This window comes from Winogradskya consettensis, from assembly GCF_018332715.1.
Lineage (GTDB): Bacteria > Actinomycetota > Actinomycetes > Mycobacteriales > Micromonosporaceae > Actinoplanes > Actinoplanes consettensis.
The window spans coordinates 1-54,640 of sequence record NZ_BOQP01000059.1 but is presented as its reverse complement, the minus strand read 5'-3'; the positions used below and the strand labels follow the sequence as shown (position 1 = coordinate 54,640).

General features: G+C 70.0%; 54 protein-coding genes. 28 read left to right on the top strand and 26 right to left on the bottom strand.

The window, feature by feature from the left end; genetic code table 11:
* Nucleotides 1-666: 666 nt before the first annotated feature.
* Nucleotides 667-1,092, bottom strand: coding sequence for a cytochrome c oxidase subunit 4 (locus Aco04nite_RS44810; protein WP_213003279.1), 426 nt, complete (start codon nt 1,090-1,092; stop codon nt 667-669).
* A gap of 9 nt (nt 1,093-1,101) precedes the next feature.
* Nucleotides 1,102-2,034: an aa3-type cytochrome oxidase subunit II gene (gene ctaC, locus Aco04nite_RS44805; protein WP_213003278.1), complete on the bottom strand. Its 933-nt coding sequence runs from the start codon at nt 2,032-2,034 to the stop codon at nt 1,102-1,104.
* Nucleotides 2,035-2,206: 172 nt separating this feature from the next.
* On the opposite strand from ctaC, the gene Aco04nite_RS44800 reads away from it, so the two are divergent.
* Both Aco04nite_RS44800 and Aco04nite_RS44795 read left to right on the top strand, forming a co-directional pair.
* The gene (locus Aco04nite_RS44800) at nt 2,207-3,355 is read left to right on the top strand and encodes a cysteine desulfurase family protein (protein WP_280519493.1); all 1,149 of its coding nucleotides are present in this window, start codon (nt 2,207-2,209) and stop codon (nt 3,353-3,355) included.
* Complete coding sequence (locus Aco04nite_RS44795) at nt 3,352-3,564, top strand: sulfurtransferase TusA family protein (RefSeq protein ID WP_213003276.1); 213 nt, start codon at nt 3,352-3,354, stop codon at nt 3,562-3,564. The genes Aco04nite_RS44800 and Aco04nite_RS44795 overlap by 4 nt, the downstream gene beginning before the upstream one ends.
* Here Aco04nite_RS44795 and Aco04nite_RS44790 read toward each other — a convergent pair.
* From Aco04nite_RS44790 to Aco04nite_RS44775, 4 genes are all read right to left on the bottom strand, one after another.
* Nucleotides 3,540-4,016: a P-loop nucleotide/nucleoside kinase family protein gene (locus Aco04nite_RS44790; protein ID WP_213003275.1), complete on the bottom strand. Its 477-nt coding sequence runs from the start codon at nt 4,014-4,016 to the stop codon at nt 3,540-3,542. The two genes, Aco04nite_RS44795 and Aco04nite_RS44790, sit on opposite strands and share 25 nt — an antisense overlap.
* Nucleotides 4,017-4,030: 14 nt before the next feature.
* Nucleotides 4,031-5,011, bottom strand: coding sequence for a carbohydrate kinase family protein (locus Aco04nite_RS44785; RefSeq protein WP_213003274.1), 981 nt, complete (start codon nt 5,009-5,011; stop codon nt 4,031-4,033).
* A gap of 114 nt (nt 5,012-5,125) precedes the next feature.
* Nucleotides 5,126-5,500, bottom strand: a complete 375-nt coding sequence (erpA, locus tag Aco04nite_RS44780) for an iron-sulfur cluster insertion protein ErpA (RefSeq protein ID WP_213003273.1) — start codon at nt 5,498-5,500, stop codon at nt 5,126-5,128.
* 74 nt (nt 5,501-5,574) lie between these two features.
* Complete coding sequence (locus tag Aco04nite_RS44775; protein ID WP_213003272.1) at nt 5,575-6,687, bottom strand: glycerate kinase family protein; 1,113 nt, start codon at nt 6,685-6,687, stop codon at nt 5,575-5,577.
* 244 nt (nt 6,688-6,931) lie between these two features.
* Here Aco04nite_RS44775 and nadA point away from each other — a divergent pair, with 244 nt between their 5' ends.
* The 3 genes from nadA to Aco04nite_RS44760 all read left to right on the top strand — a co-directional run bounded on the left by nadA (nt 6,932) and on the right by Aco04nite_RS44760 (nt 10,395).
* The gene (gene nadA, locus Aco04nite_RS44770) at nt 6,932-8,101 is read left to right on the top strand and encodes a quinolinate synthase NadA (protein WP_213003271.1); all 1,170 of its coding nucleotides are present in this window, start codon (nt 6,932-6,934) and stop codon (nt 8,099-8,101) included.
* A gap of 216 nt (nt 8,102-8,317) precedes the next feature.
* Complete coding sequence (murA, locus tag Aco04nite_RS44765; RefSeq protein ID WP_213003270.1) at nt 8,318-9,673, top strand: UDP-N-acetylglucosamine 1-carboxyvinyltransferase; 1,356 nt, start codon at nt 8,318-8,320, stop codon at nt 9,671-9,673.
* An 89-nt stretch (nt 9,674-9,762) separates the two neighbouring features.
* Entirely contained in the window at nt 9,763-10,395 is a 633-nt protein-coding gene (locus Aco04nite_RS44760; RefSeq protein WP_213003269.1) for a DUF3043 domain-containing protein, read from the top strand.
* Nucleotides 10,396-10,992: 597 nt separating this feature from the next.
* Here the strand turns inward: Aco04nite_RS44760 and trxA are convergent.
* From trxA to Aco04nite_RS44740, 4 genes are all read right to left on the bottom strand, one after another.
* Nucleotides 10,993-11,349, bottom strand: coding sequence for a thioredoxin (gene trxA / locus Aco04nite_RS44755; RefSeq protein ID WP_213003268.1), 357 nt, complete (start codon nt 11,347-11,349; stop codon nt 10,993-10,995).
* Nucleotides 11,331-11,711: a MerR family transcriptional regulator gene (locus tag Aco04nite_RS44750; RefSeq protein WP_213003267.1), complete on the bottom strand. Its 381-nt coding sequence runs from the start codon at nt 11,709-11,711 to the stop codon at nt 11,331-11,333. The genes trxA and Aco04nite_RS44750 overlap by 19 nt, the downstream gene beginning before the upstream one ends.
* A gap of 82 nt (nt 11,712-11,793) precedes the next feature.
* Nucleotides 11,794-12,102: an AzlD domain-containing protein gene (locus tag Aco04nite_RS44745; protein ID WP_213003266.1), complete on the bottom strand. Its 309-nt coding sequence runs from the start codon at nt 12,100-12,102 to the stop codon at nt 11,794-11,796.
* Nucleotides 12,102-12,962, bottom strand: coding sequence for an AzlC family ABC transporter permease (locus tag Aco04nite_RS44740; RefSeq protein WP_213003265.1), 861 nt, complete (start codon nt 12,960-12,962; stop codon nt 12,102-12,104). The genes Aco04nite_RS44745 and Aco04nite_RS44740 overlap by 1 nt, the downstream gene beginning before the upstream one ends.
* Before the next feature lie 66 nt (nt 12,963-13,028).
* On the opposite strand from Aco04nite_RS44740, the gene Aco04nite_RS44735 reads away from it, so the two are divergent.
* Entirely contained in the window at nt 13,029-13,586 is a 558-nt protein-coding gene (locus Aco04nite_RS44735; protein WP_213003264.1) for a helix-turn-helix domain-containing protein, read from the top strand.
* On the opposite strand, the gene Aco04nite_RS44730 is transcribed toward Aco04nite_RS44735, so the two are convergent.
* Nucleotides 13,583-14,449, bottom strand: a complete 867-nt coding sequence (locus Aco04nite_RS44730; RefSeq protein WP_213003263.1) for an SDR family oxidoreductase — start codon at nt 14,447-14,449, stop codon at nt 13,583-13,585. The genes Aco04nite_RS44735 and Aco04nite_RS44730 overlap by 4 nt on opposite strands.
* 98 nt (nt 14,450-14,547) lie before the next feature.
* Between Aco04nite_RS44730 and Aco04nite_RS44725 the strand changes: the two genes are divergently transcribed.
* Nucleotides 14,548-15,456 (top strand): LysR family transcriptional regulator, encoded by a 909-nt coding sequence (locus Aco04nite_RS44725; RefSeq protein ID WP_213003262.1) that lies wholly within the window; start codon nt 14,548-14,550, stop codon nt 15,454-15,456.
* Between the two features lie 89 nt (nt 15,457-15,545).
* Here the strand turns inward: Aco04nite_RS44725 and Aco04nite_RS44720 are convergent, their stop codons facing one another.
* The 4 genes from Aco04nite_RS44720 to Aco04nite_RS44705 all read right to left on the bottom strand — a co-directional run bounded on the left by Aco04nite_RS44720 (nt 15,546) and on the right by Aco04nite_RS44705 (nt 20,713).
* Nucleotides 15,546-16,493, bottom strand: a complete 948-nt coding sequence (locus tag Aco04nite_RS44720; protein ID WP_213003261.1) for an ABC transporter ATP-binding protein — start codon at nt 16,491-16,493, stop codon at nt 15,546-15,548.
* Nucleotides 16,494-16,578: 85 nt separating this feature from the next.
* A complete protein-coding gene (locus Aco04nite_RS44715) occupies nt 16,579-17,412 on the bottom strand; it encodes an ABC transporter permease (RefSeq protein ID WP_213003260.1) in 834 nt (277 codons plus the stop codon).
* Nucleotides 17,366-18,226 carry an ABC transporter permease gene (locus Aco04nite_RS44710; protein WP_213003259.1) on the bottom strand — a complete coding sequence of 287 codons (861 nt, stop codon included), beginning with the start codon at nt 18,224-18,226 and terminating at the stop codon, nt 17,366-17,368. The genes Aco04nite_RS44715 and Aco04nite_RS44710 overlap by 47 nt, the downstream gene beginning before the upstream one ends.
* 2,184 nt (nt 18,227-20,410) lie before the next feature.
* Complete coding sequence (locus Aco04nite_RS44705) at nt 20,411-20,713, bottom strand: hypothetical protein (RefSeq protein ID WP_213003258.1); 303 nt, start codon at nt 20,711-20,713, stop codon at nt 20,411-20,413.
* A gap of 291 nt (nt 20,714-21,004) precedes the next feature.
* Here Aco04nite_RS44705 and Aco04nite_RS44700 point away from each other — a divergent pair, with 291 nt between their 5' ends.
* Genes Aco04nite_RS44700 through Aco04nite_RS44680 form a run of 5 tightly spaced genes read left to right on the top strand, consistent with a single transcriptional unit; the run spans nt 21,005 to nt 26,853 of the window.
* Nucleotides 21,005-24,412, top strand: coding sequence for a WG repeat-containing protein (locus Aco04nite_RS44700; protein ID WP_213003257.1), 3,408 nt, complete (start codon nt 21,005-21,007; stop codon nt 24,410-24,412).
* 32 nt (nt 24,413-24,444) lie between these two features.
* The gene (locus Aco04nite_RS44695; protein ID WP_213003256.1) at nt 24,445-25,443 is read left to right on the top strand and encodes an aldo/keto reductase family protein; all 999 of its coding nucleotides are present in this window, start codon (nt 24,445-24,447) and stop codon (nt 25,441-25,443) included.
* Nucleotides 25,444-25,499: 56 nt separating this feature from the next.
* Nucleotides 25,500-25,823, top strand: coding sequence for a PadR family transcriptional regulator (locus Aco04nite_RS44690; protein ID WP_213003255.1), 324 nt, complete (start codon nt 25,500-25,502; stop codon nt 25,821-25,823).
* Nucleotides 25,820-26,446, top strand: a complete 627-nt coding sequence (locus Aco04nite_RS44685; protein WP_213003254.1) for a hypothetical protein — start codon at nt 25,820-25,822, stop codon at nt 26,444-26,446. The genes Aco04nite_RS44690 and Aco04nite_RS44685 overlap by 4 nt, the downstream gene beginning before the upstream one ends.
* Nucleotides 26,443-26,853 (top strand): hypothetical protein, encoded by a 411-nt coding sequence (locus tag Aco04nite_RS44680; protein WP_213003253.1) that lies wholly within the window; start codon nt 26,443-26,445, stop codon nt 26,851-26,853. Before Aco04nite_RS44685 ends, Aco04nite_RS44680 begins: the two co-directional genes overlap by 4 nt.
* Here the strand turns inward: Aco04nite_RS44680 and Aco04nite_RS44675 are convergent.
* Together Aco04nite_RS44675 and Aco04nite_RS44670 are read right to left on the bottom strand one after the other, a co-directional pair.
* Complete coding sequence (locus tag Aco04nite_RS44675) at nt 26,825-27,643, bottom strand: site-2 protease family protein (RefSeq protein WP_213003252.1); 819 nt, start codon at nt 27,641-27,643, stop codon at nt 26,825-26,827. The genes Aco04nite_RS44680 and Aco04nite_RS44675 overlap by 29 nt on opposite strands.
* Complete coding sequence (locus Aco04nite_RS44670) at nt 27,640-27,837, bottom strand: hypothetical protein (protein WP_203834873.1); 198 nt, start codon at nt 27,835-27,837, stop codon at nt 27,640-27,642. Before Aco04nite_RS44670 ends, Aco04nite_RS44675 begins: the two co-directional genes overlap by 4 nt.
* A 174-nt stretch (nt 27,838-28,011) precedes the next feature.
* Here Aco04nite_RS44670 and Aco04nite_RS44665 point away from each other — a divergent pair, with 174 nt between their 5' ends.
* A complete protein-coding gene (locus Aco04nite_RS44665) occupies nt 28,012-29,916 on the top strand; it encodes a bifunctional adenosylcobinamide kinase/adenosylcobinamide-phosphate guanylyltransferase (protein WP_213003251.1) in 1,905 nt (634 codons plus the stop codon).
* Nucleotides 29,917-30,117: 201 nt separating this feature from the next.
* Nucleotides 30,118-30,888: an adenosylcobinamide-GDP ribazoletransferase gene (locus Aco04nite_RS44660; RefSeq protein WP_213003250.1), complete on the top strand. Its 771-nt coding sequence runs from the start codon at nt 30,118-30,120 to the stop codon at nt 30,886-30,888.
* Nucleotides 30,889-30,898: 10 nt separating this feature from the next.
* Here the strand turns inward: Aco04nite_RS44660 and gcvT are convergent, their stop codons facing one another.
* Nucleotides 30,899-31,993, bottom strand: coding sequence for a glycine cleavage system aminomethyltransferase GcvT (gene gcvT, locus Aco04nite_RS44655; RefSeq protein ID WP_244876754.1), 1,095 nt, complete (start codon nt 31,991-31,993; stop codon nt 30,899-30,901).
* Between the two features lie 142 nt (nt 31,994-32,135).
* Here gcvT and Aco04nite_RS44650 point away from each other — a divergent pair, with 142 nt between their 5' ends.
* A complete protein-coding gene (locus Aco04nite_RS44650) occupies nt 32,136-33,686 on the top strand; it encodes a leucyl aminopeptidase (RefSeq protein ID WP_213003248.1) in 1,551 nt (516 codons plus the stop codon).
* 218 nt (nt 33,687-33,904) lie between these two features.
* Complete coding sequence (locus Aco04nite_RS44645; protein ID WP_213003247.1) at nt 33,905-34,330, top strand: GNAT family N-acetyltransferase; 426 nt, start codon at nt 33,905-33,907, stop codon at nt 34,328-34,330.
* 255 nt (nt 34,331-34,585) lie between these two features.
* Here the strand turns inward: Aco04nite_RS44645 and Aco04nite_RS44640 are convergent, their stop codons facing one another.
* A complete protein-coding gene (locus tag Aco04nite_RS44640) occupies nt 34,586-35,239 on the bottom strand; it encodes a TetR/AcrR family transcriptional regulator (RefSeq protein ID WP_244876753.1) in 654 nt (217 codons plus the stop codon).
* Between the two features lie 51 nt (nt 35,240-35,290).
* Between Aco04nite_RS44640 and Aco04nite_RS44635 the strand changes: the two genes are divergently transcribed.
* A complete protein-coding gene (locus Aco04nite_RS44635) occupies nt 35,291-36,208 on the top strand; it encodes an NADP-dependent oxidoreductase (protein WP_213003246.1) in 918 nt (305 codons plus the stop codon).
* Between the two features lie 29 nt (nt 36,209-36,237).
* On the opposite strand, the gene Aco04nite_RS44630 is transcribed toward Aco04nite_RS44635, so the two are convergent.
* The gene (locus Aco04nite_RS44630; RefSeq protein WP_203834880.1) at nt 36,238-36,558 is read right to left on the bottom strand and encodes a hypothetical protein; all 321 of its coding nucleotides are present in this window, start codon (nt 36,556-36,558) and stop codon (nt 36,238-36,240) included.
* Nucleotides 36,559-36,754: 196 nt separating this feature from the next.
* On the opposite strand from Aco04nite_RS44630, the gene lpdA reads away from it, so the two are divergent.
* The 7 genes from lpdA (at nt 36,755) to Aco04nite_RS44595 (ending at nt 45,765) form a co-directional block, all read left to right on the top strand.
* The gene (gene lpdA / locus Aco04nite_RS44625; RefSeq protein WP_213003245.1) at nt 36,755-38,140 is read left to right on the top strand and encodes a dihydrolipoyl dehydrogenase; all 1,386 of its coding nucleotides are present in this window, start codon (nt 36,755-36,757) and stop codon (nt 38,138-38,140) included.
* A gap of 39 nt (nt 38,141-38,179) precedes the next feature.
* On the top strand, nt 38,180-40,066 hold the full coding sequence (gene sucB, locus Aco04nite_RS44620; protein WP_213003244.1) for a 2-oxoglutarate dehydrogenase, E2 component, dihydrolipoamide succinyltransferase: 1,887 nt from the start codon (nt 38,180-38,182) through the stop codon (nt 40,064-40,066).
* 87 nt (nt 40,067-40,153) lie between these two features.
* Complete coding sequence (locus Aco04nite_RS44615; protein WP_213003243.1) at nt 40,154-41,071, top strand: TIGR01777 family oxidoreductase; 918 nt, start codon at nt 40,154-40,156, stop codon at nt 41,069-41,071.
* A gap of 31 nt (nt 41,072-41,102) precedes the next feature.
* Nucleotides 41,103-42,962, top strand: a complete 1,860-nt coding sequence (locus tag Aco04nite_RS44610; RefSeq protein ID WP_308161731.1) for a DUF6311 domain-containing protein — start codon at nt 41,103-41,105, stop codon at nt 42,960-42,962.
* 74 nt (nt 42,963-43,036) lie between these two features.
* A complete protein-coding gene (locus tag Aco04nite_RS44605) occupies nt 43,037-44,941 on the top strand; it encodes a DUF6311 domain-containing protein (RefSeq protein ID WP_244876752.1) in 1,905 nt (634 codons plus the stop codon).
* Nucleotides 44,942-44,974: 33 nt separating this feature from the next.
* Nucleotides 44,975-45,604, top strand: coding sequence for a lipoyl(octanoyl) transferase LipB (lipB, locus tag Aco04nite_RS44600; protein ID WP_213003242.1), 630 nt, complete (start codon nt 44,975-44,977; stop codon nt 45,602-45,604).
* Nucleotides 45,601-45,765, top strand: coding sequence for a peptide ABC transporter substrate-binding protein (locus Aco04nite_RS44595; protein WP_203834885.1), 165 nt, complete (start codon nt 45,601-45,603; stop codon nt 45,763-45,765). The genes lipB and Aco04nite_RS44595 overlap by 4 nt, the downstream gene beginning before the upstream one ends.
* Before the next feature lie 3 nt (nt 45,766-45,768).
* Here the strand turns inward: Aco04nite_RS44595 and aspS are convergent, their stop codons facing one another.
* Complete coding sequence (gene aspS / locus Aco04nite_RS44590) at nt 45,769-47,025, bottom strand: aspartate--tRNA(Asn) ligase (protein ID WP_213003241.1); 1,257 nt, start codon at nt 47,023-47,025, stop codon at nt 45,769-45,771.
* Nucleotides 47,026-47,406: 381 nt separating this feature from the next.
* Between aspS and lipA the strand changes: the two genes are divergently transcribed.
* Nucleotides 47,407-48,303: a lipoyl synthase gene (gene lipA / locus Aco04nite_RS44585; RefSeq protein ID WP_203834950.1), complete on the top strand. Its 897-nt coding sequence runs from the start codon at nt 47,407-47,409 to the stop codon at nt 48,301-48,303.
* Nucleotides 48,304-49,182: 879 nt separating this feature from the next.
* On the opposite strand, the gene Aco04nite_RS44580 is transcribed toward lipA, so the two are convergent.
* Complete coding sequence (locus Aco04nite_RS44580; RefSeq protein ID WP_213003240.1) at nt 49,183-50,109, bottom strand: NADP-dependent oxidoreductase; 927 nt, start codon at nt 50,107-50,109, stop codon at nt 49,183-49,185.
* Nucleotides 50,110-50,158: 49 nt separating this feature from the next.
* Between Aco04nite_RS44580 and Aco04nite_RS44575 the strand changes: the two genes are divergently transcribed.
* Entirely contained in the window at nt 50,159-50,548 is a 390-nt protein-coding gene (locus Aco04nite_RS44575) for a winged helix-turn-helix transcriptional regulator (RefSeq protein ID WP_213003239.1), read from the top strand.
* Here the strand turns inward: Aco04nite_RS44575 and Aco04nite_RS44570 are convergent.
* Nucleotides 50,514-51,425, bottom strand: a complete 912-nt coding sequence (locus tag Aco04nite_RS44570; protein ID WP_213003238.1) for an AEC family transporter — start codon at nt 51,423-51,425, stop codon at nt 50,514-50,516. The genes Aco04nite_RS44575 and Aco04nite_RS44570 overlap by 35 nt on opposite strands.
* A 75-nt stretch (nt 51,426-51,500) precedes the next feature.
* Between Aco04nite_RS44570 and Aco04nite_RS44565 the strand changes: the two genes are divergently transcribed.
* Nucleotides 51,501-52,280 carry a protein phosphatase 2C domain-containing protein gene (locus tag Aco04nite_RS44565; protein WP_213003237.1) on the top strand — a complete coding sequence of 260 codons (780 nt, stop codon included), beginning with the start codon at nt 51,501-51,503 and terminating at the stop codon, nt 52,278-52,280.
* Here Aco04nite_RS44565 and Aco04nite_RS44560 read toward each other — a convergent pair.
* On the bottom strand, nt 52,270-52,674 hold the full coding sequence (locus Aco04nite_RS44560) for a nuclear transport factor 2 family protein (RefSeq protein WP_213003236.1): 405 nt from the start codon (nt 52,672-52,674) through the stop codon (nt 52,270-52,272). The two genes, Aco04nite_RS44565 and Aco04nite_RS44560, sit on opposite strands and share 11 nt — an antisense overlap.
* Nucleotides 52,675-52,812: 138 nt before the next feature.
* On the opposite strand from Aco04nite_RS44560, the gene Aco04nite_RS44555 reads away from it, so the two are divergent.
* A complete protein-coding gene (locus tag Aco04nite_RS44555) occupies nt 52,813-53,505 on the top strand; it encodes a DUF4191 domain-containing protein (RefSeq protein WP_213003235.1) in 693 nt (230 codons plus the stop codon).
* A 93-nt stretch (nt 53,506-53,598) separates the two neighbouring features.
* Here the strand turns inward: Aco04nite_RS44555 and Aco04nite_RS44550 are convergent, their stop codons facing one another.
* Both Aco04nite_RS44550 and Aco04nite_RS44545 read right to left on the bottom strand, forming a co-directional pair.
* Entirely contained in the window at nt 53,599-53,973 is a 375-nt protein-coding gene (locus Aco04nite_RS44550; protein ID WP_213003234.1) for a DUF2255 family protein, read from the bottom strand.
* A gap of 362 nt (nt 53,974-54,335) precedes the next feature.
* Nucleotides 54,336-54,640 (bottom strand): hypothetical protein (locus Aco04nite_RS44545; protein ID WP_244876751.1); only part of this gene is annotated, 305 nt, incomplete at its 5' end.

Below are 54,640 nucleotides of genomic sequence, written 5' to 3'. Positions count from 1 at the left end.
TAGACACCCAGGCCTCCACCCTTGCATTGACCTCCGCCATCGCCAGGAGCATGGTCACCCACCGCACACTGCATGGTTAGGCCAGTCGCCCACCTCCAGCGCGTGGTCTGGCTGCCGCGCTGTGGGCACTCCAGCCACGCAGCTCATGCAGGCCGGCCTCACCGGTGGGTCAGGCGGACGCACCCCGCCGGTCGCTCTTCAAGAGGACGCAACACCTCTACCAGCATGTGCGTAAACGCCGTACCCCCGCTAGCGAGCCCAAGGCCAGCCGGGCAGCCGGGCAGAAGGACCAGCCCTCGGTATGGCGAGCACGCCGGTGGCCGAACCCGCCCGCGCAAGCGGCGAGGTACGTCCGCCTGACCCACCAGTGAGGCCGGCCTGCTTGAGCTGATCGCCGCCTTGCCCACAACGCGGCAGCCAGACCCGTCACCGCGAGGTGACCGCGGCCCGAACCATGCACCCGGCAGCGCGAAACCACTCTCATAGCCGCAGCATGCCCCCATGCAAGGTTGGGGCGGGGGTGTTCTAAGACAGGCATAAAAACGCCCTTGAAGCCTGTCTTAGAACACCCCCGCCCCAACCGTCCCACGGCGACAATCCCACTGAGCCAACGAGAAAGACCCGCCCCAGCCGAAGCAAGGACGGGTCTTCCACAAAGCGAAAGGATCAGTGCTCGACGGGGTGACGACTCCCCGAGTAGTACTCGAACAACAGCCCACAAGCAGCGAAGACAACCATCAACATCCCGAGGGCGATCAACCACCACATCCAGAACACCAGCCCCATACCGGCGATGGCCGCGGAGAGCGCGAGGCCGAACGGCCAGTAGCTACCGGGGCTGAAGAAGCCGAGTTCGCCCGCTCCTTCGGCGATCTCGCCGTCGTCGCGGTCTTCGGGGCGCAGGTCGATGCGGCGGGCGACGAACCAGAAGAAGCCGCCGCACATGGAGCAGAGCAGGCCGGACAGGATCAGGGCGACGAGGCCGATCCATTCGATCTGACCCTGGGCGCCGTGGGTGTAGAAGCCGTAGACGGCCGCCGCGCCGAAGAGGAAGACGGCGACGCCTACGAAGATCTTGTATTCGGTCTTCAACGCGTACTCCTACTTACCCGAGGCTGTGGCACCGGACTGGTTCCACGAGTCGTCGTGGCGGCGGCTGTCGTACGGCTTCGTGGTGATGGCGTAGGACTGGTCGCCGGTGAAGCCGATGGTGGCCATCGCCTGGTGCGTGTCCTGGCCGTCTTCCTTGGCCTTGAGGAACTGGTCGAACTTCTCCGGCGAGACCACGACGAGCTCGAACTGCATGAACGCGTGGTAGGTGCCGCAGAGCTCGGCGCACCGGCCGACGTAGCGGCCTTCCTTGTCGAGGGTGACCTCGAAGGTGTTGCGCACGCTGCCCGGGAAGACGTCCCGCTTGAACAGCATCTCCGGCACCCAGAACGAGTGGATGACGTCCTTGCTGGTCTCTTCGAACCGGATGGTGCGCCCGGTCGGGAGGACGAGGATCGGGATGTCCGAGGTGGTGCCGAGCGTGGAGGCGACCGTGTTGGCGTCTTCTCCGACGCCGTCGCGGTAGTTGAACTGCCAGTTCCACTTGAACGCGACAACCTCGACCGTCTGGTCGGGTTTCGCCGAGAGCTTGTCCACATCGGTCTGGACGATCGCGGTGTAGTAGAAGAGCACCGCGACGATCAGGACCGGGGTGACCGTGTAGAGGACCTCCATCGGCATGTTGAACCGGGTCTGCACGGGCAGCTTGTCGCCACGCTTGCGGTACCGGATGATGCACCAGAAGATCAGGCCCCACACGAAGACGCCGACGACCAGGGCCGCGATGACCGCGGCGATCCACATGTCGTACATCTTGTGGGCCTGCAGGCTGATGCCGTGCTTGGGCCAGCCGAAACCGCCCATGGCGTCGCCGATCCCGTCCGCGGAACAACCGGACAGCAGGGCCAGCAGTATGGCACCGCCGGCACCGAGCCCGGCGAGCCGAACGACCCGCGGCCGTGCGACCGAACTCCTTGAGACCACCTGCTCATGCCTCCCTTGAGCACCGCCCGGTGCGAAGAAACCGGACACCGAACGGCAAGGTGTCACCGACTGTCGCACAGTACTCGACCTGCCGATGCCGCCCGATTGCCGGGGGTCGGATCTTCCCGGCGGTCGTGCTTTCCCCGTTTCTGTGGACGATACCGTTCCGAGGGTGGAATACAGGGCGGAACAAGCCGGTGCGCCCGCGTACCTGGACGCGGCGAGCGCCGCACCGATGCATCCTGTGGCGCGGCAGGCGCTGCTCGCGGCGCTGGAGGACGGCTGGGCGGATCCGGACCGGCTCTATGCCGCGGGCCGGCGGGCCCAGCAGCTGAGGGAGGCGGCGACGGCCACGGTGGCCCAGTGCATAGGGGTACGCCCGGACGAGGTCACCTTCCTCCCCTCAGGCACCGCCGCGGCCCACGCCGCCGTCCTGGGCGGACTCGCGGGTCGCGCCCGAGCAGGCAAAACGTTCGTCCACTCGGCGATCGAGCACTCCGCCGTGCTGCACGCCGCGGCCCGCCACGAGCAGGCCCGTGAGGTGGGTGTGGACCGTCTCGGACGTCTTGATCTGACCGCCTGGGGCGAAGCGGTGAGCGCGCCGGGAACCGCGCTGGCGGCGTTGATCAGTGCGAGCCACGAGGTCGGCACGGTGCAGCCGATCGAAGAAGCAGCCGCGGTGTGCGCGGACAACGGCGTGCCGCTGTACGTGGACGCCGCCCAGTCACTCGGGCACTCCCCTGTCCCGGCGGGCTGGTCGCTGCTGACCGCGAGTGCGCGCAAGTGGGGCGGTCCGGCGGGCGTCGGGCTGCTCGTCGTACGCAAAGGTGTGCGCTGGCTCTCTCCGTACCCCGGTGATGATCTTCACAGACCGCATGCGGAAGGGTCTGTGAATCTCCCGGAGATCGTCGCGGCAGCGGCGAGCCTGCGGGCCGTGATGGCGGAGGCGGAGGCGGAGGCTGCGCGGTTGGGTCCCCTCATCGAGAAGATCAGGGAGAAAGTGGCCGAGACCGTGCCCGACGTGGAGATCGTCGGGGATCCGGACGTTCGGCTGCCGCACCTGGTGACGTTCTCGTGCCTTTATGTGGACGGCGAGGCGCTGCTGCACGCTCTCGACCGGCACGGCTTCGCGGTCTCGTCGGGCTCGTCGTGCACGGCGTCGACGCTGCGGCCGAGTCACGTGCTGGAGGCGATGGGCGTGCTCAGCCACGGCAACGTACGCGTATCGCTGCACCGGGGGTCGACCGAGGCCGACGTGGACCGTTTCCTCGCGGTGCTGCCGGGGCTCGTCGAGGCGATCCGGAAGGAGGCGGGAATGTGATCGAGGTGGATTCGCGGGGGCGTCGCTGCCCGCTGCCGATCATCGACCTGGCGAAGGCGATGCCCGGCGTGGAGGTCGGCGAGGTGGTCCGGGTGCTGGCCGACGACCCGGCCGCGGCCAACGACATCCCGGCGTGGTGCCGGATGAAGGGCCAGGAATACCTCGGCTCCCCGGAGGCGGACGCCTACGAGGTGCGGAAGGTCAGATAGTTGAGTACGGGTTTGACCGGCTCCTTGGCGAGGAAGGTGTCGACCACCAGGCGCGGGCCGACGTAGGGCTCGTACTCGGCGCGGCTCTTCAGCACGTCAGCCCAGGAATTCGCCCGCCGGCGGTGCTCGTCGTCGTCACCGCAGAAGACCTCGACCACGCGCAGCGGCACGTCGAGGCGGTCGGCGAGGTCGACCCAGAGCTGCCGGGCGCCCTTCACCGGGTTCACCGCGTCGACGATCACGTGATGGCCCATCAGCAGCTGGGTCTCCGCCAGCGCCGCCACCACGCCGTATGCGGCGTAGCCGGGACGCGGCTCCGTCACGTCGTAGGCCCGCAGGGCGACGTCGATCGTGTCGACCGCGAGAACCGTGGCGGGCATGGCCGCCCCCACCTGCTGCGCGAGCGTGCTCTTTCCCACGCCCGGAAGTCCGGCGAAGACGGCCAGCACCATGGTTCTCGTACTCCTCAGGCCTGGATCAGATGCGGCTGGATCTCGGCGGCGGCCTCGTCGCCGTAGGAGTCGGCGAGCCGCTTCAGGAACTGGTCCGTGGCGATGGCGTATTCCTGGCCGCCGTCGGACTCGAGCACGTTCGCGGCGACGAGCGAGCCCACCTGCGCGGCACGTTCGAAGCCGGCGCCCCAGCTCAGCGCCGCGAAGAAGCCGGCCCGGAAGCCGTCGCCGACACCGGTCGGGTCCTGCGGGACCACGTCACGGGCGACCGGGACGTGGATGCGCTCGATGCCGCGGCCGGTGATCTCGGCACCGCCGGCGCCCAGCGTGGTGACCCGGATCTCGACGTGCTCGAGGACCTGGTCGCCGCTGAGGCCGGTCTTGGTCTCGAGCAGCGAGCGCTCGTACTCGTTGGTGAACAGGAACTTGGCGCCCTCGATCAGCGGCAGCACGTCCTTGCCGTCCATCCAGGCGAGCTGCTGCGACGGGTCCGCTGCGAACGCGTACCCACGGTCGCGGCATTCCTGGGAGTGCCGCAGCATGCCGGCCGGGTCGTTGGCGCCGATCACGACGAGGTCGAGACCGCCGGCCCGGGTGGCGACCGGGGCGAGCTCGATGTTGCGGGCCTCGGTCATCGCGCCGGCGTAGAACGAGGCGATCTGGTTGAGCTCCGCGTCGGTGGTGCACACGAAGCGCGCCGTGTGGGCGACCTCGCTGACGTGCACCGAGTCGCAGTCGACGCCGTGGCGTTCGAGCCAGGAGCGGTAGTCGGCGAAGTCCGCGCCGACGGCGCCGACGAGGATCGGGGTCAGGCCCAGCTGTCCCATGCCGAACGCGATGTTCGCCGCCACGCCGCCGCGCCGCACGACCAGGTCGTCGACGAGGAAGGAGAGCGAGACCTTGTGCAGCTGATCGGCGATGAGCTGCTCCGAGAACTTGCCCGGGAAGTGCATCAGGTGGTCGGTGGCGATCGAGCCGGTTACGGCGATCTTCATGTCGGCCCTCGGGGATCGGGTGCGATTACCCCCGGAGCCTACCGGTCAACGCACGAGGGCCGCTCGACCCGGCTTGCGGATGAGCGGCCCTCGTGGTGAACAACGCTGGTGGATTTAGTGGAACGAGTCACCACAGGCACAGGAATTCTGCGCGTTGGGGTTGTCGATCGTGAAGCCCTGCGCGTCGATCCGGTCCGCGAAGTCGATCGTGGCACCCGCCAGGTACGGCGAGCTCATCCGGTCGACGACGACCTCGACACCGTCGAAGTCGCTGACGACGTCCCCATCGAGCGAACGCTCGTCGAAGAAGAGCTGGTAGCGCAGGCCGGAGCAGCCACCGGGCTGCACGGCGATACGCAGGCGCAGGTCGTCGCGCCCTTCCTGCTCGATCAGGCCCTTGACCTTGACAGCCGCGACGTCGGTCAAAATGACGCCGGTCGGCGCGGCCGTGGTGGCCTCGGTCGACTCGATGTGCGCTTCAGTTGTCACGTGCGGTTCTCCCTGCCGGTCCGGTGATGTGCCGTACCGGCCAACGCTAGCTCTCCTGGGGTTTATTCCCCAACTCACCGGGACCACTGTGTGGCCAGGCGAGCTGCGATTTCGCGGAGGCCACGGGCCGGTTCGGCGAACGCCAGGTCGGATGACCCGAAGTGCTCCACCAGAGCGTACGTCTCGGTCACGCCGGCGGACGCGGCCTCGCGATGCCCCGTCTCGTTACGCCCCGCGACCACAACGCACGGCAACCCACGGTCACGAGCGGAATTCGCGATACCCGCAGTTACCTTCCCCCGCAACGACTGGTGATCGAACGAGCCCTCCCCCGTGATCACCAAGTCGGCCCGGTCGAGCTCGGCGTCGAGCCCGATCAGACGCGTGACCAGCCCGATCCCGGAGACAACGCGGCCGCCAAGGGCTAGCAGCGCGGCGCCGATCCCACCGGCCGCACCCGCGCCCGGCATGAGAGCCAGCCCCTCAACCCCGAATTCTTTTTCGAGTACGCCCGAGAAGTGCTCGAGCGCAGCATCCAACCGCATGACGTCGTCGCGCGAGGCACCCTTCTGCGGCCCGAACACGTTGCTGGCCCCGTGCAGCCCGAGCAGCGGATTGTCCACATCCGTGGCGGCCACGATGCTCACCTGACGCAGCCGCGGCTTGCCTTCGAGCCGTTCCGCCGTGCCGAGCACCACGCCGCCGTACGGCAGCGCGTACCCACCGACGTCGACCGGCCCGGCACCCAGCGCGGCCAGCATCCCCGCACCGGCGTCGTTGACGGCGGACCCACCGAGCCCGACGACGACCTCGGTGGCGCCCGCCTCGACGGCGGCGGCGAGCAGCAGGCCCAGCCCGTACGACGTGGCAGCCTTGGGATCGCGCTCCGCCTCACCGAGCAGGTGCAGCCCGCAGGCTTGAGCGCTCTCCACGTAGGCGGTGGTGCCGACCAGCAGCACCTCGGCCGGCACCGGCCGCCCGAGCGGGTCGACGGTGGTGACGGGGATCCGCTGCCCGCCCAGCGCGGTGCCGAGCACCTCGATGAAACCCGGCCCGCCGTCGGAGAGCGGACGCTGCACGCACTCGTCGGCGGGCGCGGTCCCGAGCCAGCCCTCGGTGACGGCGGCGGCCACCTCGGCGGCGCTCAGCGTCCCGGCGAACTTGTCAGGGCAGATGAGTATTCGCACGAGCACAGAAGGTACAGGTTTCGCTCAGCTCCGTCTGGCAACGTTGTGTGTATGGCCACTCTCATGCAGCGACTCCAGACCTTCCTCCGCAGCCCCAAGGGTCAGAAGCTCGTCCAGCAGGGCCGGCAGCAACTCGCCAAGCCCGAAAACCAGGCCCGAATCCGACAGATCATGACAAAGGCCCGTAAGCGCTGAGGGCTTTGACACACCTCGACCTCCGGCAACCCTGTGGAAACATAGGACCGTGACGTCGACCTGGACTGAACCCGCGAACACCCCCCTCGCGCTGCTGCTGCTCGGCCAGGGCACCGACCCGGCCAGTGAGCGCGGCGTCGACTGCCCCGGCGATCTGCCCGCACCGAGCGATCCGGACCTGGTCGCCCGCGCGACCGCCGCCAAGGCGGCGCTCGGCGACCGGGTCTTCGTGCTGGGCCACCACTACCAGCGTGACGAGGTCATCCAGTTCGCCGACGTCACCGGCGACTCCTTCAAGCTGGCCCGCGAGGCCGCCGCCCGCCCCGACGCGGAGTTCATCGTCTTCTGCGGCGTGCACTTCATGGCCGAGAGTGCCGACATCCTGACCACCGAGGCGCAGAAGGTCGTCCTGCCCGACCTCGCGGCCGGCTGCTCGATGGCCGACATGGCCGTGCTCGGCCAGGTCGAGACGGCGTGGGAGCAGTTCACCGATCTCGGCATCGCGGGCGACGTCGTCCCGGTGACCTACATGAACAGCTCGGCCGACATCAAGGGCTTCGTCGGGCGCAACGGCGGCGTGGTCTGCACCTCGTCGAACGCCAAGCGGGCCCTCGACTGGGCCTTCGAGCAGGGCCAGAAGGTGTTCTTCCTGCCCGACCAGCACCTCGGCCGCAACACCGCGGTGCTGGATATGGGCTTCACGCTCGACGACTGCGTGCTCTACGACCCGCACAAGCCGGGCGGCGGGCTCACCGCCGAGCAGCTCCGCGACGCCAAGATGATCCTCTGGCGCGGGCACTGCTCGGTCCACGGCCGCTTCACCATCGAGAGCGTCCGCGAGGTCCGCGAGCGGGTTCCCGGTGTCAACGTGATCGTGCACCCCGAGTGCCGGCACGAGGTCGTGCGCGCCGCCGACCAGGTCGGTTCGACGGAATACATCATCAAGGCCCTGGAGGCGGCCCCGGCCGGCTCCGCGTGGGCGGTCGGCACCGAGCTCAACCTCGTGCGCCGGATGGCCCTGGAGCACCCCGACAAGCGGATCATGTTCCTGGACCGCGCGGTCTGCTACTGCTCGACGATGAACCGCATCGATCTCCCCCACCTCGTGTGGGCGCTCGAGGAGCTGGTCGCGGGTCGCGTGCCCAACCAGATCACCGTCGACCCGGACACCGCGAAGTACGCACGGGTGGCGCTCGACCAGATGCTCGCACTGCCGTAAACCATCACGCTGCGTAGCCTCTGATGAGCCCAAAGAAAGCGATCATCTTTTTCTTGGCTTAATCATCAGCCATTCGTGCCCAGATGGGCGATCTGGACGTTTCTGCAACAGTCACTCAGGGCTATGCTGCCCGGGCGGCTGCCGCGGAACCCCCTTCCCTGCGGCGGCACCCTATTCGCTCCGGGCGCGTCGCTGCGCCTGTCTCTGGAGGTTGCGTTGACCGACGACGTCCTGGCCGTGCACGGCGGTACGCCGCTGCAGGGACAGATCCGGGTCCGTGGCGCCAAGAATCTCGTCTCGAAGGCGATGGTGGCCGCCCTGCTGGGCGAGACACCGAGCACGCTGTACGACGTCCCCCGCATCCGCGACGTGGAGGTGGTCCGCGGCCTGCTCGGGCTGCACGGCGTCAAGGTGAGCGACGGCGTCGACGACGGCGAGCTGGTGATGGACCCCACCAACGTCGAGAGCGCCAGCACCGACGAGATCAACGTGCACGCCGGCTCGTCGCGGATCCCGATCCTGTTCTGCGGGCCGCTGCTGCACCGCCTCGGCCACGCGTTCATCCCCGACCTCGGCGGCTGCCACATCGGCCCGCGCCCGATCGACTTCCACATGCAGGCACTGCGGGAGTTCGGCGCGGTCGTCGACAAGACCCCCGAGGGCATGCACCTGACGGCCCCCAACGGTCTGCACGGCACGAAGCTGGAGCTGCCCTACCCGAGCGTCGGCGCCACCGAGCAGGTGCTGCTCACGGCCGTCCGCGCCGAGGGCGTCACCGAGCTGCGCAACGCCGCGATCGAGCCGGAGATCATGGACCTCATCTGCGTGCTGCAGAAGATGGGCGCCATCATCACCGTGCACACCGACCGGGTCATCGAGATCCAGGGCGTCAAGAAGCTGCACGGCTACAAGCACAAGCCGATCCCGGACCGCATCGAGGCCGCCAGCTGGGCCGCGGCCGCGCTGGCCACCCGGGGCGAGATCGAGGTCCTCGGCGCGCAGCAGGCCGACATGATGACGTTCCTCAACGTCTTCACCAACATCGGCGGCGAGTTCGAGATCACCGACGCCCGGGTCACCCGCCCCGGCGTCACCGGCGTCGAGGGCGGCATCAAGTTCTGGCACCCCGGCGGCGAGCTCAACGCCGTGGCGCTCGAGACCGACGTGCACCCCGGCTTCATGACCGACTGGCAGCAGCCGCTCGTCGTCGCGCTGACCCAGGCCCGCGGCCTGTCGATCATGCACGAGACCGTCTACGAGCAGCGCCTGGGCTACACCGAGGCGCTCAACCAGATGGGCGCGACCATCCAGGTCTACCGCGACTGCCTCGGCGGCACCCCCTGCCGCTTCGGCCGCCGCAACTTCAAGCACTCGGCGGTCATCGCCGGCCCGAGCAAACTGCACGCGGCCGACCTGGTCATCCCCGACCTGCGCGCGGGCTTCAGCCACCTGATCGCGGCACTCGCAGCCGAGGGCACCTCCCGCGTCTACGGCGTCGACCTGATCAACCGCGGCTACGAGGATTTCGAGAACAAACTCTCGGCCCTCGGCGCCCACGCCGAATACGTCTGATAGACCGTTCGGTCACAACCGCGCCGCTGATCCTCCGGGATCGGCGGCGCGGTTTCAGGTTTGTCGCACCCTTTGGCTACGCTGCTGGGGTGTCTTCGCTGTTTCGCCGCAAGTCCTCCGACCTCGTCGCCGACGCCACCGCCAAGGTGAGCGATTCCGCGACGGCCACCGAGCCGCGTCCGAAGGGCTACACGCCCTCCAAGAAAGAGCTCGGCGTCGAGACGCCGAAGCGGCAGACCACCCAGCGACGGCAGACCACCGCCGCAGCCCCGGCCAACCGCCGCGAGGCCTACAAGCAGATGCGCGACCGCCAGCGAGTCGAGCGCGCCGAAGCCCAGGCCGGCATGAAAGCGGGCGACGAGCGCTACCTCCTGGCCCGCGACCGAGGCCCCGAGCGAGCCCTCGTCCGCAACATCGTCGACTCCCGCCGCACCGCCGGCACCTGGTTCTTCGGCGGCGCCATCATCGTCTTCATCGGCTCCACCGGCGCCATGCCCGCCTACATCAACCTGGCTGCCAACCTGCTCTGGGCGATCCTGGCAGTCATCGTCGTGATCGACAGCATCCTGATCAGCCGCAAGGTCAAAAAGCTGGTCACCGAGCGCCTCCCCAACACCACCCAGCGCCTCGGCTCCCTCTACCTCTACGGCATCATGCGAGCCCTCACCTTCCGCCGCATGCGCGTCCCGAAGCCCGCCGTCGAGCTGGGCGCAAAAATCTGACGCTCCCGCTTGGTGGCGGTGCTGCAAAATCAAGTCAAGAGCTCGATCTCGTAGCTCGGCGGGTGGTACAGACCGCAACTCCCGTCGAGGCCGGACCCGGCCGGCCAGGCGCCTGACGGCGCCAAAACAGCCACCCGGACCCTTCACCTGCGTAAGTGCTCACCCTCAAAGAGCCCGCACCCCGAGCGGCCGGTCACCCACCCGACCGCGACTTCCGCTCACGCGATCTCAGGGCCCGCCCCTCAGCCGCCCGCTGGACCGCGGCCTCCGCCCGCCCCCGGGTCTACAGGAACCCGCGCCCAAGCGGCCGATCACCCACTCGACCGCGACTTACGCGCCCGCGCAAGGCCAAGAGCCCGCACCCCCAGGCGACCCGATCACCCACCCGAGCGCGACTAGCGCGCCCGCGCAACGCCAAGAGCCCACGCCCCCAGGCGACCCAGCCACCCACCCGAGCGCGACTTACGCGCCCGCGCAACGCCAAGAGCCCACGCCCCCAGGCGACCCAGCCACCCACCCGAGCGCGACTCCCGCTTTTTGACCGCGCGATTTCCAGGGTCTGAGCGGTTAATTACCCACTCAACCGCGACCCCGCTCTCAGCGGTTGGCGTAGGACTCGGCGGGGTCGATGGCGGTGGTGAGGGCGGTGCGGAGGACGTTTTTGGGGCGTAGGCCGACCAGGGTGGCCGTGACGATGCCGGCGCGGAAGAAGAGCAGCGTCGGCATCGACATGACGCGGTACCGGCGGGTTGTTTCGGGGTTCTCGTCGGAGTCGAGTTTGGCGATCAGCGCGCGTCCCTCGAACTCCGGCGCGAGCTCGGCCAGTGACACCGCCAGCGGCCGGCACGGGCCGCACCACTTCGCCCAGAAGTCGACCAGGACCGGCAGCTGCGCCCCCAGCACGACGTCGGCGAAGTTCTCGTCGGTGACGGTGATCAGCGGATTCTCAGGCATCGGATCTCCCTTTCCTCGATCGCCTGGGCCAGCTGCCCACGCAACTGGTCCCGGACAGCACCCATCTGATCGAGGAGCCCTTCCACCTCACGCAACCGCCGCCGCAGCACGGCAACGGAGTCCGGGCACACGTGCCCCGCGGAATTCCCCGCGCGCAGGCAGGCGACGAACGGCCGGATGTCGTCCACACCGAACCCGGCCGCGAGCAGCGCCCGGATCTCGTGAACGACCCGCAGCTCCCCCTCGCCGTAGCGCCGGTAGCCGTTGGCGTCCCGGCCGGCTTCGACGAGGCCGTGCTCCTCGTAGTACCGCAGGGTCCGCGCACTGGTCCCGGCCCGCTCGGCAAGCTCCCCGATCAGCATGTCCACCAAGCTAGGCCTTCACACCGACGTCAAGGCAAGCCCCCTCAGCGCCCGCTGCTCGACGCCCGCTGCTCGACGGCCGCTATTCGATGCCGGCAAGGCGGAGCAACGCCGCTGAGAGCGCCGCGGCCAGCACGACCACGACAAAGGGCGCGCGACGCCACGCGAGGAGCGCTCCGATCGCGACTCCGGCCGGGCGGGCGTACCCGGCGAAGGCGGCCCCTTCCATCAGCGTGGCCGTCGCAGCGAGCGCGGCCAGCAGCGAAGCCGCCGCCATCGGCAGCAGCCGCTGCACCGGCTCGGACAGCTCGAGGCGCTCCCGCAGCAGCACCCCGCTCAACCGCATCGCGTACGTCCCGACGGCAAGCACCACAATCGCAGCGATCACCATCACGCCTCCCCACCAAGCGAAACCGGAGCAGAGCCCGCAACCGAACCCGCAGCCGAACCCGCAGCCGAATCCGGGCCCGAGCCCGCAGCCGAGCCAGCAGCCGAATCCGGGCCCGCAGCCGAGCCCGCAGCTGTGGCAGAGCCCGCAGCCGTATCCGGCGCCGAGCCCGGAGCCGGCGTGCGCAGACCGGAGCGGAAGCGGGGGACGAAGAGCACGAGCAACCCGAGCAGCGCGCACAACACCGGCAGCCCGGCGGGCAGAATCGGCGTGAACAGGACCGCGAGGGCAGCCCCGGTGAGCGCGACCGCCCGGGTGGATCGGTCCCGCAGCGACGGCAGGATCAGCGCGATGAGCCCGGCGGGGAAGGCAGCGTCCAGGCCGAGCTGGGCGGGGTCGCCGGTCACGCCGCCGAGGAGTACGCCGAGTGCCGTGCCCGCGTTCCAGGACGTGAAGAGCGTTATGCCGATCAGCCAGTAGGTACGGCGACGGCGAACGGGGTCGGTCTCGCGCAGGGTGAAGGCGACCACCTCGTCGGTCATGAGGTGGCTGCCGATGAGGCGGTCGCGCAGGCGGGGGCCAATGGTGGCCGAGACGGCGAGGCCGAACGGGAGGTGGCGGGCGTTGAGCAGCAGGCCCGCGACGATCGCCGCGATCGGATTGCCCGCGGCGAACAGGCCGACGGCGAGGAATTGAGCGCCGCCCGCGAAGACCAGGGTCGACATGGCGAAGGGGAGCCAGAGCGGGAGGGCGTACGCGATGGTGATGGCGCCGAATGATGCTCCCACCGCGATCATGGCAGCGGCGATGGCTGCCGCGTCGCGCAGGAGCGCGGCGTCCGGTGTTCGGTTTGGCGTACGCATGGTTCACAATATTGAACGCAGAAGCGCTCGTTCGTCAAACCGAACGAAACGATCGACGGAGTGAACATGTCGCAGCCCGCACCGCCGCTCGCCGCCATCGCCGCCGCCCTGCGCCAGGAACGCGAGCGGGCCGGGATCTCTCTCGCGGAGCTGGCCCGCCGCGCCGGGCTGGCGAAGTCGACGCTGTCCCAGCTGGAGAACGGCACCGGCAACCCCAGCATCGAGACGCTCTGGTCGCTCGGCGTCGCGCTCGGCATCCCGTTCAGCCGGTTGGTCGAGCCCCCCTCCCCCGCCGTACGCGTGGTCCGCGCCGACGAGCAGACCCGCCTGCGCGCCGACCGGGCCGACTTCACCGCGAGCCTGCTCACCGCCGGCTCGATCCACGCACGCCGCGACCTCTACGTCATGGAACTGGAACCGGGCCAGCCCCGCGAGGCCGAGGCCCACATCCCCGGCAGCATCGAGCACGTCGTGGTCGCCGCGGGCCGCCTCAAGGCGGGACCGGCAGGCGACACCGTGGAGCTCGACCCCGGCGACTACGCCTCCTTCCCGGGCGACCTCCCCCACCACTACGAGGCCCTGACACCCGGGACGTGGGCGGTGCTCGTGATGGAGCACCGTTAGGCGAAGTAGTGGCCCGAGTCCAGGTCGGCGAGGAGGCCGGGCTGGGTGGGCTCCCAGTTCAGCAGCTTGCGGGTGAGTGCGTTCGTGGCCGGGGTGTCGGCGCCCGCCAGCATTGCGAGGAAGCCGAAGTGGTTCGCTGCCTGCTCAGGGGCAATGCTTTTCACGGGTACGCCGAGATGCCGCCCGACGGAATCAGCGATCTCCCGGAACGGCACGCCCTCGTCGCCGACGGCGTGGAGCCGGTGGCCGGTCGAGTCCGCCTCCGCCGCGAGCCGGAACAGCCGGGCGGCGTCCAGCCGGTCCACGGCAGGCCAGCGGTTCGCGCCGTCCCCCACGTATGCGGAAAAGCCCTTCTCCCGCGCAGCGGCGATGATCAGCGTGACGAACCCGTGCAGGTCTCCCTCGCCGTGCACGGACGGCGGGCAGCGCACGATCGAAGCGACGCCGGATTCCAGCGCGGCGGTCTCGGCGGCACCGCGCGGCCACTCGGGGCCGGGCAGGTCGTCCTCGGTCACGGCGGTGCCCAGCCGCATCATCGTGGTGCCGGACGTGATGACGAGCCGGCGGGCAGCACCGGCCAGCGCCTGCACGGCCTTCAGGTCCAGGGCGACGGCGCCGCCGAAGTTCGCCATGTCGTCGTGCTTGAACGCGGTGTGGATGACGGCGTCCGCGGTGGTGGCCCCGGCGCGCAGGGCGTCGAGGTCCTCGAGGTCGCCGCGGTGGACCTGCACCCCGGCGGCGGTCAGCGCTGCCGCGGACCTGTCGGACCGGGCCAGGCCGGTGACCTCGTGCCCGGCGCCGAGGAGTTCGCTGACAACGGCGGACCCGATGTACCCGCTCGCGCCGGTGACGAATACCCGCATGGTGGAGCTCCTCAGATAGGGAAAACGTGTCTCCATCGTCGGAGCAGTCCGGGCGTACCGTCCAAAGCCTGTTTCGTATCGTGCAATACGCTTGAGGCATGACCACAGCTCAGGTGGGTCCTGACCTCGATCTGCGGCTGGTCCGGTATTTCGCGGTGCTCGCCGAGTACGAGCACTTCGGGCACGCCGCGACCGCCCTGCACATCACCCAGCCGTCGCTGAGCCGCCAGATCCGGCAGCTGGAGCAGCAGCTCGGCGCGCGGCTGCTGGACCGCACCCCGCAGGGCAGCCAGCTCACCCCCGCCGGTCAGGTCTTCCTGCCCCGCGCCCGCGCACTGCTCAAGGACGCCGCAGACGCCGCCGCGCAGACCCGGGCCGCCGCGACCCCGCACGAGCTGACCGTCGGCTACACCACGAACCTCATCATCACCCCGGCCGTGCGGCACTTCCGGCGCCAGCATCCCGACGCCGAGGTCCGCAGCCTGCACCTGAACTGGGACGACGGGCACACGGCCCTGCTCGAACGCCGGGTGGACGCGGTGGTCACCCGGCTGCCGTTCGCCACCGCCGGGCTGGACGTCACGGTCCTCTACGACGAACCGCGCGCGGTGCTCGTCCCCCACGACCACCGGCTCGCCGGCAAGGAACACGTCACACTCGACGACATCGCCGACGAACCCGTCCCCAAGGTCGTCGGCAACCCCGCGTGGAACGCGTTCTGGCGCATCGACCCGCGACCCGACGGCAGCCCCGCACCCGACGGCCCGCTGATGGAACGCATCGAGGACAAGTTCGAGTTCATCGCGGACGGCCGCGCCATAGCCATCGTCCCGGCCCACCTGAGCCACCGCCCCGACCTCACGATCATCCCCCTCGAAGGCGTCGAACCCACCCACGTCGTCCTCGCCACCCGCGCCGGCGACCGGAGCCGCCTCGTCACGGCGTTCCGCAAGATCGCCCGCGCCCACCTCATCTGCGACCTGGCCGGCCAAGCCGCAGCTGCTTAAGCCGTAGCTGCTTGAGCCGCAGCCGGTCGAGCCGCAGCTGCTTGAGCCGCAACGGGCCAGGCCTCAGTCGGCTGACCCGCCGCATCGGGTCAGGGTGTGCGGTAGAGGCGGGCGACCACGTCTTCGATGTCCGGCTCGACGAGGGACAGGTCGCGCAGGGCGGGCAGGGAGCCGACAACCGCGCCCGCGGACGACGAGGTCAGCTCGAAAACGGCCCGGCGCCCGTCCGCCTCGGTGGAGAGCAGTTCGGCGCCCGGCACCACGAAACCGGCAGGCAGGGGCGCGTCGAGCTCCACGACCAGGCGGCGGCGGGAACCGTACCGGTCGTGCAGGGCTTCGATCGTGCCGTCGTGCACCACCCGGCCGTGGTCGATCACGACGAGCCGCCGGCACAGCCGCTCGATGTCGGCGAGGTCGTGCGTGGTCAGCACCAGCGTCAGGTCGCCACCCGCGCCCAGCTCGGCCAGGAACGAGCGCACCGCCTGCTTGCTGACGACGTCGAGCCCGATCGTCGGCTCGTCCAGGAAAAGCACCGACGGCCCATGCAGCAATGCCGCGGTCAGCTCCCCGCGCATCCGCTGACCCAGCGACAACTGCCGCACCGGAATGTCCAGAAAATCGTCGAGATCCAGCAGCGACCGGCACCGTTTCAGCCGGGCGGCATGCTCCTGCGGCGGCACCCGGTAAATGTGCCGCAGCAGCGAGAACGAATCGCGCAGCGGCAGATCCCACCACAATTGCGAACGCTGACCGAACACGACGCCGATCCTCAATGCCAGCCGGGTACGCTGCGGCACCGGCCGGAGCCCGCACACGCTGACCTCGCCCGCGGACGGGGTCAGCACCCCGGTCAGCATTTTCAGGGTGGTCGATTTCCCGGCGCCGTTCGGCCCGATGTATCCGACCATCTCACCCTGCTCGATGGACAGGTCGATGCCGTCGACGGCGCTGACCGTACGTTTCTCGCGGCGTAATCGGCCCGCTTTCACGCGTACGGTGAAATCTTTCCGAAGGCCCTTCATCGAAATCAGCGTCATGCTCTGCTCTCCTTTGTCATGCCCTTCTGGCCCTCGCTGTCACGGCCGTCAGTCGCAAACGCTGCGGCAAGCTCGGTGCAGTCGGTCATGACCCAGTACTCCTATAGTGCCTGATCCCCGCCCGCCACATCAGCGCAGCCGCAGCCGCTGCGATCAGGGCGACCAGCGGGGAGACAAAGCCTGTCCAGGCGGGCAGGCCGAGCGGATCGTCCCGGCCCAGGAGCGTCACCGCCGGCTGATAGGCGACAAATCCAAATCCCATGGCGTACGCGAAAAGCGCGCGGAACCAGCCCGAATAAACTGGCACCGGATACGCGGTGAAATCGCGCCCGCCATACGTGAACGCACTTCCGAGGTCACCGGAATCGATCCACCAGAATGTGACACTGGCGCTGATGACGAAGATCGCGCCGAAGAACACCGACCCGGCCAGCGGCGCGATGACGATCAGCGCGACCCGGGCCGGCGTCCACTCGATGTCGTTGACGTGCAGCGCGACGGCCAGCACCACCACGCCGACGACCAGCCGCAGGGCCTTGCGGATGGGCAGGTCCATGAGCAGCAGTTGCGGCAGGGCACCGAGCGGGCGCACCAGGACGGCGTCCAGCAACCCCGTCCGCACGTAGGTCTTGAGCCGGTCCACGTTGCCGACGCTGAAGTCCGCGAGCGCGAACGCCAGCGACGACAGGCTCACGATCAGCAGACCTTCGGACAACGAGAAGCCGGCGACCGTACGCGTAGCCTGGAAAAGCACCAGGACCGCCACGACGTCGAGCGCTGTGCCGCCGACGTTGCTGAGCAGATCGACCACGAACGACGTGCGGTACGACGCGAACGAGCGCCACTGCGCCCGCGCCAGGGAGGTGTACGGGTTAGCCACCCTGGGCCACCAGGCGCTTCTCGGCCCGGCGCTGCACATACGCGGCGAGCGCCAGCAGCACCACCGCCCACACCGCCTGCAACGCGACCAGGGCGAACTGCATCAGGGGCGGGTCCCGCTCGACCAGGACGTCGGCCGGGGTCTGCAGCAGCCCGGGAAACGGGGTCGCCACCCAGAACGTGACAGCCAGCCAGTCCGGCAGGAACCGCAGCGGAAAATACAGGCCCGCGAGAATCCCCGCCGAGAGCGTCCACAGGGTGATCGGGCCACGGGCATCATGCAGCCAGTACGCGGTCGCGTTGACCAGGAAGCGGAGCCCGAGACTGCCGACGACCGCCAGCAGAATCGACACCGCGAGGAGCGGGACGGTGAACCAGCGCTCCGGGGCGTACAAGTCAAAGAAAATCGCACCCACCGCGAGGGGCGGCAGGAAGCGGAAGATCATCGCGTGGGCGGCCCGGCCGAGGTCAGGCGCGAGATAGCCGATAACCGGATGGACCGGGCGCAGCAGATCAGCCGTCACATCACCGGACCGGATCCGATCGGCCAGCTCCGTCCACCCCCACAGCGCCACCACGGTGAGTAACCCCTGCCCCACCCACACGTACGTCGCGAGCTGCTCGGCGTCGTAACCGCCGGGCTTGGCATCGGTAGCACCGGCCGCCACAGCGAGCAGCACGTAACAGCGAAGGAACCCGAAGACGATGTTGGTGAACGATCCGGCTATCGTCGCCTGCCGGTAGGTCGCGAACCTCCGGAAACCCGACCACGACAGCGCACCGAAAGTAGTGACCCAATCCCGGAACGGCCTGCCCGGAGAGATCTCGGGCACCCTGGCGTCAAGGCCGTCCACGCCGTTAATCTCCTTTCACAACCCCACAGCTCCCGCAGCTCCCGCCGCGGAGCCGGGCGACCGTACCCGGGCGCCCTGCCCTGCCGCGCACCATTTCCGACAAGGTGGAACTCCCGTGACCGAGCGTAGCCAAACGTCCGGCACCTGCCAGGGTGCCCGATGAACGGCTGGAGCTCGACCGGCAGCGCCTACGGCTGGGACGACGAACCCGCCTGGGTCTACGAGATCACCTGGGAATGGCAACCCGAACCAGGCCAGCGCTACCCCGGCGACCCCGGCCAGCGTCGCGCGGTCCACCACCCGGTCTACGACGCGGCCGCCGCAGCCGAGGCCGCAGCCTCCTGGGACGCCGACTTCAAAGCCATCGCCCAGGCCTCTTCGCCCCCTTCTTACGCTGCCCCCTCCTCCGCACCCCCATACCCGGAGTCACAGTCCTCAGGCCCGCCCTACTCCACCTCAGGCATGCCGTACCAGTCCTCCGGCGTGCCCTACTCATCCTCCGGCGTGCCTTACTCCGCCTCGGGCGTCCCCTACTACGGCAACCCGACCTCCGGAGCCCCCGCCCCGGGCCAACCGACCTACGGCGCGCCATACCCCGCTTCAGGAGGGCCCACCCGCCCGGTCTCCCCCGGCGCCGGCCGAGCCACTGTCGGCCGCCCTCCCCAGCCTCCCCCCTCATGGGAAGGCCCAGGCAGCACACCCCCCGGCCCATCATGGAACCGCCCAGCCCACCTCCCCGACCGCCTTCCCGAACCCGACCGTCGCCCGTACGGCCAGCCCCAACCTGGGCAGGCTCAACCTGGGCAGACGCACTCTGGGCAGGCTCACTCTGGGCAGGTTGGGTCGGCTCAGGGTGAGCGGCCGCGCGGCACGCAGCCGTTCGGTGCGCGGCCGCAGGGTGGGCAGCCTCATGGCGCCCAGGGCCAGGACGGGCCGTCTTACGGCGCCTACCCGCAGAGCGCTCAGCCTTACGGCGCTCAGCCTCAGGACGGGCAGCCTTATGGCACCCACCCACAGAGCGCTCAGCCTTACGGCACCAGGCCTCAAGATGGCCAGCCTTACGGTGTCCAGCCCCAGAGCGCTCAGCCTTACGGCGCTCAGCCTCAGAGCGGGCAGCCCTACGGTGCGCAGCCTCAGAGCGGGCAGCCCTACGGTGCGCGACCTCAGAGCGGGCAGCCCTACGGTGCGCGACCTCAGAGCGGGCAGCCTTACGGTGCGCAACCTCAGAGTGGTCGACCCCAGGGTGGGCAGCCCTACGGTCCCCGGCCTCAAGCCGGGCAGCCTTACGGTGCTCAGGCCCAGGGCAGTCAGCCCCACAGTGCGCAGACTTACGGTGCCCAACCTCCGAGCGGCCAGGCCCACGGCGGCCAAACCCAGGACCAGCATCACGGCGGCACCCACCCCGGCATGCCCCGGCGCCCCACCACTTCCCAGCAGCCCGCGGCCTACCAGCAACAACCACCCCACCCGAACCAACCCACCCGCACCACAGACCCCCGCATTGCCGACCCGGGCGCCACGGATCCACGCGCCACAAACCCACACGCCGTCGATCCATGGGCCGCGCAGCAATCCGGCGCCCCCATCGGCCCCCGCCCGGGCGCAGGCATCGATCCCCGCTCGGGTGCCGGTGTCGATCCCCGCTCGGGTGCGCCCATCGACCCGCGATCCGGCGCCCCGCTCGACCCAAGGTCCGGCGCCCCGATCGACCCGCGATCCGGCGCCCCGCTCGACCCAAGGTCCGGCGCCCCGCTCGACCCAAGGTCCGGCGCCCCGATCGACCCAAGGTCCGGCGCCCCGCTCGACCCAAGGTCCGGCGCTCCGATCGATCCGCGCGTGGCGCGGGCGGGAGACCCGCGCCCGCAGGCCCCGAGCCCGGTCCACCCTGCCGCGCAACCAACCGCGTCCAACCCGCCACGCCAGACGCCACCCCAGCCCGAACCCCGCGCCAACGCGCCCTACGGCACCCGCCCGGAGGGCCAGCACCCCAACCCGTACGGCACCCGCCCCGAAACCCGCCCGGCCCCGGCCTACGACACCCGCCCGGAATCCCGCCCGGCCCCGCCGTACACAACGCATCCGGCCCAGGCCCAGGCCCCTCACACCACAACGCCGTACGGCCCTCGCCCCGGCGCGACCCACGACGCCGAACCACCAACGGACCCGCGCATCCCCGCGCCCGCGCTACGGGACGTCCCGCCCTCGGACCGCCCCAGCACGCCTCCCCCCACCCAGCAGCCGCCGTTCCAACAGCCCTCCAACCAGCAGGGCCGCAACCAGCAGGACCCCCTCCAGCAGGGTCCTCTCCAGCCGGCCGAGCGCACGGCGCCATACACCCACCCGAGCCAGCCCCCGCTCCCGCAACACCCACCGAGCCACGACCAGCCGTCGCAGCAGCAGCAGCCCGGCCAGGCCCAGCCCACGCAACCGGGCCAAGCCCAGCCGTCGCAGTTCCAGCCGGGCCAGAACCAGCCGTGGCAGTCTCAACCCGATCCGGCCCGACCGGCTCAGCCTCAACCAGGTCCGGCCCAGCCGGCTCAGCCGCAGCAGCCCGCCGCATGGGCTCCGCAGCCAGCGCCGCCGGTCGTCCCTGCCGCTGCACCTCAGCCGGTCACACCAGCCGCACCCACCCCGACAACACCTCCGGTTACCCAGGCGGCAACCACAGCACAGTTCGCTACGGCACCAACGGCAACGCCCGCCTCACCGGCCTCGCCTGCGTCACCAGTCGAGGCGGCACCGCCGGCGACGCCTGCTTCGCCGGAGGTGTCAGTGCCGGTGGCGATCGCGGGGCAGACCGGGCCAGCTCCGCGGGTGACCCCTGTCTCTCCGGGTACGCCCATTGGTTTCGGCACGCCAGATCAGCAGGCTGGGCCGCCGGCCGTGTCGCCGGGAGAGCCTGCCGCGCCCGAAACGGATCGGGCCAGCGCGCTGTTCGGGCCACTGGGCGGCTTCGACGCCCAGGGTCGGCCAGGAGGAGTGGGCGCTGTTGAGCCTGCGGCGGCCGGGGCTGCGTTTGCGCCGGCGGTTGTTGAGCCGGCCGGTGGGCCGGTTCCGGTGGCTGAGCCTGCCGCAGCGGCCAGTTCGGCACCGGTTTCGCCGGAGGGCGTCGCGGGCCAGGCAGGGCAAAGTGTTGAGGAAGAGCGCGGACTCGGCTGGCTCCTCGAGCTGAGCGGCCTTGGAGCCGTCACCACCGAACCTGAGTCGATCCCGGTCTCCCCCGCCCCGGAGGAGCCCGCCCCGAGCGCAGACGTGGACTCCCCGGTCAGCGGCGCAGCGACGCCGGGCAAGACCGACTGGTTCGCCCCGACCACCGAGACCGACCTCATCGTCCCGACCATCACCAAGCCCCAGGCCGAGCCTGACGACCAAATCGAGCCCGAAGCCAAGATCCAGCCTGAGGGCGACCCCGAGCACGAGGTCGAGCACGCCGCTGACATCGACGCCGATAACCACCCCCAGCACGAGGTCGAGCATCCAACGGACGCCGAGCACCCGGCCGAGGTCAGGGTTGAGACCGAGCCACCGGCTGAGGCCGAGGATGAGATCGAGCAACCGGCTGAGGCCGAGGATAAGGCCGAGCAACCGGCTGAGGCTGAAGAACCGGCTGAGGTCAGGGTTGAAGTCGAGTACCAGGCCGAGACCCGGCGCGAGGACGAGGTTGAGAACGTTCCCCAAACTGGGCACACGGTTGTTGAGGACGAAACCGATGTAGCAAACGTCTTCGAGTCGGTCTCTGTGGACGAGGCCGGGCCGGAGACCCAGTTCGCTGCGGAGCCTGAGGCCGGTTACGAACCGAACGACGACGCTGAGCCTGAGGGCGGGAGTGCGCCGGGGGATGTCTCGGAAACTGAGGCCGCGGATGCGCTCGATGTTGAGTCATCGTCCGCTGCTCAGGACGAGGCTCATGGTGAGGCTGTAACAGCGGTTGTCCTGCCGGAGATGCCGGAGATGCCGGAGACGAACGCTGCGGAGACGGCCGAACCTCGGACTCCGATTGTTGCTGAGGACCAGACCTTGATCGCGGATGAGCCGCGGACACAGGCTCGGGTCGAGCTGCAGACATCGGCTGCGGACGAGCCGGAGTTGTCGGTCTCGGCCGCGCGGGAAACCCATGCCGTGGACGAGCCCGAACTGCCCGTCGAGGCCGAACCGCAGGAACCGGCCCAAGCAGAAGAACCGGTCCAGGCTCAAGAGGCGGTCCAGGCTCAAGAGGCGGTCCAGGCAGAGGAGCCTGCCCAGGTCGAAAGGCTGGTTCAGGACCGTTCGGAGATGTCGGTTGCGGCCGAATCGCAGGTCGTGGTGCATGCTCCGGTGGGCGACGGGGGCGCGGCGCAGGGGTCCGATGGGGTCGAGGAGGAGGGCGAGCCTCGGGTCATGGCCGGGGTCGCTGTGGGCCGGCCCGTCGTCACGGCAGCTTCGTTGGCCGCGCCGATGCCGGACGACACTACGGTCCCGGCTGAGCTGGACATGCCGGCTGCCGAGGTTGCGACTCCGAGCAACGATGAGTCACACCCCGAGCGGGCCGAAACCGAGCCCGAGCAGGCCGACTCAGAGCAGGCTCAGCAAAAGCAAGCCGAGCCAGAACCGGCCCAGCAGGAACAGGCCGAGCCACAGCAAGCCCAGCCAGAGCAAGCCCGATCAGAACAGGTCGAGCCGGAACAAGCTGAGCCGAAACAGGCCGGGACCGACCTGCCGAGCGGGAACACGGCCGCAGAGGCGAAGGTCGAGGCGGCGCCCGAGGGTGAAGAGGCTGCGGAGAGGCCGAAGACCGCGATAGAAACTCCCGCGGTGACCGCGATGCGCGCGCCGAGTGTTCAGCTGCCGACTATTTCGGTGGCGCCGCCGCCCGTCAGGATGGTGGAGCCGGTCAGGCGGTTGGTGGATCCGGAGGCTGCGCTTTCGGCGTACCCGTGGATTGTTGATCCGGTTACTTTGCGGGAGACGGCTGGGGAGCTTGAGCAGCTGCTGGCTGTTATGGATCGATTGACCGACAAGCTGGAGTATGCCGAGCGGGATGGGATCCGGGCCCGGTTGCTCAGTTTGCGGGCTGTTGTGGGGCGGGTGCTCGGGGAATATGGGCGGGCGCTGGCTGATGGGAATGAGGCTTTGCGGCATGCGGAGGCGACCGGAGAGCTCAGGCTGATTGCGACGGTGCGGGCTCGGCTTGCTCATGTGCATCATTGGCGGGGGGATTTCGCGGAGGCGGATCGGCTCTACGAGGAGGCTAATTCCGTCGAGTTGCCTGATCGGTTGCGGGCTGAGATGCATGTGAACGCCGGGAAGTCCTGTTACGAGCAGGGGCGCTACCTGGAAGCCTGCAACCATTTCGAGTTGGCGCTGGAATTGCGGCGGGTGGAGGATCCGGAGCTCGTTTCGCGTACTGAGGCCGCGCTTGATTCTGTTATGGAACGGGTGCAGGAGAGCGGCTGGGGGCCCTATCAGCGCTCGCGCGAGGAGATTCTCGAGCAGAGCCGGCCGCCGCAGCCGGCCTCCGATTATGAGACGGGCTATTTCGGGTACGCCGACGGTAACGGTGACGTTGTCATCGCCGAACGGTATGCCGAGGCGCAGCCGTTCCATGAGGGTGCGGCATGGGTTCGTCAGCCCGGCGCCGATGTGTGGGAATTGATTGATGAGAGCGGCAATCTGCTGATCGACGACGCTTGCGGGTATCGGCAGGTGGGGCGGTTCTCGCAGGGGCTGGCGTGGGTGTCGCGGGATGTGAACGGTGGATGGTTCGCGATCGACTGGCACAACCGGGTGATCGTTCCGGGTGGGTTCGAGGACGCGCGGCCGTTCAGGCACGGCATCGCTGCGGTACGCCGTGAGGGCTGGGGCGCGCTCGACCGGCACGGGCATGTCGTGGTGCAGCCGAAGTACCAGGGTTTCGTGACGGTGCTCACCGGGGGCGGCGCCGTGGACGGGTTCACCGAGGAGGGCCTGGCGATCGTGGACGCCGGGGACAAGCTCGGGGTGGTCGACAGGTCGGGGCAGGTGCTGGTGACGCCGCGGCACGTGAAGCTGCTGATCCATCCGGCCGGGTTCGTGATCGGGGACGCCGCGGGGCGGTGGGGTGCGCTGGACCGTCAGGGCGATCCGATCGTCGATGTCGCGTACGAGAATCCTCTTGAAGTTGCCCGTGAGATCGAACGCCTCCACCCGGAGAACCGGCCGGTTCTATAGAGCGCGGACAGGGCGCGGGTAGGTTCGGCGGTATGGAATATCGTCACCTCGGCCGCTCCGGCTTGATGATCAGCGAGATCGCGTACGGCAACTGGATCACCCACGGGTCGCAGGTGGAGGAGGATGCCGCGACCGCGTGCGTGCGGGCAGCGCTCGATGTGGGCATAACCACGTTCGACACCGCGGACGCGTACGCGGGGACCCGTGCCGAAGAGGTCCTCGGCCGCGCGCTGAAGGGTGAGCGCCGCGAGGGTCTGGAGATCTTCACGAAGGTTTTCTGGCCGACCGGTCCGGGCCCGAACGACCGCAGCCTGTCCCGCAAGCACGTGATGGAGTCGATCAACGGCTCGCTGCGCCGCCTCCAGCTCGACTACGTGGACCTCTACCAGGCGCACCGCTACGACTACTCGACCCCGCTCGAGGAGACGATGCAGGCGTTCGCGGACATCGTGCACTCGGGCAAGGCGCTCTACATCGGCGTCTCGGAGTGGACGGCGACGGAGATCCGGGCGGGCTGGGAGCTGGCCCAGGACCTGAAGATCCAGCTCGTGTCGAACCAGCCGCAGTACTCCATGCTGTGGCGGGTCATCGAGGCGGAGGTCGTGCCGCTGAGCGAGGAGGTCGGCGTCGGCCAGGTCGTGTTCTCGCCGATCGCGCAGGGCGTACTGAGTGGCAAGTATGAGCCGGGCAAGCAGCCGCCGGCGGGGTCGCGGGCCACGGATGACAAGTCCGGCGCCGAGTTCATCAAGCGCTACATGAGCGATGACGTGCTGACGACGGTCCAGCGGCTGCGCCCGCTCGCGGATCAGGCCGGGCTGAGCATGGCCCAGCTGGCCGTGGCGTGGGTCCTGCAGAACACGAACGTCTCGGCCGCGATCATCGGCGCTTCACGCCCCGAGCAGGTCAAGGACAATGCCAAGGCCGCGGGTGTACGCCTGGAGCCCGATCTCATGAAGGCCATCGAGGAAGCCGTCGGAGGCATCGCCGAGCGCGACCCGTCCAAAACGGTGAGCCCCGCCAAGCGCCCCTGAGCTCCGACTCATAACCTGGACGCGAGCATATCTTCGCGTCCGATATATTGCTCCGCATGTCTGATCCACTTCGGGAACCGACGTTCCTGATCCTCACCGCCCTCGTCGATGAGCCCATGCACGGTTATGGGCTCATCGCCGAGGTGGACCGCCTCTCCGAGGGGCGCGTCGCGCTGCGGCCCGGCACCCTCTACGGCGCCCTCGACCGCCTCACCGACGACGGGCTCGTGGCCCGCGACCGCGAGGAGGTGGTCGACGGGAGGCTGCGGCGCTACTACCGGCTCACCCCCGGCGGAGAGGGCGCCCTCCGCGCCGAAACAGAACGGATGCGCCGGCACGTCGAGACGGCAACCCTGCGACTTCAGGGGCGTACGGCATGAGCGACCCCTACTACCGCCTGCTGTTCGCCTACCCGAGGCGTTACCGCCGCGAGCGCGGCCGGGAGCTTGTCGACATGTACCGCGAGCTTTCCGGTGACCGCCGCCGGCCGACCGTGTCCGAGGCCGCCGACCTGATCGTGGGTGGCATCCGGGAACGCGTGCGCGCCGTGGGACTGGGTGGCCTGTCCCGCGCGGTGCCGGCCGCGTCCGTGTTCACGCTCGCCGCGCTGACCGGGCTGTCGGTCTACTACCTGCTCGTCTTCGAGCTCCACCCGGCCGGCGGGGAGTCGTTCGGCCCGTTCGCGAGCGTCTACGTCTGCGCATACCTGGGCTGGCTGGTCACCGCGGTCACCGCCGCTGTCGTTCCGGGCCGCCTCGCCCGTACGTCGGCCGCCGTGACCCTTGCCCTGCTGGCCGGTGCGATCGCCGTGCGCTTCGTCGGGGGCCCGTGGCACACCCTCAACCTGTACATGGGGCTGCCACTGGCGGTGCTCGGCGTGATCACCTTGGCGCTGCCCGCCGCTGCGTCGTGGACGGCCCGGATGGCCCGCTCGCCGTCGCCGCGGCCACCGTCTTCACCGTTGTCGTCCGGCCGCCGCTCGACACGGATGGTCCGGCCATGATGGGAACGCTGTGGGAACCCGGCGCGGGCACCTACGGCATGTGCTGCTCCTACGAGGTGCCGTCTTCCTACCCGCTGCACCTGGCAGCCATCGCTCTGCTCATCGCGGGTGTGGCCGCGGCGCTGGTCCAGGCGCGGCGCGGCAGCTCCCGCGGCACCTGGACGCTGCTGGTGCTGGCCACGCCGATTGCCGCCCTGGCCACGATGTGGCTCTCCGAGGTGGAACCGTTCCGATCGTTCTCCGCCCGCTTCACCGGCTGGAACGAGATCACCGTGTGCATCGCCGGCATCCTCGCCATCCTGATCGCCGCCGTCGGTCTGCCCGCCGCGGTTGTCCTCTTCACGGCCGCCCGCCGGATCACGTCGGGTATTTCGTCGTTCAGGAAAGATCGCTCCAGAAACGCATGAAGTAGAGCCCGAGCTGACCGAGGTCGTCGGGGATGCCGATCAGGCCGGCGAGCCAGTTCACGGCGGTGAAGAACCAGACGTTGATGCGGGACTGCCAGAGCAGGACGAAGAGCAGCAGGAAACCGTACGGCGCGAAGAGGTTGTAGGCGCGCTGATAGGGGGCGCTGAGCCAGGGCTGGACGATGTTGCCGCCGTCCAGGCCCGGGACCGGCAGGAAGTTGAGCAGGCTCGCCGTCACCTGCAGGAAGGCAAGGGCTGCCAGAGCGACCCAGAACGCCGCGTGCGGGCTGGTCGTGCCGTCGGCGTAGATCGCGATGCCGTCGCCGCCGCCGAGGGCGAACGGGATCGCGAGCAGCAGGGCGAAGACCACGTTGGTGAGTGGTCCGGCCGCGCTGATCAGGGAGTCCTTGACCTTGCTGTTGATGTGGGCGTGGTCGACCCAGACCGCACCACCGGGCAGGCCGATGCCGCCGAGGATCACCGCGATCAGCGGCAGCACGATCGACAGGACCGGGTGGGTGTATTTCAGCGGGTTGAGACGCAGGTAGCCGCGCTCGGCGACGCCCAGGTCGCCGGAGAAATACGCGACGATGGCGTGGGCGTACTCATGGAGACAGAGCGAGAACACCCACCCGGACACGACGAACAGGAAGACGTCGACGCGGACGTTGCCGGACCCGGTCCAGGTCATCCAGGCGCTGACCGCGACGACGGCCAGGATGCCGACGAAGACCGGGCTCGGAACGAAGGCGCTGCGCGGGGTGCCGCGGCTGAGTTGGAAGCTGCTCACTCGGCCGGCAGCAGACTCATCTTGTAGTCGACCCGGTCATCCTCGACCAGGGTGACCTGGGCGACCCCGGCGGCGGCCAGCTCGCGCCAGGCCTGCCCGATCCAGGACTCTGCGTCGGCCTGGCTGCTGAACGTCTCGGCCGGGCCCGTGACAGGCTGCCCGTCGACGCCCTCGTACCGCCAACTCCACGGCATGCGGTCGCCCTCCTCGATGTCTGAACGTGCGTGAGGTCCACCCTACGGGGTGCCCACGACACCGTCAGTCCGGGCGCGCCAGCCCTGTGGACAACCACGCGGGCCCGGGTGGTTATCCACAAGCGCGACGGGTCGGCCCGCACGGGGCGGGACGACGGATCTAAGGTACGGGGCATGTCTGGTGACGGGTGGAGTTCGGTCCTGGTGCTCGGCGGGATCCGATCGGGCAAGTCCGCGTTCGCCGAGGCGCTGGTCGCGGGGGCCGCCTCGGTGCGCTACATCGCTACGGCGGTGGGTGGTGAGGACGATCCCGAGTGGCGCGGCCGCATCGAGGCACATCAGCGCCGCCGCCCGCAGTCGTGGACGACGGAGGAGACCGGCGCCGACCCGGCCCGGCTGACGGCCGTGCTGACCGAGGCGAAACCGGACGACACGCTGCTCGTCGACGACCTCGGCGGATGGGTGGCCTCGCTGCTCGACCCGGCCCTGCAGCCCAACGACGACGTGGCGACCGTCACCGCGCTGGCCGAGGCGGTTCGCGGGTGCGCGGCGCGCGTGGTCGTGGTCAGCCCGGAGGTCGGCCTGTCGCTGGTGCCGCAGACACCGCTGGGGCGCGCGTTCGCCGATGCGCTCGGCACCGCCAACCAGGCCCTCGCGGACGCCTGCGACCGGGTCGTCCTGGTCGTCGCGGGCCGCCCCGCCTGGCTGAAGACCGGCGCCGACCAGCCCGGCATCATCACCGACGTCCAGGCCGACAACGCGACAGCGACCGAGCCCGCACGATCCGGCGAAGCCGCGGCCGCACCGGCCACAGCAGGCGCCGCCGCACCAGCCACAGCAGGCCCAGCTGCACCGGCCACAGCGGGCGCAGCCGCAGCCCAGGTGACCGTTGCGACGGCGGCGCAGCCGCTCACCGCCATCAGCACGGCGACCACCGCCACGGTGGTGCGGGCCCAGCCCTCAGCCGACGACGAGGGCGGCGAGATCCCGGTCATCCAGGCCGGCATGGACCTCCCCCTGCCCGACAGCGACGCCGGCCCCGACGCCCGTGACCGTCTCGCCCGCCTCGACCTTCCGGGTGCGGGTGTGGGTGTGCTGGTCGAGGCCATCGAGTTCGCCGCGGCCACCCAGGGCACGGCCATCCCCCGTCCCTGGGGTCCGGTGCGCGTCCTGCTCATCGACGGCCGCCACACCGGCGGCGGCGCCGCGGGCGCCGATTCCGCCGAGTCGGACCGCCGCGCGGCTCAGGCCGAGGCCGGCGAGGGGGCACTCGCACGACTCGCCGCGAGTGCCGACGCGGACATCGCCGTGGTTCGCGTGGCGGAGTCCGGCGCCATGGAGGACGGCCCGGTGCTGAGCGAGGACGCGGTCGACGCGGCCCTGCGCCAGGGCTGGCGGCTCGCCGAAGCAGCGGTCGTCGACGGTCGCGAGGCGCTCATCATCGCGTCCTGCGGCGCCGGCACGGACGCCGCAGCCGCCGCCGTCCTCGCCGCGACGACGGGCGCCGAGCCGGTGGCGGTGCTCCCCCGGGTCCTGGCGCCCGGCGGCTTCTACGACGACGAGGCGTGGATGAAGCGCTGCGCCGCGGTCCGGGACGCGATGCACCGGATCCGGCAGGAGCCCCGCGGCGCGAAGGACATCCTGGCCCAGCTGGGCGGCGCCGACCTGGCCGTGGCGACGGGCGCCCTGCTCGGCGCCGCCTCCCACCGGATCCCGGTGCTGGTGGACGGCCCGCTCGGCATCGCGGCCGGCCTGGTGGCCCGCGACCTCGCCGCGCAGAGCCGGCACTGGTGCCTGCTCGCCGACGCCGGCACGCACCAACTGGTCCGGCAGGGCGCGGACGTCCTGGGCCTGACCCCGGTGCTGGAGCTCGGCCTGGACCTCGGCGAGGGCGCCAACGCACTGGCCGCCCTCCCGCTGCTGCGCACGTCGATCGCCCTCGCCGCAGCCCTGCCCGTGCACCCCGCACTGCTCGACGCCGCTCCGGAATACGACGACGACACCACCACCGACGAGGACGAGGACGACGCCGAGTTCATCGAGCCCGAACCGGACGGCCCCGGCCCCGCCAGTGCCTGATACGGCCCGAGCGGCGATCACAACGCCGCTCGACTCGGCCCCCGGCGGCAAGCATGACGCTGATGGGCTCGGCCCCGACGGCGATCACAACGCTGCTCGACTCGGCCCGGCGGCGAGCATGACGCTGCTCGGCTCGGCCCCGACGGCGATCACAACGCTGGTTGACTCGGACCGGGCGGCGGCTCAGCACAGGCGGCGGCCATGACGCGGATCGGGTCGGCCCGGGCGGTGATCACGACGCTGATCGACTCGGTCCGGCTGGCGGTGACGACGCTGACGGTGCTGCCGGTCCGGGCGGGCCGGATCGATCGGGGTACGGCGGCCGGGGCGATGGCCCTCGCGCCGCTGATCGGGGCCCTGCTCGGCCTCGTGCTGGGCGGTCTGCACGCGCTCCTGCCGCAGACGCTGCTGGGTGCGGCGCTGACCGTCACCGCGGGCGTCCTGCTGACCAGAGGCCTGCACCTCGACGGTCTGGCCGACTCGGTGGACGCCCTGGGCTCCTACCAAAAAGGCCCCAAAGCCCTAGAAATCATGAAAAAAGCCGACATCGGCCCGTTCGGCGTGGCAGCAATCGTCCTGATTCTGCTCCTGCAAGCCTCCGCGCTCACCGGGAATTCGGTCAACATCTGGGCAATCGTGACAGCCTGGGCGACCGGCCGCCTCGGCATCAGCATCGCCTGCCGCAAAGGCGTCCCCGCCGCCCGCCCCGAAGGCCTGGGCGCCCTGGTAGCCGGCACGGTCCCCTACCCGGTGATAGCCATCGCGGCACTCCTGATCGGCGCGATGGCCACGGCAGCGGTCCCGGGCACCCTCTGGGCGGGCCCAGCGGTCGTAGCAGCGGTCATAGCCGCGACGTTCCTGCTGCTCAAACACGCGACCAGACGCTTCGGCGGCATCACCGGCGACGTCCTGGGAGCGACCACCGAGCTGGCGACGACCGCAACGATCGTCGCCCTCGCCCTGGTGTCCTGAGGACGCGAAGTCAGCGAACCGAGGTCTGCACGAACGGCGGCTTCACGACCTTGGCCTCGATCCGCCGGCCCCGCACGTCGATCTCGACGAGATCCCCGTCGGCGACCCCGGCAGCGCTGTCCAGCAGCGCGAGCGCGATCCCGACCTTCTTCGTGGGCGAGAACGTGCCGCTCGTGGTTTCGCCGATCAGCGTGCTCCCCGCGTACACCTGCATGTGACCCCTCGGGATGCCGCGACCGGTGAGCTCGAGGCCTCGCAGCGACCGCCTGGGTCCTGCGGCCTTCTCCGCGACCAGCGCGTCGCGGCCCCAGAAGGCCGGCTTCGACCACCCGACAGCCCACCCGGACCGTGCCTGGACCGGCGTGATGTCCAGGGAAAGCTCCTGCCCGTGCAGCGGATAGCCCATCTCTGTGCGCAGCGTGTCCCGCGCCCCGAGCCCACAGGGCCGGACCCCGGCGGCGACCAGCGCGTCCCACACCTGTACGGCGTCGTCCCACGGTACGACCAGCTCGTACCCGGTCTCGCCCGTGTACCCGGTGCGGCACACGATCAGCGACACGCCGTCCAGCGTGGTCGTCGAGAACGACATGTAGTCGTGCTCGACCGGCAATCCGAGCGCCTTGACCGTGGCGGGCGAATCCGGGCCCTGCACGGCGAGCACAGCCCAGTCGCGGTGCTCGTCGGTGACCGTGATGCCGGCGGGAGCGGCGGCGGCGAGGCGGCGGACGACCTCGGCGGTGTTGGCGGCGTTCGGGATCAGGAAAACTTCGTCCGGGGAAATCAGATAGGCGATCAGGTCGTCGACCACGCCACCCGAGGCATCGTCGCAGCAGAGCGTGTACTGCGCCTTGCCGGGCTCGATCCGGCCCAGATCGTTGGTCAGGCAGGCGTTGACGAAGTCCGCCGCGCCCGGGCCGGAAACGCGGGCTTTGCCCAGGTGGGAGACATCGAATACACCCACGGCGTCGCGGACGGCAGCGTGCTCGCGCAGGACTCCGCCGCCGGCGTACTCCAGCGGCATGTCCCACCCTCCGAAGGAGGCGAACTTGGCTCCGAGGGCGGTGTGGCGCTCGTGCAGCGGCGAGCGAAGCAGGTCGTCGGACATGAGTGGCAACTTACCCGTGACCTTGCATGTGGTTAGCATCGGCGGGACACCACCGCCGTCCGGCGCGACCCGCACCGGACGGACCACGCCGCCGGGACGTCCCACGAGTCAGCCCCGGCCCAGCGATCGCGGAGAGCCTCGAGTGACCCACCCCGCCCCCTCATTGAGCCTGGCCGACGGCGACCCCGCCGAGCTGGCCGTCGACGCCCTGGTCATCGGGTTGCACAGCCAGCCCGACGAGGGCGGCACGCTGCTGCCCGCGGCCGGTGCCGAAAGCATCGCCGCCGCCTTCGACGGCAAGCTGACCGCGACCCTGGCCCTTCTCGGCGCCACCGGCGCCCCCGGCGAGGTGACGAAGCTCGCGACACTGGGCACCGTCGCCGCGCCGCTGATCGTCGCCGTAGGCCTCGGCGACGAACCCTCCGGTTCCGCACCGGCCACCGAGACGCTGCGCCGGGGAACGGGTGCCGCCGTCCGCGCACTCGCCGGCAGCGAGACCGTGGCCCTGGCGCTGCCCGTCCCCGACGACGCGGACGCGCCCGGCGTGCTGCGCGCGATCCTGGAAGGCGCGCTGATCGGCGGTTACCGGTTCGCCGGTTACAAGACCAAGCCGCAGCCGAACCGCCGCGAGCCCGTGAAATCCCTGCAGGTCACCGTCGCCGACGCGACGGACGACGCCGCGCTCGCCGAGGTGACCCGCGCCGAGACCGTCGCCAAGGCGGTCCGGCTGACCCGTGACTGGGTCAACATGGCCCCCAACGAGCTGCGTCCGCCGAGCTTCGCCGACGCCGTCGCCGCTGCAGCGCAGGGCACCGGCCTCGAGGTGGAGGTTCTCGACTTCGACCAGCTCAAGGCGGGTGGCTACGGCGGCATCGTGGCCGTCGGCCAGGGCTCCGAGGCGCCGCCGCGGCTGGTCAAGCTCTCCTACACGCCGCAGGGCGTCGAGAACCCCAAGCGCGTCGCACTGGTCGGCAAGGGCATCACCTTCGACACCGGCGGCATCAGCATCAAGCCGGCCGCCGGCATGTGGGAGATGAAGTCCGACATGGCCGGCGCCGCCGCGGTGGGCGCCACCCTGCTCGCGGTCGCCGCGCTCAAGCCGGACGTCGCGGTCAGCGGCTACTTGGCGATCGCCGAGAACATGCCCTCGGGCACCGCCTACCGCCCGGGCGACGTCATCACGATGTTCAACGGTAAGCGCGTCGAGGTCCTCAACACCGACGCCGAGGGCCGCATGGTCCTGGCCGACGGCATCGCGCGGGCCATCTCCGACGGCACGGACTACCTCTTCGAGACGTCCACGCTGACCGGCGGCCAAGTCATCTCGCTCGGCAAGCGCATCGCCGGCGTCATGGGCGACCCGGACACCTGCGAGCGAGTCAAGGTCGCCGGCGACTCGGTCGGCGAGCCCGCCTGGCCGATGCCGCTCCCCGACGACGTCCGCAAGGGCATGGACTCCGACATCGCCGACATCAGCCAGGTCAACGCGAGCATGGACCGCGCCGGCCACATGCTCCAGGGCGGCGTCTTCCTCCGCGAGTTCGTCACCGAGGGCCTCCCCTGGGCCCACATCGACATCGCGGGCCCGAGCTACCACACCGGCGAGCCCACCGGCTACTGGACGAAGGGCGGCACGGGCGTCCCGGTCCGCACGCTCCTCGCCCTGATCGACGACATCGCGGCCAACGGCTGACGAGATCTGCGAAAGGCGCCGCCCAGCTTCCTGCCGGGCGGCGCTTTTTTATCAGTACGCCCGGCCCCCAGCACCGAGTTCGCCACAGCCGGCGTAGCTGCCGTACCCGGCCTCATCACGCCGCTTCCGGGCTCACATCTGTGGTCCCGCCAAGATCCAGACCACCGACCGCCAACTGGACGCTGCCCCGCAGGCCCCGAGCACGGTCAAATGATCAGGTGAGCGACTACCACCTGAGCGAAGACCCCGCCGACCTCGACCTGCCCCGCATCATCGGCTGGCTCACCACCGACGCCTACTGGGCCAAGGGCCGAACCCCCGAAACAATCGAGCGGGCATTCGCCAACTCCACCCCCGCCGGCCTCTACACCCCCACCGGCGAACAGGTAGCCGTAGCCCGAATCATCTCCGACAAGGCCACCTTCACCTGGCTCTGCGACGTCTACGTCGCCCCCACCCACCGAGGCCAGGGCCTGGGCACCACCATCGCCACCTGGTCCACCACCTGGGCCGAACGCCACGGCATCAAACGCGTCGTCCTGGCCACCCTCGACGCCCACACCGTCTACGCCAAAGCCGGCTTCACCCCCATGGCCCACCCCGAACGCTGGATGGAAATCGACACCCGCCCCCCATTCGCCTGACCCCCTCCCACTCGCGCCCGCTTCCCCATCACCCGGCCCTGCTCGCGCCTGGTCTCCACCCCCACTCGCGCAAAAGTAGGTTGTGCACAATTAAATTGCGCACAACCGATCTGGTCGGATCTGGCCGGCTTGGAGCCGGATCTGGCCGGCTTAGAGCCGGATCTGGCCGGATCTGGCCGGCTTGGAGCCGGGTCAGGCCGGCTTGGAGCCGGGTCAGGCCGGCTTGGAGCCGGGTCAGGCCGGCTTGGAGCCGGGTCAGGCGACCGGGACCATGGGGAGGCGGGCTGCCGGGGGCAGGGGTGTGGCGTCCGGGTTGGCGCGCAGTCCTTCGAGGGTGACGGCGGCGAAGCGGCGGGCGGCTACGGCGGCGCCGGCCGGGCCGGCGGAGCGGATGCCTCCGGCGGCCATCAGGATGAGGACCAGGTCGTCGAGCACGAACTCGCGGCGCAGCATGCCCGCGTCCTTCGCTCGCCGGGCCAGCTCCGAGAAGGCCAGCAGCGCCCGTTCGCGACCGGCGGCGAAGTCGATCGCGCGGGGGTAGGCCGACATGAACGCGGCGGTGAAGCCACGGTCCTTGGCGTGCAGCTCGCTGAGCTGCTCGATCACCCCGCGGAAGCCGTGCCACGGGTCCGGGTCGTCCAGTGCCCGCTCGACGATTGTCAGGCAGAGCGACATCTGGTCCGCGAAGGCCGCGGTGACCAGCGATTCCTTGGTCGGGAACCGGCGGTAGAGGGTGGCGGGACCGACACCGGCGCGGCGGGCGATCTCCCGCAGCGGCACCTCGAGGCCCTCGGTTGCGAACGCCGCGCGGGCGACCTCCAGGATCCGGTCGCGGTTGTCGCGGGCGTCGGAGCGCAGGGCGGGCGCCGGAGCGGATCCCGCGCCGGAGCGAGGCAATGTGTCGGTCACGGCTCTCACTTTAGCCAAGTGGACGGGGGCGTCCCGTTAGCGTCGGGCGCCATGAGAGCACTGCAATTCTCCGAGTACGGTCCCCCGAGCGTCCTGCACATCGCCGAGGTTCCCGAGCCGCACGCAGGGCCGGGGCAGGTCCGCGTCGCCGTCCGGGCATCGGGCGTGACGCCCGCCGACTGGTACGTCCGGTCCGGGCGGTTCAAGGACTGGATTCCGCTGCCGTTGCCGCATGTGCTCGGCGCCGATGCCGCCGGGGTGGTCGACGAGGTCGGCCCGGGGGTGAGCGGGGTGGCCGTGGGTGACGAGGTGCTGGGGATCACCGATCTGGCGCGGATGGGCGGGGCGAACGCCGAGTTCGCGGTGCTGGCGCTGTGGGTGCCGAAGCCGCCGAACCTGACCTGGGAGGAGGCAGGCGGGCTGGCCGCGAACGCGGAGACCGCCGCCCGCACCCTGGACCTGCTCGGCGTCACGGCCGGCACCACGCTGCTGGTCGAGGGCGCGGCCGGGGGTGTCGGCACCATTGCCGTGCAGCTCGCGGTGGCGCGGGGTGCGAAGGTCATCGGTACGGCCGGTGAGCGCAATCACGCGTTCCTGACCGGGCTCGGGGCGACGCCGATCACCTACGGGCCGGGCCTCGAGGAACGCGTCGCCACGGCCGTGGACGCCGTGCTGGACTGTGCGGGGTCCGGTTCGCTGCCCGAGCTCGTCGAGCTGGCGGGTGATCCACGCAAGGTGGTCAGCATCGCGGATCTGACCGCGGACGCTCACGGCGTACACATGTCGCGGTCTGCCGGACCCGGGGCGGACCCGCAGGCGGGCGGCGGCCTGGCCGAAGTTGTCGACCTTGCCGGGAGCGGGCGGCTCAGCGTGCCGATCGCCGCGGTCTTCCCGGTGGAGCAGGCGGCCGCGGCGCACGAGCTGAGCCAGACCGGGCACGCCCGCGGCAAGATCGTCCTGACGATCTAGCAGGACCCAGGCTGACGATCCAGCAGGACTCAGGCCGGGCGGCGCTTCTGGCGGGCGTTGTAGTCGCGCATCCGTTGCGGATAGCCCATCAGCCGGATGTCGTAGATCGGCATCGCGAGCTGATGGGCGAAGCGGCGCGCGTTCTCCGGGGAGTCGATGCGGCGGCGGGTCCACTCGCCGTCATGGGCGATCAGCAGGATCGTGGTCTCCGTGACGGTGGTCCGTGGTTCGATGAAGGCCTCGACACCACGGCGGGAGCGGACGAATTCCGTCAGGTATTCCAGATCTTCGCGGTTCGCGAGGCGGCCGCTCGTGCGAGACGGCTCCCGGCGCCGTCGGAACCAGGCCACGAACACTCCTCCGGGTCGGCTGACTACGTGCGGTCAGCTGCCGTAGAAGAGTACGGGAATCCACGTGTCTTGCGGCACCTGACTGCATCGATTGAAACGTGCAGTGACAAGATGGGTTGGACAGCTGTGACCGTTTCCACCATGTGACCCATGTGGCAACGGAAGATCTCGCGACAGGGCGATCTGGGAGTATGACGTGAGCCAGCCTGGCGGAACTTTCGACATCGTGATCCTCGGCGCCGGCAGCGGTGGTTATGCCGCCGCCCTCCGCGCGGCCGAGTTGAACCTCACCGTGGCGCTGATCGACAAGGCGGAGCTGGGCGGCACCTGCCTGCACCGCGGTTGTGTCCCCACAAAGGCGCTGCTGCACGCCGCGGAGATCGCCGACCAGACCCGCGAGAGCGAGCAGTTCGGCATCAAGGCCGATCTGGTCGGCATCGACATGGCCGGCGTCAACGCGTACAAGGACGGCGTCGTCGCCCGGCTCTACAAGGGCCTGCAGGGCCTGCTCAAGAACGACAAGATCACGGTGGTGCAGGGCGCCGGCAAGCTGGTCGCCAAGGACACCGTCGAGGTCGACGGCAAGCGTTACACCGGTCGCAACGTCATCCTCGCGACCGGCTCCTACTCGCGCTCGCTGCCCGGCCTCGAGGTCGACGGCAAGCGGGTGCTGGCCAGTGAGCACGCCCTCAAGCTCGACCGCGTGCCCAGCTCCGCGATCGTGCTCGGCGGCGGCGTGATCGGCGTCGAGTTCGCCAGCGTGTGGAAGTCGTTCGGCGCCGACGTGACGATCCTGGAAGCGCTGCCCCGGCTCGTGGCCGCCGAGGACGAGGAGATCTCGAAGGCGGTCGAGCGCGCGTTCCGCAAGCGCAAGATCAACTTCAAGGTCGGCAAGCCGTTCGAGAAGGTCGAGCACACCGAGAACGGCGTGCGCGCGACCCTCGCCGGCGGCGAGACCGTCGAGGCCGAGATCCTGCTGGTCGCCGTGGGCCGTGGCCCGACGACCGCCAACCTCGGCTACGAGGAGCAGGGCGTCACGCTGGACCGCGGTTTCGTGATCACCAACGAGCGGCTGCACACCGGCGTCGGCAACATCTACGCCGTGGGTGACATCGTCCCCGGCCTGCAGCTCGCCCACCGCGGCTTCGCCCAGGGCATCTTCATCGCCGAGGAGATCGCCGGGCTCCACCCCGCCGTGATCGACGAGGCCGGCATCCCCCGCGTCACCTACTCCGACCCCGAGGTCGCGTCGGTCGGCATCACCGAGGCCAAGGCCAAGGAGCAGTACGGCGCGGACAAGATCTCGACGTACAACTACAACCTGGGCGGCAACGGCAAGAGCCAGATCCTCAAGACCCAGGGCTTCGTCAAGCTGGTCCGGGTCAACGACGGACCGGTCGTCGGGGTGCACATGGTCGGCGCCCGCATCGGCGAGCTCGTCGGCGAGGCCCAGCTCATCTACAACTGGGAAGCCTTCCCGGAAGAGGTCGCGCAGCTCGTGCACGCGCACCCGACGCAGAACGAGGCCCTCGGCGAGGCCTTCCTCGCGCTCGCGGGCAAGCCCCTGCACTCCCACAGCTGATCACGATCCGTTAGCAAAGCGGTTAAGGAGTTCTGAGACATGCCGGTATCGGTCACCATGCCGCGGCTGGGTGAGAGCGTCACCGAGGGCACCGTCACTCGCTGGCTCAAGCAGGAGGGCGAGCGCGTCGAGGCGGACGAGCCGCTGCTCGAGGTCTCCACCGACAAGGTCGACACCGAGATCCCCTCGCCGGCCGCCGGTGTCCTCTCCCGCATCGTCGTGGGCGAGGACGAGACGGCCGACGTCGGCAGCGAGCTCGCGGTCATCGCGGGCGACGGCGAGGACGCGGGCTCCGCGGCCCCGGCGCCCGCCGCCGCGCCCGCCCAGGAGGAGTCGGCACCCGAGCCCGAGCCCGCCGCCCTGGACACACCGTCGACCGAGAAGCCGATCGAGGCGGAAGCCCCCGCGCCGCAGACCGGGTCGAGCAGTGGCGGCGGCACAGCCGTCAAGATGCCCGCGCTCGGCGAGAGCGTCACCGAGGGCACCGTCACCCGCTGGCTCAAGGCGGTCGGCGACACCATCGAGGTCGACGAGCCGCTGCTCGAGGTCTCCACGGACAAGGTCGACACCGAGATCCCGTCGCCGGTCGCCGGCACGGTCCTCGAGATCAAGGTCCAGGAGGACGAGACCGCCGACGTCGGCGCCGACCTCGCGATCATCGGCAGCGCCGACAGCGCCCCGGCCGCGCCGGCTCAGGAGGCGCCGAAGCCCGCCCCCGCACAGGAGGCCCCGAAGGCCGAGGCCCCCAAGGCCGAGGAGCCGAAGCCGGCCCCCGCGCCGCAGCAGGCTCCCCAGCCGAAGATCGAGACGCAGCAGGCCCCGTCCTGGGAGCCCGGCGGGTCGTACGCCGACCCGTCCGCCGAGGCCGAGACGGCCAAGGACCCGTCGGCCGCCGAGCGCAACGCCGAGCCGGCCCCGGCCCAGGCCGCCGCGCCCGCCGCCGAGACGGTCCGCAGCAACGGAGCCGGCGACGCCGGTTACGTGACCCCGCTGGTCCGCAAGCTCGCCACCGAGAAGGGCGTCGACCTGTCGGCGCTGACCGGCACCGGCGTCGGTGGCCGGATCCGCAAGCAGGACGTCATCGAGGCAGCCGACAAGGCCGCCGCGGCGAAGGCGGCAGCCGCCGCTCCCGCCCCGGCAGCCACGCCGGCCGCACCGCAGCAGGCGAAGCCGGCCGCCAAGCCGGAGCCGAGCCCGCTGCGTGGCCGCACCGAGAAGCTCACCCGCATCCGCGCGACGATCGCCCGCCGCATGGTCGAGTCGCTGCACATCTCGGCGCAGCTGACCACGGTCATCGAGGTCGACGTCACGAAGATCGCCCAGCTGCGTCAGCGCGCGAAGGCCGACTTCCTCGCCAAGAACGGCGTGAAGCTCACCTTCCTGCCGTTCTTCGCGCTGGCGGCCGTCGAGGCGCTGCGCCAGCACCCGGTGGTCAACTCGTCCATCGACCAGGAGGCCGGCACGGTCACCTATCACGAGGGCGAGCACCTGGGTATCGCGGTGGACACCCCGAAGGGCCTGGTCGTCCCGGTCATCAAGGACGCCGGGGACCTCAACCTCGCCGGGCTGTCCAAGCGGATCGCGGACGTCGCGGAGCGCACCCGCAACAACAAGATCAGCCCTGACGAGCTGTCCGGTGGCACGTTCACGCTGACCAACACGGGCAGCCGGGGTGCGCTCTTCGACACCCCGATCATCAACCAGCCGCAGGTCGGCATCCTCGGCACCGGCGCGGTCGTCAAGCGCGCCGTGGTCGTCGACGACCCCAACCTGGGCGAGCTGATCGTGCCGCGCTCGATGATCTACCTGGCGCTCAGCTACGACCACCGGATCGTGGACGGCGCCGACGCCGCCCGCTTCCTGGTCACGCTGAAGGAGCGTCTCGAGGGTGGCCAGTTCGAGGGTGACCTCGGACTCAGCTCCTGACGTAAAAGCACCGGTTCGGCAAGAAGGGGCGCGCAAGCGCCCCTTCTTCTGTTTTGCGGCACGGCAAAGACGGGAATGATGGTGACCATGCGGATCCTCATGGCCGGCGCGTCCGGGTTCCTCGGCACCCATCTCGCCGAGCGGCTGCGTTCCAGCGGTCACGACATCGTCCGGCTCGTCCGGCGCCCCACGAGCGGGCCCGACGAGGTGACCTGGCAGCCCTCCACCGGCCAGGTCGACCCGGCCTGCCTGGTCGCCGCCGACGCGGTGATCAACCTGGGCGGCGCCGGGGTCGGCGACAAGCGCTGGACGGCGAGCTACAAGAGCCAGATCCGCAGCAGCCGCGTCGACAGCACGGGCACGCTCGCCCACGCGATCCGCAAGCTCCCCGCCGAGGACCGGCCGAAGGTCCTGCTGCAGTCGTCGGCCGTCGGGTGGTACGGCGACACCGGCGACCGCGAGGTCACCGAGGAGGCCCCGGCGGGCAGCGGCTTCCTCTCCGACGTATGCCGGGTCTGGGAGGCTGCTGCCCGGCCCGCCGAGGACGCGGGCGTCCGGGTGGCCCTGATGCGCACCGGCCTGCCGCTCGACCAGCACGGCGGCCTGCTGAAGCCTCAGATGCCTCTCTTCAAGCTCGGCGGGGGTGCCAAGCTCGGCAGCGGCAAGCAGTGGGTGCCGTGGATCGCGCTGACCGACTGGCTCGACGCGGTGGAGTTCCTGCTCGAGCGGGACGACGTCACCGGCCCGGTCAACCTGGTCGGCCCCGCGCCCGCCACCAACGCCGAGTTCACCCGCACGCTGGGCAAGGTGCTGCACCGGCCGGCCCTGCTCCAGGTGCCCGGGATCGCGCTGCACGTCGCGCTCGGCGGGTTCGCCGACGAGGCGCTGCGCAGCCAGCGGGTGCTGCCGGGGGTGCTCGAACGCACCGGGTTCGCGTATTCCTATCCCACCCTGGAGGCGGCATTGCGTGCCGCCGTGGGGGAAGAAACGCCTGCCGTCGCCTGAGTTCACGGGAAGGCTTGCTAACGTCCGGCTGGTGTCCGTCGTAGAGGCAGCCCCGTCCGAGTCCGCCGAGCCGCCGGCCGTGTCCGGTGGTGCCCGCGCCCGTGCACGCCTGCGGTCGTGGCGCCCCAACCTGGTCATGGGCGTGGCGTCGCTGGTGCTGGCCGCGTACATGACGAATGGACTGTGGCGTGACCCCGCGACCAGCGCGATCGCGGAGAACAAGGGTGACCAGGCGTTCTTTGAATGGATCCTGGGTTACGGGGTCTACACGCTGAGCCACGGCGCCGACCCGTTCTACACGTGGATGATGAACGCGCCGCTGGGGGTCAACCTGGCGGCGAACACGTCGATCACCGTCTACACGGTCCTGTTCTCGCCGCTCACGTTCCTAGCCGGTCCGCAGGTCAGCTTTGTGGCGATCCTGACGCTGAACCTCGCGGGCTCCGCGTTCGCCTGGTGGCTGTTCCTGCGCCGCTATCTGGTCAGGAACCCCGCGGCGGCGGCGCTGGGCGGCATCTTCTGCGGCTTCGCGCCCGGCTTCGTCTCACACGCCAACGGCCATCTCAACTGGACGGCGGGCTGGGTCGCGCCGGTGGTGCTCTGGTGGGTGCTCAAGCTGCGGGAACCGGGCCACTGGATCAGGAACGGCGTCGTCCTGGGCGTACTCATCGCTGTCGGCTTCTCCATCGCCGCCGAGGGTCTCTTCTTCACGGCCCTCGCCAGCGGGGTCTTCCTGGCGGTCTGGTCACTGCTCCCGGCCACCCGGCAGGAGGCGCGGGCCGCCCTACCGACCGTGCTCGCCGGGCTGGTGACCGCAGCGGTGATCGCGCTCGGCCTGCTGATGTACCCGCTCTACATGCACTTCGACGGGCCACGCACCTTCACGGGTACGGGCTTCAACCAGTTCTACTACTCCGAGGGCCTGGCGGCGTACTTCGAATATCCGACCAGGTCGATCGCGGGTTCGCTCGGATGGGGCAACGACCTCGCACCGAACGCGACCGAGGAGACCTCGTACTTCGGCGCGCCCCTGATGGTCCTGGTCGTGGTGGCCTTCGTGACGCTGTGGCGGCGCGCGGAGGCGGGCCGGCGGTCCACCCTGGCCGCACTGATGACGGTCGGACTGGTCTTCTTCGTCCTCTCGCTCGGGCCCGAGCTGAAGATCTTCAAGCCGCTGACCGGCATCTGGCTGCCGTACCAGGCCCTGATGCATCTGCCGCTGTTCGACTCCGCCCTGCCCGCCCGGCTCGCGCTGGTGGTCGTCGGCGTGTTCGGCATCGTGCTCGCACTCACCGCCGACCGGCTGCTGAGCGAGCCGCTGCCATCGGTGACCTCGCACACCGTGTGGGCGGCCGGCTATGCCCTCGCGCTGCTCCCCCTCTTCCCGCTGCCCATCGTGACCGAGCACCGTGCGCCCGAGCCCGCGTTCATCGCCGACGGCATCTGGCGCGACTACGTGAGCGACAACGGGGTGCTGTCCACGCTGCCGTTCGCGACCACGGACATGGCGGACGGGCAGCGCTGGCAGGCGTACACAATGGCTCGGGCAGGTAAGCAGTTCCGCATCCCGGACGGTTATTTCCTCGGTCCGGGTGGCCCGGACGGCACCGGTCAGATCGGCGCGTCGGCCCGCAACACCGACTGGCTGTTCTTCCGCGCGGCCTTCTACGGATATGTGCAGCCGATCGACGACTTCGACCGCGAGCGCGCCCGCGAGGATTTCAGGTACTGGAACCTCGAAGCCGTCTTCCTGGCCGACGACATCACCGGTTCGCACTCGCAGCTGTACCGCTCGGCGGTGGAGATCACCGCCACTGACCTGCTCGGTCAGCCGGAGCGGGTCGGGGGTGTGCTGCTGTGGCGGATCCGGCCCGGTGTGGATCCCCAATAAGAAGAAAAAGTGAACTTGTTCCGCCGTGCCCGAACCGGCAGGTGAATCTTGCCCGGCACTGCTAACTTCTGCCGGTGGCCGTAGCACCCACCCTCTCCGAAGTCTCCGACGACGACTCCGCCGACATCGAAACGGTGGACTCCGAGCAGCCTCAGCGCCGTCGCCGGGCCTGGCCCCCGCACATCCTCGCCGTCCTGGCCTTCCTGGGCATGGGCTACTGGATCACGTCGGGGATCTGGGCCGATCCCGCCCGCCGCTCGGTGCTCTACAACGAGGGCGACCACAGCTTCTTCGAGTGGGTGCTCGGCTACGGCGTGCAGATCGTGGCGCACGGCGCCGACCCGTTCTGGACCGGCCTGATGAACGCGCCGATCGGGGTCAACCTCGCGGCCAACACGTCCATCACGGTCTACGCGGTGGCCTTCGCCCCGCTGACCTATCTGGCCGGTCCCCAGGTCACCTATGTGACGATCCTGATGCTCAACCTGGCCGGTGCGGGCATCGCCTGGTACGCGTTCCTGCTCCGCTTCGCCGTCAAGCACAAGGCGGCCGCGTTCATCGGCGCTGCCTTCTGCGGCTTCGCCCCCGGCTGGATCTCCCACGCCAACGGCCACCTCAACTGGACGGCAGCCTGGCTCCCGCCGGTGCTGCTCTGGTGGATGCTGCGGCTGCGCACACCGCGGCGCTGGCTGCTCAACGGGATCGTGCTCGGCCTGCTGATGGCCGCCGGCTTCTCCATCGCCCCGGAAATGCTCTTCGACCTCGTTCTCGCGGTCGTCATCTTCGTGCTCGTGTGGTCGCTGTCGCGCGACACCATGCCCCAGGTGCTCCGGGCAGCTCCCAGGGCGCTGCTCTCCCTCGTGATCGGTGCGGTCGTGGCGGGGGCGCTGCTCGCGTACCCGCTCTACATGCACTTCGCCGGTCCCGGCTCGTTCAAGGGCACCGGCTTCGACCAGAAGCGCTACGTCGAGGACGCCGCCGCCGGGCTGTTCTACCCCTTCCGCTCGCTGGCCGGGTTCTTCGGCATCCAGCGCGGCGACCTCGCGGCCAACCAGACCGAGGGCGCGTCGTTCTGGGGGTGGCCGCTGCTCGCGCTGATGGTCATCGCCACCGTCCTGCTCTGGTGGCGGGCCGGGCGCTCCCGCAAATCGACGATGCGCGCGCTGACCGTCGTCGGGCTGCTCTTCATGGTGCTGTCGTTCGGCCCGCGGCTGCACTGGTTCGCGAAGGAATATCACGACATCCCGCTGCTGTACGCCGTGGTGCGCGACTGGCCCATCTTCGACTCGGCACTGCCCGCCCGGTTCGCGCTGGTGACGACCGGGGTCATCGGCATCACCGTCGCGCTGCTCGCCGATCGCGTCTTCTCCCGCCGCTACCGCTCGTACGCGCGGGTCGTCTGGGGGGTCGCGTTCGTGGCGGCGCTCGTCCCGATCATCCCCACCCCGGTGCTGACCAGCGGGCGCGCCACCGAGCCGAAGTTCGTCGCCGACGGCACCTGGAAGAAATACGTGCCACGGAACGGCGTCATGTCAGCCCTGCCGTTCTCGTCACCGTCGGCGGCGGACGCCCAGCGGTGGCAGGCGTACACCATGTCCCGTCGTGGTGAGCAGTACCGCATCCCCGCCGGGTATTTCCTCGGCCCCGGCGGCCTCGCCGGCACGGGCCGGGCGGGCGCGCCGTCGCGGTGGACCGACCGGATGTTCCTGAAGGCCGCGCTGACCGGTTTCGTCGACGACATCGACAACTACGACCGCTCCCGGGTACGCGAGGACATGGCCTACTGGGGAGTCGAAGCCGTCTTCGTCCCCGACAAGCTCACGGGCACCGCGGGACCGTTGTTCCGCCAGTCACTGATCCGCACCACCACCGACCTGTTCGGGCCCGGCCAGCGCGTCCAGGACGTCCTGGTGTGGCGGATCCGCCCGGGCATCGACCCGCAGTCGATCCCGGGTGAAGGCCGCGACGGCCACGCCTGACGGGTCCGGTTCGTGCGGGGATAGGCTGGGACCGTGACGACTTCCACGCTTCAGGTCCTGCGTCCGGGCCTGGTCGATTATCGCGAGGCCTGGGACGAGCAGCGCCGGCTGCACGACGCCGTGGTGGCGGGCACCCAGCCCGACACGATCCTGCTGCTCGAACATCCCAGCGTGTTCACCGCCGGCAAGCGCACCGAGCCGCTGGACCGCCCGATGGACGGCACCCCCGTCGTCGACGTCGACCGCGGCGGCAAGATCACCTGGCACGGCCCGGGCCAGCTGGTCGGCTACCCGATCATCAAGCTCGCCGACCCGATCGACGTGGTCGCCTACGTGCGCCGCACCGAGCAGCTGCTCATCGACGTCTGCGCCGAGTTCGGCGTCGCCGCCGAGCGCGTCGAGGGCCGCAGCGGCGCCTGGGTCCGCGCCGACGACCGTGGCCCCGACCGCAAGGTCGCCGCGATCGGCATCCGCGTCGCCCGCGGCGTCACCCAGCACGGCTTCGCCATCAACGCCGACTGCGACCTGTCGAACTACGACCGCTTCGTCCCCTGCGGCATCCGCGACGCCGGCGTGACCTCGCTCTCGTGGGAGCTGGGCCGGCAGGTCACCGTCGCCGACGTCCTCCCGGTCGTCGAACGACACCTGCCGACCCTGCTGTGAAGCTCTACAACGAGCCGCGCGACAAACGCGTCTTCGTCCCCAAGAAGAGCGGCGGCGTGGCCCTCAACTTCGGCCACCCCGTCGCCTGGTGGATCCTCATCTGCATGACGATCATCCCGATCCTGATCGTCGCCGGCGTGACGATCGCCTACTTCGCGTAAGCATCAGGGCGTGACCCTGTGCAGGTCGCGCGGGAAGGCAGTTACTTCCCGTACGTTCGCCGCGCCCGTCAGCCGCGCCACGAACCGTTCCAGCCCGATCGCGAACCCACCGTGCGGCGGCATCCCGTACCTGAACCCGTCCAGATATCCGGCCAGCTTCTCCGGCGCGGGGGCCACCGCCAGGTAGTCCTCGTACCGGTGCAGCCGCTGCCCGCCGGTGACCAGCTCGAGGCCCCGGAACAGCAGGTCGAAGCTGTTGCTCCAGCGCGGGTCGGACGGCTGCGGATGCGTGTAGAACGGCCGCTTCGCCATCGGATAGCCGGTGACGAAGACGAACTCCGACCCGTGCTCCCGCACCGCCCACTCCCCCAGCGCCCGCTCGTGTGCCGGCGCGAGGTCGGGCTCGTCGGCAGGCGCACCGGCGATCCGCAGCGCCTCCTCGAAGTGCACCGCCGGGATCTCGGAGGGCACCGCCGGCACCGGGACCGCCGTACGTGACTCCACCGTCGCGACCATCCCGGCGATCACCGTGGTCAGCACCGCCATCACGTCGCGGTGGTCGGCGATGAACCCGAGCTCCGCGTCCAGCGACGTGTACTGCGCGAGGTGGCGCGCGGTGTCGTGCGGCTCGGCGCGGAACACCGGCCCCACCTCGTAGACCCGTTCGAAGACGCCGACCATGAGTTGCTTGTAGAACTGCGGTGACTGGGCGAGGTAGGCGGGCGACCCGAAGTAGTCGAGGGTGAAGACGTTCGCACCGGACTCGGTCGCCGTACCCACAATCTTGGGGGTGTGGATCTCGACGAACCGCTGCCGCTCGAGCGCCTCCCGGAAACCCGCGGCCGCTGCCGCCGAGACCCGCAGTGCCGTCGCACGCGACGGATGACGAAGGGCAAGGGCCGCATGGTCCAGCTGCGTCGCCATGGTCGCGCCGAGCTCGGGCCGATGCAGTTCAAATGGCTTGTGTACGCCCACAGCGCTGCTCAAAGCCCTGATCTGCGGCCCGGTCAGCTCGACCCCTGCCGGGGCTGCGGGGTTCGCGGTCACCTGAGCGGTGACCTCGACGACGGTCTCTTCGGTCAGCGCCTCGACCTGCTCGCGGACCGCGGGGTCGGTGATCACGACCTGGCTGAAGCCCGCGGCATCCCGGACGATCAGGAAGGCGACCGACTTGAGCAGGCGGCGGCGGTGGATCCACCCGGCGATCGTGACGGTCTGCTTCTCTTTGCCGGGGATCTCGGTGGAGAGGATGCGTTGCACGGCGTTTTCCTCCTCGTGGGTCTGCAACGCGGCCCCAGGGAGGTGTGGGCGAGCGGGATCCTCGCGGTGCCACCACACCTTTACGCCGGCTTGTCGGCCGGCGCCTCTTGTCGTGCTCGGCTCGGGAGTGTCTTCGCGTCCCGGCTCCGGGCCACCTCACAGCGAGCGGTGGCTCTCTCGGCCTTCACCAGGGCGTTACTTGGTTCCGTCAGTGCCTTGGCCAGGAGGTTAACAACGGGACGGGAGTCGTCGCGAGGGATTTATCGGCGGGACGTGAGCGCACTCACACTTCAGCTCACGTGAGCCTCGTCGCCCCTGCTCAAGTTGATCAAGCTTCCGGCGTAACCTCAAGTTGTGACTATTGCTCCCGAGGGCCGCCGCATGCTGCGCATCGAGGCGCGCAACGCCGAAACTCCCATCGAGCGGAAGCCGCCGTGGATCAAGGTCAAGGCCAAGATGGGCCCCGAATACACGCATATGCGCGGGCTCGTCCAGAAGGAAGGCCTGCACACGGTGTGCCAGGAAGCCGGCTGCCCCAACATCTACGAGTGCTGGGAAGACCGTGAGGCCACCTTCCTCATCGGCGGCGACCAGTGCACCCGGCGCTGCGACTTCTGCCAGATCGACACGGGCAAGCCGGCCGAGTTCGACGCCGACGAGCCCCGCCGCGTCGGCGAGTCCGTCGCCACCATGGGCCTCAAATACGCCACCGTCACCGGCGTCGCCCGCGACGACCTCCCCGACGGCGGCGCCTGGCTCTACGCCGAAACGGTCCGCCAGATCCACAAACTCCAGCCCGGCTGCGGCGTCGAGCTCCTCATCCCCGACTTCAACGCCGAGCCCGACCAGCTCGCCGAGGTCTTCGGCAGCACCCCCGAGGTCCTGGCCCACAACGTCGAAACGGTCCCGCGCATCTTCAAGCGCATCCGCCCCGGCTTCCGCTACGACCGCTCCCTCAACGTCATCACCCAGGCCCGAGCCGCCGGCCTCGTAACAAAGAGCAACCTCATCCTCGGCATGGGCGAAGAACGCGAAGAGGTCTCCCAAGCCCTCCGCGACCTCCACGCCGCCGGCTGCGAGCTCATCACCATCACCCAGTACCTCCGCCCCACCCCCCGCCACCACCCGGTCGAGCGCTGGGTCAAGCCGGAAGAGTTCGTCGAGCTGCGCGACGAGGCCGAGCAGATCGGCTTCGCCGGCGTCATGTCCGGCCCCCTCGTCCGCTCCTCCTACCGCGCCGGCCGCCTCTACCAGCAGGCCCTCGCCGCCCGCGGCTGACCTCTTCCTTCCCTCGGGCCCGGCCGGGTTCCACCGGCCGGCTCGGGGGTTCGGCGTGGTTCGCCTGACCCAGGTCGGCGCTCGATCACCCTCTCCCAACCGGACCCGAACCGGCTCAGCCCGGCTCAGCCCGGCTCAGCCCGGGTCCGGCTCAGCCCGGGTCCGGCTCAGCCCGGGTCCGGCTCAGCCCGGGTCCGGCTCAGCCCGAGTCGGGGTTCGGGTCGAGCCCCTGGTCACGGACGGAATGCGCCGGGTCTGCCAATCAGCCAGCATTCTCAGCGGCGGCGGTGACCACCCCGCCGACGCCGGTTGCACCCGCCGCCAGCTATATCTGCCGCGAGTTGTGCTCGCCTCCGGCTGCGACCGGCCCCCGGCTGCATCCCGGTCTAGCCGCATCCCGGTCTAGCCGCATCCCGGTCTGGCTGCATCATGCCGCAAGCCGCCCTGCGAAGTCTGGCTACACCTGCCACGAGCCGCACCTACCTCGGGCCGCATCTGCCAAGCCGCACTTACCGCAGTCGCACCCTCCGCATGCCCCACCTGCCGCAGGCCCACCTGCCGCAGGCCCACCTGCCGGACGCCTCACCCCACCGCAGGCCGCAGCACCGCAGGCCGCAGCACCGCAGTTCGCAGCACCGCAGGCCTCACCCAACCCCACCGCGGCCCCACCCACCCCAGCCCCAGCCCTCACCGCAGAGACCGGTCCAGCCATCGCTATGCCGCACCCACCGCAGCCCAAACCGCGCCCCACCGCAGGCACCGGCCCAGCCCTCGCTGGGCCGCACCCTCCCCAAGCCAGCCCCCACCTGCCCCAAACCGCACCCACCCGCAGGCCCTAACCCCCACCACCCCGCTAGGCCGCACCCCGCGTAGGCCGGCTCAGACGGTGAGGACGAGCTTGCCCTGTAGGTGACCGGCGTCCAGCAGCCGATGCGCGTCGGCGATACGCTCGAACGGGAACGTCTCCTGCACGTGGACCCGAAGTTTGCCCTGTTCGACGAGGTTGACGAGACCACGCAGGCCGGCCGGATCCGGGTCGACGGCGATGCCGCTGAAGCGCATGCCGGCCGCCTCGAACGTGGCGATGAGCTCAGGGTCGTCCTCGGCGACCGCCGTCACCAGGTGCCCACCCGGGCGGAGCACGCCGAGCGACCGCTCGACGGTGTCCCCGCCGATAGTGTCGAGCACGACGTCAACGTCCCGGACCACCTCGGCGAAGTCGGCCGTCGTGTAGTCGATAATTTCGTCGGCGCCGAGCTCCTCGACGAAATTCCGCTTATGACGGGCGGCGGTCGTGATCACGTACGCGCCGAGTGCTTTGGCGATCTGGATGGCGACGTGGCCGACGCCGCCGCCACCGCCGTGGATCAGGACGCGGTCGCCCGCGGTCACACCGGCGAGGTCGACGAGGCCCTGCCAGGCGGTCAGGCCGACGATCGGCAACGCGGCAGCTTCGACGTGCGGGAGTGACGCCGGTTTGCGTACCAGATGCAATGCCGGAACTGCCACGAGCTCGGCGTAGGCATTGGCCGCCCGGGGGAACAGCGACATCCCGAACACCTCGTCGCCGGGCCTGAACCGCCAGGTCAGCGCGTCTTCGACCACGCCACTGACGTCCCAGCCGAGAATGAACGGTGGCTTGCCGAGCAGCGGGAACTCACCGGCGCGCAGTCGCGCCTCCAGCGGGTTCAGCCCGATCGCCCTGACCCGGACGAGGACCTCGGTCGGCAGCGGGCGGGGCTCGGGCGCGTCCATGATGGTGAGTACCTCGGGGCCGCCGTGCTCGTGCTGCGTGATGATCTGCATGGCGTCACGCTAGATTTTGCAATGGGAACCACCGGGTACCTTTGGCGCCGTGCGAGGTTCCAGTGAGGGCTTTCTGGCAGACTGCCCGGCGCGTCTGACGGTCGAGCTGATCGCCGACAAATGGACGGCGGTCGTGCTCTACGGCCTGAGCAACGGCCCGGTGCGCCACGGCGAGCTGGCCGAGCTGATCGGCGGCATCTCCCGCAAGGTGCTCACCCAGACCCTCCGCCGGCTCCAGTCGCACGGCCTGGTCCACCGCCATGCGTACGCCGAGGTGCCGCCCCGCGTGGAATACGAGCTCACCCCGCTCGGCGCGACGCTGATCGACCCGATCCACATGCTGACCGAATGGGCGCGGACAAACGGCGAAGCGGTCCTCGACGCCCTTGATGTCGCCGAGCCCGTCACCGAGCAAAAACGACCGCGAGCAGCAGCATGACCGGGACACAGCAGATCGTCGAGAGCAGGATCGTGTCGCGGATGAGAATGAGCCCGGCATTGAACCGCTGGGCATGCAAAAAGACGTTCTGCGCCGTGGGCAGCGCCGCAAGAACCGTGACGGCGTAGGTCTCGTCGCGGCTCAGGCCGACTGCGACAGCCAGCAGAAATGCGGCCAACGGCATGGCCACGGTCTTGAGCACCACCGCGACGATCGTGGCGAACCGTTCGGGACCGGGTCCAAGAACGCGCGTACCCGACAGAGACATTCCAAAGGTGATGAGTACGACCGGTACGGCAGCCTGCCCAATGGTGTCGATCGGGTCCGCGATCACGGCGGGCAGCGATATCCCGGTCACCGAAACCACCATGCCGAGCAACACGGCGACGATCAGCGGATTCCGCAACGGTCCCGCCACCGCTGCCCGCCACGACGCATGCCCCGTCGTCACCACCTCGAGCAGCGCCAGAGTAACCGGAGCCAGGAACAAGAGCTGCAACATGACGATGGGTACGACCAGAGTGGCATCGCCCAGCACATAGGTCGCCACCGGAATGCCGATGTAGTTCGCGTTGGTGTACCCACTGGCCATCGCCCCGAGAATGGTGGCGCCGCGATCCAGCCGCCGCACCACCACGGCGAAGAGCCCGAAGCACACGAACGCGGCGGCGGTAGAGATGATCAGTGGTTCGCTGAACAGCAGATGCAGGTCAGCCGTCGCCACCCCAGTGAAGAGCAGGCACGGCGCGAGCACCAGATAGACCAGCCGCCCGAACACGGCCTCGGCGTTCTCCGGCAGCCCCGCCCAGCGCCGGACAGCCCACCCGGCCAGCACAATGGCCCCGATGAGCGCGAACCCCGAGAAGGCCATGATCATGGATCCCCGATGATAGGCCCCGGGTACGTCGCGGCGTAACCATCATGGAGGGGCCCGGACGGTATGCGAGTGTCAATGGCGAGTGCGACGGCCCGGCCCGGACGCGTCAACGAGGACTTCACCGGTGCGGTGCCGGGCGCGGCGGTTCTGATCGACGGCGCCGGCATCCCGGGCGCTGAATCCGTCTGCCGGCACGGGGTTTCCTGGTACGCCACCCGGCTGGGCGGCACCCTGCTCGGGCTCCTGGCTCTCGCGCGGGACCAGCCCCTGCGAGCGGTGCTGGCGGACGCCATCGAGCAGGTGACCTCTGAGCATCGGCACTCCTGCGACGTCACCGATCCCATCAGCCCGTCGGCGTCCGTGGCCGTCGTGCGCGTGTCCGAAGACCTCGCCGAATACCTGGTCCTCGGCGACTCGTACGCGGTCCTCGATCGGGCGCACGGCACCCCACTCGTGATCACCGACCGGCGCGAGGTGACGATCAGTCGTGCGTACCAGGCAAAGCTTGAGACCGTGCCCGAAGGCAGCGCCGACCATCACCGGATCCTGCGGGACTTGCGCGCCAACCGGAACCAACCGGGTGGGTTCTGGCTGGCCAAGGATGATCCGGGCGCGGCGGACGAGGCAATCACCGGCAGCTCGCCCGTCAGGGGCCTGCGCGGCGTCGCCCTGCTCAGCAACGGAGCCAGCCGCATCGTGGACCGTTTCGGGCAGGCTTCCTGGGAGGAGATGATGGCCGTCCTGCGTTCGTCCGGCCCCCTCGAGGTGATCGCCCGGGTCCGCCGGGCGGAGGCTCGCGACGGGACGACGCCGGACGACGCCACCGTCACCCACTGTTCCGATCTCAGGCTCTGAGGATGTCCCGGCCCGGCATCGGCTCGGCGAGCGCTGCCCGCCACGCGGGTGCGCCGAACGGGTCGGCGAAGTACTGGGTCTCGTGCGTCACCTGGGACCCGGCGAACTCCATGAGGCTCACCGAACGGGTGGGCACACCGTCGTACGTGATGATGCACTCGCTGACCCAGAAGGCGTCGCTGCCCGAGATGCGGAGCACGGTGAAGTGCCGGTCGGCCGGGTGCCCGCCACGTTGCGCGAGGATCGTTGCGCGACCCCGGAAACGTTCCCCCGACTGGGGATAGTCGAGGATCGCGTTCTCGGCATAGATGGCGTGCTCCGCCTCGGCCTCCCCGAGCTCCGACGCGCGCCAGTGCTCCTCGATCGCCGCTCTGATCCGAGCCTGCGAATCCATCAGGTCGTTCCTTTCACAGACGGAAGTGCCCCGGGTACGAATGGCACGTTACCCAGGCTCCCACCGTTCGGAAGGCCGGCGGAGAGGAGCGGGGTCCTGCCCCGCTACGGCACCACGGCGACCCTTACACTTTCGGGTATGGCAAAGCCCCCGGAGAAGGTGTCGTTTTTCGAACGCCTGAAGCAGATCGGTCAGGTATTCGCATTTACGGCAAAGCAGGACAAGTGGTTCGTGCCACTGCTGGTCGCGGCGGTGCTGCTCCCGCTCGCGGTGGCCGTGCTGCTCCTGCTGCTGGGCCTGGGCTGGATCTACATCCCGATCGGCATCATGGTGGCGCTGCTCGCCGCCCTGATCGTGCTCAACCTCCGGTCGAACGCGGCCATGATGAACGCCGCCGAGGGTCAGGCCGGCGCCGCGGCCTCGATCGTCGAGAACCTGCGCGGTGACTGGCGGGTCCGCCCCGCCGCGAGCTCGACCACCCAGTTCGACATGATCCACATCGTGATCGGGCGCCCCGGCGTGATCCTGCTCGGCGAGGGGCAGCCGCAGCGCGTCCGCTCCCTGATGGGCCAGGAGAAGCGCCGCCTCTCCAAGGTCATCGGCAGCGCCCCGATGTACGACTTCCTGATCGGCACCGAAGAGGGTGAGCTCCCGATCCGCAAGCTGCGCACGACGATGATGCGGCTGCCCCGCAACCTCACGGGCAAGGACGTCAACGCCCTCGACAAGCGTCTCGGCGCGCTGTTCGCCCGCCCGCAGATGCCCAAGGGCGCCATCCCGAAGAACATGCGCCCCTCGAAGGGCATGGGCCGCCAGCAGCGACCCCGCTGATACCGGGTCGGTCCGTCCGGCGCGTCCTCTGCAGGGTAGTTCCATCGCGGCGCCGACACCTCGTCGAGCGTCGCGATCTGCTGTGCGCCGAGGTCACACCGGTATCAGCCTGACGGTCACCGGCACGGCTTGCGGGCCCACGACGGTATTCACGATCTTGGCGCCGTACCTGTCATATTTGAGGTGGTAGGCCTTGTCGATGTCCTCGTGGACACCGGGGCCGGCCTCGCCGAACGTCACGTCGCGTTCGACCCCACCGGCCTGGACGCGGCCGGCGCCGCTCGCCATCGCCCGCCGGAACCACGGGTTGTCCGAGCCATAGGCCGACCGGACATAAAGATCATCACCAGACCGCACCACCCAGATGATGACGTACGGCCGGAGCGTCCCGTCCGCACGCCGCGACGCGATCCTGAGTTCGTCCGCGTCACCGATCGCGGTCAGTTCCCCGGAGCTCCAAGTCATCATTCAAACCCCTTCCCACGGCACGTTAACCTTCATGCATGAAGCACACGGAGTGGGTGGTGTTCCTCTCGGTCGAAGGCGACGTCTCCTGGCAGGACAAGCGGGCCTGGGAGCGCTGACTGCGCGGCTGGGGCATCGACTGGGACCCCTTCCGCCAAGGCGAGGTCCGCATCGACCGCTACCAGGGCCGCACCCCCGACGGCCGCGCCCGATGCTCATGGCACTGGACCGTCGCACAATCGGCCCTCGACCGCCTGGGCATCGGACCCCCTACGCCCCCTCGGTAAACGCCCCCGCAGACAGCGCCCTCTCGGTAGGCGCCCCCGCAGACAGCGCCCCTCGGTAGGCGCCCCCTCGGATCGCCCCTACTCCGATTGCCCCTTTTCGGTGAGCTCGGCCGGGACCTCGGGGGCGACGCCCTGACTGCCCGCGGCGGCGAGCCGGCGCAGTTCGTCAGCCGCGTCAGGGCTGCCCGCGGCGGCGAGCCGACGCAATACGTCCAGGTCGCCGCGCACACCGGCCAGCTCAACGAGCGAGGCGATCGCGTCCGGCTCCCCGTCCGCGCCCTTGATCCGCAGCCCGGCCAAGTCCGCACTCCCAGCCGCAGCACCCTCAGCCCTGGCGCCCTCAGCCCTGGCGTTCCCAACCGTGGGGTTCTCAGCCCTGGGGT

What these genes read in the sequence shown, in the direction of transcription:
- Aco04nite_RS44790 (WP_213003275.1), bottom strand. Translation starts at nt 4,016, where the DNA reads ATGGTGCTGGCCGTCTTCGCCGGACTTCCGGGCGTGGGAAAGAGCACG.
- Aco04nite_RS44785 (WP_213003274.1), bottom strand. Translation starts at nt 5,011, where the DNA reads ATGAAGATCGCCGTAACCGGCTCGATCGCCACCGACCACCTGATGCAC.
- trxA (WP_213003268.1), bottom strand. Translation starts at nt 11,349, where the DNA reads ATGCCTGAGAATCCGCTGATCACCGTCACCGACGAGAACTTCGCCGAC.
- Aco04nite_RS44750 (WP_213003267.1), bottom strand. Translation starts at nt 11,711, where the DNA reads ATGCTGATCGGGGAGCTTGCCGAGCGGGCCGGGACCAGTGCGCGGACC.
- Aco04nite_RS44745 (WP_213003266.1), bottom strand. Translation starts at nt 12,102, where the DNA reads ATGGTGATCGCTGCGATTGTGGTGCTTGCCGTCGGGACGTACGCGATG.
- Aco04nite_RS44740 (WP_213003265.1), bottom strand. Translation starts at nt 12,962, where the DNA reads ATGCGTACGCCAAACCGAACACCGGACGCCGCGCTCCTGCGCGACGCG.
- Aco04nite_RS44735 (WP_213003264.1), top strand. Translation starts at nt 13,029, where the DNA reads ATGTCGCAGCCCGCACCGCCGCTCGCCGCCATCGCCGCCGCCCTGCGC.
- Aco04nite_RS44730 (WP_213003263.1), bottom strand. Translation starts at nt 14,449, where the DNA reads ATGCGGGTATTCGTCACCGGCGCGAGCGGGTACATCGGGTCCGCCGTT.
- Aco04nite_RS44725 (WP_213003262.1), top strand. Translation starts at nt 14,548, where the DNA reads ATGACCACAGCTCAGGTGGGTCCTGACCTCGATCTGCGGCTGGTCCGG.
- Aco04nite_RS44720 (WP_213003261.1), bottom strand. Translation starts at nt 16,493, where the DNA reads ATGACGCTGATTTCGATGAAGGGCCTTCGGAAAGATTTCACCGTACGC.
- Aco04nite_RS44715 (WP_213003260.1), bottom strand. Translation starts at nt 17,412, where the DNA reads ATGTGCAGCGCCGGGCCGAGAAGCGCCTGGTGGCCCAGGGTGGCTAAC.
- Aco04nite_RS44695 (WP_213003256.1), top strand. Translation starts at nt 24,445, where the DNA reads ATGGAATATCGTCACCTCGGCCGCTCCGGCTTGATGATCAGCGAGATC.
- Aco04nite_RS44690 (WP_213003255.1), top strand. Translation starts at nt 25,500, where the DNA reads ATGTCTGATCCACTTCGGGAACCGACGTTCCTGATCCTCACCGCCCTC.
- Aco04nite_RS44685 (WP_213003254.1), top strand. Translation starts at nt 25,820, where the DNA reads ATGAGCGACCCCTACTACCGCCTGCTGTTCGCCTACCCGAGGCGTTAC.
- Aco04nite_RS44680 (WP_213003253.1), top strand. Translation starts at nt 26,443, where the DNA reads ATGATGGGAACGCTGTGGGAACCCGGCGCGGGCACCTACGGCATGTGC.
- Aco04nite_RS44670 (WP_203834873.1), bottom strand. Translation starts at nt 27,837, where the DNA reads ATGCCGTGGAGTTGGCGGTACGAGGGCGTCGACGGGCAGCCTGTCACG.
- Aco04nite_RS44665 (WP_213003251.1), top strand. Translation starts at nt 28,012, where the DNA reads ATGTCTGGTGACGGGTGGAGTTCGGTCCTGGTGCTCGGCGGGATCCGA.
- Aco04nite_RS44660 (WP_213003250.1), top strand. Translation starts at nt 30,118, where the DNA reads ATGACGCGGATCGGGTCGGCCCGGGCGGTGATCACGACGCTGATCGAC.
- gcvT (WP_244876754.1), bottom strand. Translation starts at nt 31,993, where the DNA reads ATGTCCGACGACCTGCTTCGCTCGCCGCTGCACGAGCGCCACACCGCC.
- Aco04nite_RS44635 (WP_213003246.1), top strand. Translation starts at nt 35,291, where the DNA reads ATGAGAGCACTGCAATTCTCCGAGTACGGTCCCCCGAGCGTCCTGCAC.
- sucB (WP_213003244.1), top strand. Translation starts at nt 38,180, where the DNA reads ATGCCGGTATCGGTCACCATGCCGCGGCTGGGTGAGAGCGTCACCGAG.
- Aco04nite_RS44615 (WP_213003243.1), top strand. Translation starts at nt 40,154, where the DNA reads ATGCGGATCCTCATGGCCGGCGCGTCCGGGTTCCTCGGCACCCATCTC.
- lipA (WP_203834950.1), top strand. Translation starts at nt 47,407, where the DNA reads ATGCTGCGCATCGAGGCGCGCAACGCCGAAACTCCCATCGAGCGGAAG.
- Aco04nite_RS44580 (WP_213003240.1), bottom strand. Translation starts at nt 50,109, where the DNA reads ATGCAGATCATCACGCAGCACGAGCACGGCGGCCCCGAGGTACTCACC.
- Aco04nite_RS44570 (WP_213003238.1), bottom strand. Translation starts at nt 51,425, where the DNA reads ATGATCATGGCCTTCTCGGGGTTCGCGCTCATCGGGGCCATTGTGCTG.
- Aco04nite_RS44565 (WP_213003237.1), top strand. Translation starts at nt 51,501, where the DNA reads ATGGCGAGTGCGACGGCCCGGCCCGGACGCGTCAACGAGGACTTCACC.
- Aco04nite_RS44560 (WP_213003236.1), bottom strand. Translation starts at nt 52,674, where the DNA reads ATGGATTCGCAGGCTCGGATCAGAGCGGCGATCGAGGAGCACTGGCGC.
- Aco04nite_RS44555 (WP_213003235.1), top strand. Translation starts at nt 52,813, where the DNA reads ATGGCAAAGCCCCCGGAGAAGGTGTCGTTTTTCGAACGCCTGAAGCAG.
- Aco04nite_RS44550 (WP_213003234.1), bottom strand. Translation starts at nt 53,973, where the DNA reads ATGATGACTTGGAGCTCCGGGGAACTGACCGCGATCGGTGACGCGGAC.